We start from the raw sequence: 54,063 nt of genomic DNA, 5'->3' as shown, positions 1-54,063 counted from the left end.
GCTGGAACTCCACGGCCTCCATCGCCTGCACGTCGGGCCCATCACCCTGAACGTGGAGGCCGGCGAGTGCATCGCCATCCAGGGCCGCTCCGGCTCGGGCAAGTCGGTCCTGCTGCGCATGATCGCGGACCTCGACCCGCATGCCGGCGAAGCCGCGCTCGATGGCACCGCCTGTTCCGCGATGCGTGCGCCGGCCTGGCGCAAGTGCGTCACCTACGTCGCCGCCGACTCCGGCTGGTGGGCCGAACGCATCGGCGACCATTACCCCGACCCGCAGCACGCCCGCGCGCTGCTGCCGCAAGTGGGCCTACCCGAAGAAGCCATAGCCTGGCCGGTGGGCCGGCTCTCCACCGGCGAGCGCCAGCGCGCCGCGCTGCTGCGCGCGCTGACCCCGGACAACCGCGTGCTGCTGCTGGACGAGCCGACCTCCGGCCTCGACAGCGAAAGCCGCGGCCAGGTCGAGGCCCTGTTGCGCGCACGCATGCGCGATGGCTGCGCGGTGGTCCTCGTCACCCACGATCCCGAACAGGCCGGGCGGCTCGCCCGCCGGCGCTTCGCCATGGACGCGGGCCAGCTGCGCGAGACGGCGGCATGAACGAACCCTCGCTCGGCTACGGCACCCTGGCCATCGCGGCGCTGCTGGTGGTCGCCAATGCGGCCCTGTCGCTGCGGCTCGGGCTGGGCGTCGGCCGCTCCCAGCTGGTTGCCGGCGCCCGCATGGTGGTGCAGCTGCTGCTGGTCGGCCTGGTGCTGAAGACGGTGTTCGCGTTCGGCTCGCCATGGCTCGTGGGCGCCGTGCTGCTCGCGATGCTTGGCAGCGCGGCGTGGGAGACGATGTCGCGCCAGCAGCGCCGCTTCCGCGGGCACTGGTCCTATTCGATGGGCGCCGGCGCCATCACGGTGGCAACCTTGCCGGTGACCGCGCTCGCGATCGGCCTGCTGCATCCGGACCCGTGGTTCGACCCGCGTTTCACGGTGCCCATGTTCGGCATCATCCTGGGCAACGTCATGAGCGGCATCAGCGTCAGCCTCAACGCGTTCAACATCACGATCGTGCGCGAGCAGCGCGCCATCGAGGCGCGGCTGGCCCTGGGCGCCACGCGCGACGAAGCGCTGGCGCCGGTGCGGCGCGATGCGCTCAAGAGCGGCATCATCCCCAGCATCAACCAGATGTCGGCGGCCGGCATCATCACGCTGCCCGGCATGATGACGGGCCAGGTGCTGGCCGGCATGTCGCCTTTCGATGCGGCGAAGTACCAGGTGCTCGTGCTGTTCCTGCTGGGTGGCGCCACCGGCTTCGGCGCCGCCGCGGCCGTGATGGCGGCGACGCGGCGCGTGACGGATGCACGGCACCGGCTGCGCCTCGACCGCATCGTGGGCCGCGAAGGCACGCCTTAGGCCGGGTTCCGCGCCGGCAAGCCCCAGCCATGCGCCTCTCGTCAGACCCCGCCTGACACTCACCCGGCCCTTCTTCTTTCAACCTTGCGAAGGCCTCGCGCGTCTAACAGGTATGCCCTCGCGGGCATTCCGTCAAACCCAGACCAACAAGGAGTTCGCATGAAACTGCAGACCATCGCCCTTGCCCTCACCGTCGCCGCCGGCGGCATCGCCAGCCAGGCTTTCGCTCAGGACGTCTCCGTCACCCACGAAAGGGCGGACGGCGCCGTGGTGACCAAGCACATCCGCAGCGACGAACCGGGCGTCGTGCACAAGACCGTGCGCGTGACGCGCCCCGACGGCAGCACCTACGTGCGCCGCACGACGCGCACCACCACCGGCTACCTGGAGCCGATGCCGCATCGCACGGTGGTGATCCACCACCGCTACGACCCGGAGCGCCACGTCGTCGTGCGTGAAGTGCGCCATGACCGTCCGGACGTCGAGGTGAACCGGCACGTGACCGTCATCCACGACGCGAGCTAAGCCCCCCGCGGCAAGCACAGCGCCATCTCCCTGCCGGCCTCGCGCCGGCAGGGAGATGGCGCTTGTGCGCGTGCGCGCGCGCCTGGCAGGAATTCTCCACGCGGTCTCGATGGTCTGCGGCCATCGATGGATGCTGGCCTACGCTGGCCCCGCGCGCTGCTGCCTAACTTGGCAGCATGGCATTTGGAAGGAAGAACCCGCCGGGTCCCCAGAAGGATTCCTGGTTCCCCGCCGACAGCTGGCTGCCGCTGCCCACCCCCGAAGTGAAGGAAGGCGGCGAGTCGGTCTGGGAGGCCTGGAACGAGGAGTCGCGCCGCATGGACCTCGCGTTCGCGCCGACCCAGCCCTCCGAAGTGGTGCCGCTCTCGCGCGGCGCCAGCGAGGACCCGCCGCGCCGGCACAGCGGCCCCTGGACCACCGACGACACGATGGTGCTCGCGCGCCGCAACAACCGCGCCTGCCCGCGCCCGGCGCTGTGGGCGGCCCTGTACCTGCTGGTCGAAGGCGACCACTACGCGGACCTCGCGCCGCCGCCCACGCAAGTGTGGCAATGGAGCAAGCTGTCGAACCTGCAGCGGCGCCTGCGTTTCCGCGAGCACATCGAATGGGCCGAGCGGCACGGCAAGCTCGACACGATGGCGAACTACATGGAATCGCTCGCGGAGGCCGACTGGGTCCACATGGGCGAGAACTAGTGTCCCGGGCAGGCTCCCTGTCAGCCCGTGGTCAGTGCGGCTCGCCTATCGTGCAGGGCGTGGGAACCGAATCGAGGCCAGCCAGGAAACGCGTCTACGGCAGCGTGGTGCTGGCCGTGGCGCTGGCCTGCCTCGGCGGGCTCGTGGTGGCCGTCCTGCGCTCGAAGCGCGGCTTGTGGACGCAGTTGTCCGCGGGCATCGAAGCCTTCGGCGGCCTCATCGGCGTCGCGCTGATCGGCATCGCCGCCTTCGCGGTGCTGTTCATCGTCGACAGCTGGATGGCGCGGCGCGACGAACGCAAGGAACACGACTCGCGCACCTGAGCGCGCGTTCCCTCCTCCCGATTTGCGAAACGATGTGCGCGAACGTACATCGCGCGGCTTGGCGCGTCCGTAGATTGCGGGGCGTGGACTCGTAGTTCACGCACCCGGAAAGGAACCGCCATGAACCGCTACCTGCTCGCCACCGTCGTCTGCGCCGGCGCCGCCCTCGCCAACATGGCCTTCGCCGAGAACTATGGCGAAGGCTGGGACCCGCAACCCACCTTCCACAGCACCATGACGCGCGCCGAAGTGGCCGCCGGCGTGCAGCAGGGGCAGGCACAGGCCTTCACCGGCGAAGACAGCGGCTCCGCCTACCTCGCCGCGCACGCCCCCGCCAGCACCACCACGCGTGCCGACGCGGTCGCCGACTACAAGCAATCGCGCAACGAAGTGGCCGCCATGAACGGCGAGGACAGCGGCTCCATGATGCTGGCGCAAGCGCGGCGCATGACGCCCCGGCCGGTCCACCTGGCCGTCTTCGACCGCAAGGAGCAGTAACGCAGTCCGGCGCTTCCCTTCGCATTTGCCGAATGGGGAATAGGGGAGCGCCCTAGCAAGCCTTGCTTCTGGCTGACGATGCGCGCGCCAATGCAGCGCATGCGCGTCAAATTGCCGCGGCACGGCGCGGGACCCCGGGTTGTCCCCAGTAGCATCGCGTCCGCCTCGACGAAGGCAGTAGTACTCGTTGGAGAGGACCCCTCGCATGTTGAACACCGTGCGCCGCAGCTTCGTGCTGCTGGCCATCGCCGCCGCCGCGTCCACCGCGCTGGCCGCCCCGCCCTCGCCCGCCAAACCCGCATCGCAGGCCGGCATGCCGGCCAACTGGCCCAGCAAGCCGCTGCGCATCCTGGTGGGCTTCCCGCCCGGCTCCACGCCGGACCAGGTGGCCCGCACGATCGCCGAGCCGCTGTCCAAGGCGCTCGGCCAGCCCGTGAGCGTGGAGAACAAGCCGGGCGCCGGCGGCAACGTCGCCGCCGCCGAACTGGTGAACGCCACCGACAACTACACGATCGGCTTCCTGATCAACGGCAACATGACGATCGCCAAGATGCTGGCGCCGTCCACGCCCTTCGATCCGGAGAAGGACCTGCAGCCGCTGTCGCTGGTCGGCACCGCGCCGCTGCTGCTGGTGGCGCCGGCGAACGCGCCCGGCAAGAACGCGCAGGAGTTCTTCTTCAACGCCCGCAACGCCGGCGACAGCTGGAAGTACGGCTCGCCCGGCGTCGGCACCGTCGGCCACCTGGGCATCGAGCTGCTGCGCACCAAGACCAACATCAGCCCGGTGCACATGCCCTTCCCGGGCAACCCGCAGACCGTGGCGGCGCTGGAAGCCAACAAGGTGCAGATGGCGCTGCTGCCGCCCGGCATCGCGATCCCGCAGGTGAAGGCCGGCAAGCTGAAGGCCATCGGCATGACCTCGCTGGCGCGCAGCCCGCTGGGCCCGGACTACCCGACGCTCAACGAAGAAGGCATCCGCGGCTTCCAGCTCGAAGTGTGGGTCGCCGCGGCGGCGCCGAACTCGATGCCCAAGCCGATCGCCGAGAAGCTGGCAGCGATGATCTCGGAGATCACGCGCACGCCGGAAGTGCGCGGCAAGCTGCTGACGCAGGGCTGGGAAGCCGCGGGCACCACGCCGGATGGCCTGGCGCACCGCGTGAATTCCGACACCGCGATGCTCGGTGGGGTGATCCTGATGCGGGGCATCAAGGCGGAGTAAGCCTCAGCGCCGGTAAGCGCGACGCTTCAGGTCAGGCGCGAATCCACCGGCGCCAGCCGCGGCGGCAAGTCGCGCACGCCCAGCGTGTCCAGCACGCTCACCTCGATCTCGCGGCACAGCGCATCGAGCGGCAGGTGGTTGTCCAGGGTGCCGAAGGGCTCCTCGATTTCGTCGCCCAGCGCCGCCAGGCCGAAGAAGGTGTAGGCGACGATGGCGACGACGAAGGGCGTCATGTAGCCCACCGTGTCCACCAGCCCGAAGGGCAGCAGGAAGCAATACAGCCAGGCCGTGCGGTGCAGCAGCAGCGTGTAGGCAAAGGGGATCGGCGTCTGCTTGATGCGTTCGCAGCCGGCAGCGACGGCCGCCATCGCGGACAGCGACTGGTCGGTGTTGGCCGCCAGCGCCGGATGCAGCTTGTGCGCCCGCACGAGGGCACCGAGATCCTCCGCCATGTGCCGCAGCAGGAACTCGGTGCCACGCGTCGAAGCGTTCATCGCCGCGGCCTCATCGGCCGGCAAAAGGCGCTGCATATCGGCATTGCAGTCGGAGCCACGCAGCTGGTGGCGCAGCGCCGAAGCGAAGGCAATCGTGCGCAGCATCAGCAACCGGCGCGGATCGTCCTGGTCCTCGGGCCCCACCGGCTTGTCGAACAGCGGCAGCGACTGCACCTGGCGCGCGAAGCTGCGCGAGCGGTGCACCAGGTCGCCCCAGAGCCGGCGCGCCTCCCAGAAGCGGTCATAGGCGGCGCTGTTGCGAAAGCCCAGGAAGATCGCCAGCGCCAGCCCGATCAGCGTGAAGGGCACGCTCGTGAGCGTGATCTTCGAGTGATAGAGGACGCCGTGCGACAGCGTCACCAGCAGCGCGAGCACGGTGCAGGTCGCCAGCTTGCCGGCGATGTGGGGCAGCACGGAGCCGCGGAGCGTGAAGAACAGCTGCAGGCCGTGCGGGCGGTCGCGGACGATCATGGGCGCCTACGGTAACGCAGGAGGCGCTCACCGGTCCAGCACCGTCCCTTCAGCGAGCCTCGTGCGCCGCGTCCTCCAGCATCCGCTGCAGCTCCGGGCGCTGCAGCACCTTCCCGCGCAGCACGACGGCCGCGATGCGATCGAGGTTCGCCACGTCGGCCAGCGGGTTCGCGTCCAGCAGCACCAGGTCGGCCTGGCGGCCCGGCTCCACGCTGCCCATGGTGGCCTGCCGGCCCAGGTATTCGGCCGGGTTCCAGGTCGTCATCTGCAGCACCTGCAGCGGCGTGAGGCCGGCGGCCGCGAGCAGGCGGAACTCGTCATGCAGCGCGAAGCCTGGCACGACCCAGGCGCCGCCCAGGTCGGAGCCGGTCATCATCTTCACACCAGCCTCCCGGAACAAGGGCAGCAGGGCCGCCTGCTTCGCGTAGTACTCGCGGAAGGTGGCGGCCGCGGCCGGCGGCATCTGCGCATAGCGCCGGCCCACGTCCTCCCACTGCGCGCGCGTGGCGGCGTCCATGGAGGCCAGGTGCGGATCCTGCCGGTGCACGGCGGCATCGCTGAACACCATGCCGTGCACACGGATCAAGGTCGGCACCTGCCAGGTCTCGTCGCGGGCGAACTCCGCGGCGAGCGCGCTGCACTTCGCCGCGTCCTGGGTCGCCAGGATGCGCCGGTACAGCGGCGCATCCTCGGCCCGGAACAGCATCGGGTTGAGGATGTAGGCCGGCGTGAAGGCCGGATGCGCGCCTTCGCCGCGGGCCAGAGCGCTGCGCACGCCGGCTGCATCGGCGGAGCAATCGAGCCGCTCGCCCATGCCCGAGCCGAGGTGCTCGATGCTGCGCCAGCCGGCGCGCGCTGCTTCGGTCGTGTCGAACATCGGCTCCAGGTGGCCGGAAACGTGCAGGCCTTGCGCGCGTGCCTCCTCCAGCACCGCGCGCACGGCTTCGTTGGAGCCGTCGACCACCTTGATGAAGTCCGCGCCCATGGCCTTGTGCGCACGCACCGCCTGTTTGGCCGCTGCGGCGCTGGGCGCGCCCAGGAACAGCGGGCCGGGGATCTGCAGGATCTCCGGCGCGTCCAGGCGGCCGGCCGCGCGCTCGGCGTTCATCTTGTGGGCGGCGGCGATCAGCTCCGGCGCGCCCGCCATCTCGCGGATGCCCGTGATGCCATTGGCCACCAGCAGCGCCCAGACGCCGGGCTGCTGCTGCACGCGCGGCAAGGCATGGGTGTGCATGTCGTTGAAGCCGGGCACCAGGTACTTGCCGCTGCCGTCGACCTCGGCCGCCGTGCCTGACAGCGCGACCGGCCCGTCGGTGACGGCCAAGATGCGGCCGCCTTGCAGCACCACGTTGCGGTGCGGCTGCAGCGCGCCGGTGCGCGTGTCGACCACGGCCACGTCGCGGATGACGGTGCCCTCGCTCACCGGCAGCGGCGCCGTGGCGCAGGAACCGAGGGCGGCCATCAGGGCCGCGGCCAGGCCGCAGCGCAGGAAAGTTCTCTTGGACATGGACGCCGATGCTAGGAAGCCGCGGCGGCTTGCGACAGATGGCAGTTCTGCTCGCCCGATGCCTGCCGGCGATCGGCCGCGAGCGATGCCGGGCCTGCATCGGTGGCGCGCTTTTGGCATCTTTCGGTGGCGGGAAGCCGGGCCTAGAGTGCGGCTGCCTCCCAGCCATCCCGAGGACTCATGCCTGCCCAGAAACTCACGCGCCGGGCCTTTGCCGCCGGTTGCGCCGCCGTCCTGGCCCCCGCCTTCGCCCAGGAACGCTTCCCCTCCCGCACCATCCGCCTCATCTCGCCGGCGCCGCCCGGCGCACTGTCGGACACGCTGCCGCGGCTGCTGGCCAGCGAGCTGGGCGCTTCGATGCATTCCACGGTGATCGTCGAGAACAAGCCGGGCGCCGGCGGCGCCATCGGCGCATCCACGGTGGCCCATGCGCCGGCTGACGGCTACACGCTGCTGCTGGGCACCGGCGGCATCATGGACTTCAACCCGCACCTGCTGCCGCAGGTGGGCTACGACCCGCGCAAGGACTTCACGGGCCTGGCACTGGCGGCGTCGACACCGCTGTACCTCGTCGTGCGGTCCGACTCCCCCTACAAGACCTTCGACGACCTCGTCGCCGCCGCCAAGGCGAAGCCCGGCGAGCTGGCCCATGGCACGCTGGGCAACGGCTCCACGGTGGCCGTGGCCTGCACGCTGCTCGCGCGCGCCAAGGGCCTGCAGTTCATCGAAGTGCCCTTCGCCGGCTACGCGCCCGGCCTGCAGGAACTGCTGGCGGGCCGCCTGGCCTTCTTCATGGTCGATGGCAGCGCGCTGTCCCGGATCGAAGGCGGTTCGCTGCGCGCCCTGGCCGTGACCACGGCGCTGCGCGCCAAGCGCCTTCCCGCGGTCCCTACGCTGAAGGAACTGGGCGCCGCGGTCGACCTGTCGGTGTGGTTCGGCCTGTTCGGGCCCGCGGGCCTGCCGCAAGCCGTCGCGCAGAAGCTGTCCGCCGAACTGAAGGCGGCCATCGAGAAGCCGGCGGTTCGCACGCAACTCGCCGGCTTCGGCCTCGAGCCCGGCTCGCTGTTCGGCGACGCCTTCCAGCAATACCACCTGGCCGAAGTCGCGCGCTGGGCCGGCATCCTGCCCGCGCTGGGGCTCAAGGCCAGCACGTGAGCGGCTTCGTCGACGTCCACCACCACTTCAACCCGCCCGGCAGCGGCGGCGGCCAGCCCGGCTGGTCGCCCGAACGCGCGCTGGCCGAGATGGATGCCGCCGGCGTCGCACGCGCGATCGGCTGGCCCGGCCCGGTGCAGGCTGCTTCGGTGGAGGCGGCGCGCACCCGCGCGCGCGAGGTCAACGAGTACGGCGCGGCGCTGGTGCGCCGCCATCCGGCGCGCTTCGGCCTGTTCGCTTCGCTGCCGCCACTGGCCGACACCGAAGGCGCGCTGGCCGAGATCGCCCATGCCTTCGACGTGCTGCAGGCCGATGGCATCGGCCTCGTCACCCACTACGGCGAGCGCTGGCTGGGCGACCCGGCCTTCACGCCGGTGCTGGACGAACTGGACCGGCGCGGCGCGCTGGTCTTCGTGCACCCGCAGGGCCACGGCGCGGGCTGCGACTGCGGCATGCTGGGTTACCAGACCGGTGGCGTGTCGGCGCCCTGGCTGGAGTACCCCTTCAACACGGCGCGCTGCATCCTGAACCTGATGGCCAGCGGCAGCCTGCGCGCGCGCCCGCGCATCCGCTTCATCTTCTGCCATGGCGGCGGCGCGCTCACCGCGCTGCTGGGACGCATCGAAGGCTTTTCCGGCTGGAACGACTTCGGCCCGGAACGCCTGGACGCGCTGTTCCCCGAAGGCGTCGCCGCCGAATTCGGCCGCCTGCATTTCGAATGTGCGCAGGCCTACACGCCCGAAGCGATGACGCTGCTGCGCGCCCGCGTGGCCGACACGCAGATCCTGTTCGGCACCGACTACGACCGCTTCCCGCTCACCCACAGCGTCGAACGCTTCGCGCGGCTGGACCTGCCCCCCGCCACGCGCGACGCCATCGCCAGCGGCAATGCGCTGCGGCTGCTGGAACGCCCTTCTTCAACTTGATCCGCGAGAGGAGACACACGAGCATGTTCATTCGTTCCGCCTTTTGGGTCGGCGCGCCCAAGCCCGGCGCCGCCGCGCAATTCCAGCAATTGATGGAAAGCGTGCTGCTGCCCGCCATGCGCGCGATGCCCGGCGTGCACTCGGTGCGGGCGCTGTGGCCGACCAAGCTGGAAGATGCCCCGCCTGCCATCGCCTGCCAGGTGCTGGTGGAGTTCGCCAGCCGCGCCGACGCCGAGCGCATGCTGGCCAGCGAAGAACGCAAGGCCTTGCGCCCGCGCGTGCTGGAAGCCGTCGGCCTGTTCGACGGCCACCTGAGCCACATCGAATTCGAAACCACCGGGAGTTGAACCATGTTCGTCCGCGATTGCTGGTACGTGGCGGCCTTCAGCCACGAGCTCGTCGAGCAACCCCTGCCGCGCACGCTGCTGGGCGAGCCGGTCGTGTTGTTCCGTTCTCGCGAGGGCCAGGCCGTGGCCCTGGAAGACCGCTGCTGCCACCGCGGCCTGCCGCTTGCACACGGCGAAGTGGTGGCCGAGGGCATCCAGTGCGGCTACCACGGCCTGGTCTACGACTGCAGCGGCCGCTGCGTGCGCATCCCCAACCAGGACACCATTCCCGCCGCTGCACGCGTCACTGCGTACCCGCTGCGCGAGCGCGATGGCCTGGTGTGGATCTGGCTGGGCGATGCCGCGCGCGCCGAGTCGGTCGAGCCGCTCGCCTACCCCTGGCACTCCGCGCCCGGCTGGGCCCACAAGGGCAAGCGCAACGAAGTGGCGGCGCCGCACGGCCTGGTCATCGACAACCTGCTCGATCTCACGCACGTGGGCTTCGTGCACAAGCACACCATCGGCGGCATGCCGGCCACGCACTCCAATGCGGAGACCAAGACCAGCCGCACGGACCACGGGCTGCGCATGGTGCGCTGGATGCGCGACTCGGTGCCGCCGCCCACGTACGTCGCGGTTGCGGGCTTCCAGGGCCGCGTGGACCGCTGGACCGAGGTGGAGTTCCAGCCTGGCTACGTGACCATCAACGCCTGCGCCAAGGACGTCGGCACCGGTGCCTACGAAGGCAAGCACGAAGGCGCGTTCTCGCTGCGCTCGCTGCATGCCGTCACGCCGGAAACGGAACACAGCACGCACTACTTCTGGACCATCTCGCACCAGGCGCGCGAGGGCCGGCCCGAGCTCACGGAGCGCGTCTACAACGAGATCGATGCCACCTTCGCCGAGGACAAGGTGATCATCGAAGCGCAGTTCCAGCGCCTGCAGCAGAAGCCGCAGCCGCCGCTGCTGGACCTGAAAGCCGATGCGACCGCATTGCAGGCGCGCCGCATCATCTCCCTCCGCATCGAGCAGGAAGGGGCGCGCGCACGCTGATAAGCGCGCCGCATCGGCGCACGATTTCTGCCATCTCCCCAGGGGACCGGGCGCTCCCTATCGTTCGGTCCCGGTGCTTCGCTCCCAGCGAAAACCCGATCCACAACCCTGGAGGAGACCCTGTGAAAAGAACCGTGCTCGCCGCCGCCATCGCCTTGCCGCTTGCGGCCGCCGCGCAATCGTCCGTCACGCTGTATGGACGCCTGAACATCAGCGCCGAATCCCTGCACTTCAGCAGCACGCCGACCCGCAGCGCCTCGCGCCTCAACGTGCTGACCAGCGATGCTTCGCTGTGGGGCATGCGCGGCGTGGAAGACCTCGGCGGCGGACTGCGCGCCTACTTCAAGCTCGAATCGGGCTTCCAGGTGGATAGCGGCGCGCTCACCAGCACCACGCAGGTGTTCAGCCGCGAGTCCTACGTGGGCCTGGGCAACGGCAACTGGGGTTCGGTGCAGCTGGGAAGCCAGTGGGCGCCGGGCCTGTGGCAATCGCTGCGCGCCGACCCCTTCCAGCGCTTCGGGCCCGGCGGCCAGCCCTACCTGCTGCAGGGCGCACGCGGCTACACGCTGCGCTACGACAACGCCATCCAATACCTCACGCCCACCTTCGCCGGGCTGAGCGGCCGCGCCTACTACGCCGCCGGCGAAGGCCAGCCGACCGGCCGCGCCACGGCGCTCAACGTCGACTTCGAGAACGGCCCGGTCTACGCCGGCGCCTTCTACGAGAACACGCTCACCTCCGCGGCCTCCGTGGGCCTGGCCGGTGGCGGCAGGGCGAGCCGCACCGCGTCCTTCGCGGGTGCCTACGACTTCGGCGTGCTGCGCCTGAGCGGCCAGTACCAGACCAACAGCACCGAAGGCGTGCCGCATGCGAAGGGCTACCTGGTCGGCGTTGCCGTGCCGGTGGGCGCGGGCCAGATCCGCGCTTCCTACCTGCACCGCAGCGCGCCGAATGCCGATGCCTCGCTGATGGGCGCCGGCTACTGGTACTACCTGTCCAAGCGCACGCAGCTGTTCGTGAACGTGGCGCGGCTGGCGAACGACGGCACCGCCGCCTTCCGCATGGGCCCGGCGATCGCCGAACAGGCCGCGCTGGGCCCCGCAGGCCCTGGCGCGGGCCAGGACACCACCGGCTTCCAGGTCGGCGTGATGCATTTCTTCTGAGGCCTGCAAAGGCAAAAGGGCGCCGCAGTTGCGGCGCCCTTTTCATTGGGGAAAGCGAAATCAGTCGGCCTTGATGCCGGCGCTGTCCACCACCTTCTGCCAGCGCGCGATGTCGCGGTGCATCAGGTCGGCCAGCTGCGCGGGCGTGCCGGTGCGCACCTGCAGGCCCTGGCGCGCCAGTTCCGCCTTGACGTCCTCGGTGTTCATCACTTCGCCGAAGTCGTGGTTCAGGCGCTGGACGAGATCGGGCGCCGTGCGCGCCGGCGCCAGCACGGCGTACCAGGCGTCGATGGCGTCCATGGCCGCGAAGCCCTGTTCGCGGAAGGTATGCACGTCCGGGATCTGGCTGCTGCGCTTATCGCCCGTCACCGCGATCAGCCGCACCTTGCCGGCCTGCGCCTGCGTGCGCACCGAAGGCACCGAGGCGAACATCAGCTGCACCTGGCCGCCCATGAGGTCGGTCATCGCGCCGGAGATGCCCTTGTACGGCACGTGCACCAGCGACACGCCGTAGGTGGACTTCAACAGCTCCATCGCCATGTGGTGCGGCGTGCCGTTGCCGGGCGAGGCGTAGTCCAGCCGGCCGGGGTGCGCCTTGGCATAGGCGATCAGCGACTTCATGTCCTGCACCGGCAGCGCCGGGTTCACGGCCAGCGTGAAGTTGGCTTCGGCCAGCTTGGTGATGGGCGCGAAGTCGCGCTCGGCGTCGTAAGGCAGGTTGTTGCGATAGATGGCCGGCGTGATCGTGTGCGTGTTGATCGCCATCAACAGCGTGTGGCCATCGGCCGGCGCACGCGCTGCGAACAGCGTGCCGATGTTGCCGCTGGCGCCGGGCTTGTTCTCCACGACCACCGGCTGGCCCCAGCGCGCGGACAGCCTGGGCGCGATGATCCGCGCAATGGTGTCGCTGCCGCTGCCGGGCGTGAAGGGCACGACCAGGGTCACGGGCCGCGACGGAAACTTGTCGGCCGCGAACGCGGGCGACGCGGCGGCCACGAGAGCCGCGGCCGCGGACAGGAGGAAGGTGCTTCTTTTCATCGCGCTTGCTTCTGGTCGGTGGGCGCGAGCTTCAGCACCCGCTCGGCATTGCGGTGGGCCACCTTGGCGCGGTCGCTTTCGGCGATCGGCAGGTTGGAGAACCAGCGCACCGCGTCCAGGTTCGATTCGAAGGGATAGTCCACCGAGAACAGCAGGTTGTCCCAGCCGACCACGCTGGCCGTGCACATCAGCTCCGGCGTGGAGAACACGCCAGCCGTCGTGAGGCTGAAGTGGTCCAGGAAGGTGTTGCGCACCGACTTCTTCAGCTGCGGGTACTTGGGCGTCAGGCGGCCGTCGGCGCGCCACAGCGCGAAGGGCAGCAGCTCGCCCATGTGCCCGATGACCATGCGCAGGCCGGGGAAGCGGTCGAACACGCCGGACAGGATCAGCCGCAGCACGTGCGTGCCGGTCTCCACCGCGTAGCCCCAGGGCGCGAAGCCCAGGGTCGGGAAGTCCTTGTAGTAGGCCTCGTAGACCAGCGGATGCGGGTTGGACGGGTGCAGGTAGATCGGCACGTCCAGCGCCTCGGCCGCCTCGAAGATCGGCCAGAAGCGCTGCTGGTCCAGGTAGGCGCCGCGCGTGTGGCCGTTGATCATCGCGCCCTTGAAGCCCAGCTTGCGCACCGTGCGTTCCAGTTCGGCCGCGGCGGCCTGCGGCGCGCCGGTGGACAGCGTGGCAAAGGCAGCGAAGCGCGCCGGATGGCGCGCCACCGCTTCGGCCAGGTAGTCGTTGGCGGCGGCCGCCAGCGAGGCGGCCTGCGCCGGGTCCTCGATCTCCTGCGCGCCGGGCTTGGTGTGCGACAGCACCTGCAGGTCTATGCCGGCGCGGTCCATTTCGGCGATGCGCTGGTCGCCGACCTCGTCGAGGCCGGGCACGCGCGAGGGCGCGAGCAGCGCACGGTCGGTCGCGTCGTAGGTTTCCAGCAGGCCGTCGTAGAGGAAGTGCTCCTCCAGCGCGATCAGGCGCAGCGGCGGCGGTTCGTAGATTTTCGTGAGCTGGTTCATGAATACTCCTTGCTGGCGGGCGCGCTACTGGTCTTGAACGCAGAAGCCGCAAAAGAAAGCCAATGAATTGTTTCGCGCCTTCTGCGATGTTTCTGCGTCTTCTGCGTTCAAAGCGAACAGCGGCGCACCACCAATTCCGGTTCAGGCCTCGTCGACGATGCCGTTGCGCAGGATGCCGATGCGCTCGATCTCCACCTCGCAGGTGTCGCCGGGCTTCATCCACACCTGCGGCTTGCGCGCCAGGCCCACGCCGGACGGCGTGCCGGTGATGATGATGTCGCCCGGCTGCAGCGCCATCGCCTCGGAGCAGGACGCCACCAGCGTGGCGACGTCGAAGATCATGCTTTTCGTGTTCGCGTCCTGCAGCGTCTCGCCGTTCAGGCGGCACTGGATGCGCAGGCCCGAAGCGCCGGGCGGCAGTTCATCGGCCGTCACGAACTCGGGACCGAAGGAGCCGCTGGCGTCGAAGTTCTTGCCCATCATCCACTGGCTGGTGCGCAGCTGGTAGTCGCGCACGGAGCCATCGTTGAAGATCGAGTAGCCGGCCACGTGCTCCAGCGCGCGCTCCTTGGGGATGTAGCGGCCGGCCTTGCCGATGACGGCCACCAGTTCGGCTTCGTAGTCGAACTGCGTGGAGACGTGGGGCCGCACCAGCGGCTGGCCGTGCGCCACCCAGGACGAGGGATAGCGGGGGAACACCACCGGCACCTTCGGCACGTCGAACTTGCTTTCGGCCGCGTGGTCCATGTAGTTCAGGCCGATGGCGAAGGCCTTGCCCGGTTGCTGCACCGGCGGCAGGTAGCGCAGGCCGGCGAGCGGGCGGCGCACGGTAGCGCGCTCCAGGGCCTGGCGCAGCGCGGCAAAGCCAGCGTCGCCCTGGCGCAGCACTTCGTCCAGCGTGGCCGGCGCGCCGGCGGCGCTCAGGTCCAGCAGTTCGTCGCCGCTGGCGCGGGCGCCCAGCGCGGGTTGGCCTTGGTCGTTCAGGAAGGCGATCAGTCTCATGATGCTTGCTCGTGGTTGGTGATGAAGTCTTCGGGAACCGCGGGGCCCCAGACGTAAAGGGAGTCGTGCGGCGGGTGGTCGGCGGCCGGCCACTCCAGGTCGTGCGGCACGAAGTCGATGTCGAAGGAGTACTCGGCGTAGCTGCCCCAGGGATCGCGCACGTACTGGAAGTAGTTGGAGCCCAGCACATGGCGGCCCAGGCCCCAGCCGCGGTCGAAGCCGGCGGTGCGCATCTGCTCGGCGCCGCTGCCCACGTCGTCGAGGCTGCCCACGTCCCAGCTGGAATGGTGCAGGCCGGGCGCGTGCGACTTGGCGAAGGCCACCAGGTGGTGGTCGCTGCCGTGCGCGCCATGCAGGAAGGCAATGAGGTCCTGCGAGCGGTCCGACAGGCGCAGGCCCAGGATGTCGGTGCTGAAGCGCAGCATGCGCTCCACGTCCGGCGTGAAGAACAGCACGTGCGACAGCGCACGCGGGCGCACCGGCTGCACCTGGCTGCGCGCCGGGGCCGCGCCCTGCCCCGCCGCCACGCTGGCACGCGGGCTGGGCCGCGATTTCGCGGACGGCGACACCTTGGGCGCCACCACCAGTTGCAGCGGCGTGCCGTCCGGGTTGCGCAGCCACAGGCCGCTGCCGTCGGACAGCGGATGCGGCTCGCAGCCGAGGCCATGGCGCTCGATGCGTTCGCGCAGCGCCGGCAGGTCTTCGGCGTACACGCCGTAGCTCACGTATTCCAGGTGCTTGGGCGCGCCGCTGGCGTGCACCGAGCCCCAGCAATGAGGATGGCCGGCGGTGTACAGGTCCAGGCGTTCGCCGACCTGGCGCACTTCGAGGCCGAAGGCCGTGTAGAAGCGGCGCGCCGCCTCGAGATCGGGCACGGAGAACACGAAGCGGTTCACCGAGTGGACGCCGGTGACACCGGCACGGCGGGTGGTCGTCATGCTCAAGTCCTCCTTCAGGCCTGCATTCCGCAAAGCCGGCGCAGCAGCGCGCTGCCATCGGCCGGCCAGGTGTCGCCGCGCCAGGCCACGTGCTGGTCCGGGCGCACCAGCGTGTAGCGCGCGGGGTAGAGGTTGGCGATGCCGCCCTCCGTGGGTTGCAGCACGGCGAGCGGCACACCGTTCGCGCCGGCCTGGCGGCGGATCGCTTCGAGGTCCTTCGCATCCGCGGCCGACGAAGCGAGCAGCGTGAAGCCGCCGCCGAAATGGTCGTACAGCGAGCTGCCGTCATGCAGCCAGGCGTGCGGCGCCAGGTGGCCCGGGCGCGAGCTGGGCACGTAGTTGATGAAGTCCAGCGCCGGCGCGCTCGAGCCGTCCGGGACGATGGCCGGCGAATCCTCGTAGCGGTAGCCGAGCACCACGCCCAGGGTGTTGAACTCGCGCAGCTTGGTCGCCTCGATGCGCGCGCCGACTTCACGCCGCAGGCGTTCGCCTTCGGGGCCGTCGCCTTCCAGGCCCGCGGCCACGAGGTGGTTGCTGAGGATGGCGTGGTTGGCCTCGGCTTCCGCGATCACCCACTGGTGCACCGGCCGACGCTCGGCCTCGTAGCTCTCCAGCAGCGTCGGGCCGCCCCAGCCTTGCAGCAGCGCGGCCAGCTTCCAGCCCAGGTCCACCGCATCGGCCACGCCCATGTTCATGCCGTAGCCGCCGAAGGGCGGATGCAGGTGGCAGGCATCGCCCGCCAGGAACACGCGGCGGTCGCGGTAGCTGTTGGCGATGAGGCGGCTGGCCACCCATTCGTCGCTGCTGAGGATCTCGTAGGGCAGGTCGATTCCGGTGGCCTTGCGGATCAGGTCGGCGGCATCCAGGTCGTTGAGCCGCACGCCCTCTTCCACCTTGGTGGGCATGAAGAACCACTTGTCGCCGCTGTCCATGGGGCCGATCAGGCTGGGCAGTTCGCCATTGAGCTGCCAGTACATGATGGCCGGCCCGTGCTTGTGCGCCTCGGCCAGGCCGGGCGCGCGGAACACGATGTTGTAGTTGCGCGAGAGGCCGTACTGGCCCTCCATGCGCGCGCCGATCAGGTCGCGCACCGCGCTGCGCGCGCCGTCGGCGCCCACCAGGTACTGCGCCTGCACGGTGAAGTCCGTGCCATTGGCCTTGTCGCGCACCTGCGCGGAGACGCCGGCGCCATCCTGCGTGAAGCCGGTCATCTCGCAGTTGAAGCGCAGGTCCACGCCGGGCAGCGACTGCGCGTGCTCGCGCATCACTTCCTCCACCGTGTACTGCGGGATCCATTGCGCGTGCTCGGAGTACAGCGGGTTGCGGCCGGGGGCGCAGTACATCGCGTTCTCGAAGCGCGCCAGTTCGCGCCCGGCCAGCCGCGTGACGAACACCACGTTGGACGGGTACTGCACGCCCAGCGGCGAGGCGTCGCGCAGCCGGTTGGCGATGCCCCAGCGGCGCATGTGCTCGCGGGTGCGGACGTTGGTGGTCTTGGCGCGCGGCGCATAGCCGACGCGGTCGTTGCGCTCGACCAGCAGGCAGGCGATACCGCGCTGCCCCAGCTCGATCGCCAGCGCCAGCCCGACCGGCCCGGCGCCGACGATCAGCACCGGCACCGAAAGGCTTGTTTTGTTCATCGATGTCCTCGGGGATCAGGAACGAAGGTGGGCGGATGCTAGGGAAGCATCAGCGATCCCAGAAGATGGCAGAAATGCGCTTCTGATGCTCAAGCGCTATCACTGGACCCGCGTTCGGGTTTCCACGGGCGCGTGAGTGATTCGAAATCCAAACAATCCCACATTCGAATTTGGCGAATGTGAATCAGTCATGATGAAGTTGAACACGGTCCGCGACTTCCTGGCCGTGGCCGAACGGGGCAGCGTGCGGGCGGCGTCCCGGCAGTTGGGGCTGGCGCAGCCAGCGATGACACGCAGCATCCAGGAGCTGGAGAAGGAACTGGGCACCGAGCTGTTCGAGCGCCGCGCCCGCGGCGTCACACTCACGCCCATGGGCGAGGTCTTCCTGCGCCGCGCGCAGGCCTTGCGCAGCGAGATGCGGCGCGCGCAGGACGAGATCGACCAGCTGAAGGGCGAGCGCCACGGCCACCTGCGCATCTGCCTTTCGAGCGGCGCGCACATGGCGCTGCTGCCGGGCGCGCTGCGGCCTTTCCGCCAGCGCTTTCCCAACGTGCAGCTGGAAGTGATCGACGCCGTGCTGCCGCGCGTGGAACGCGAGCTGATCGACGGCACGCTGGACTTCTACATCGGCCCGTCCTACGACGAGCCGACCGGCGAACTCACGGTGGAAAAGCTGTTCGACAACGAACGCGTGGTGCTGGCGCGCAAGGGGCACCCGCTGGCCGGCGCGCGCTCGCTGGCCGAGCTGGTGGATGCCGAGTGGGTCACCACCTCCGTCACGCACCGCGCCGAGGACGAACTGACACCTGTGTTCGCGAGCCGCGGCCTGGCCCCGCCGCGCATCGTGGTGCAGGCGCATTCGGCGCTGACCTTCTTCTTCATCGTCGCCTATTCGGACCTGCTGATGATGCTGCCGGTGCAGTGGGAACACTCGGCGCCCTTCGCCGGGCTGCTGCAGCGCATCGACGTCGGCGAGAAGCTGCAGGCGCCGCCCATCACCGTGGTGCGCCGTGCCTCGCTGCCGCTGACGCCGGCCGGCGAATACTTCTGCGACATGATCCGGCGCGCCGCCGCGCATCGGTGAGACGCGGCGGGGATGCCGGTCTCCCGGCTCAGTGGACCGCTTTCTCCACCCAGCCGGACACCACTGCGGCGATGTCGTCGCTGTTCTTCTCCAGCATCATCATGTGGCCGTTCCCATGGATGCCGAGTTCTTCCAGACGCAGGTATTCCGCTCCCACACCCGCCTGCTGCAGCCACTGGACGGCGCAGTGGTCGAACTGGGCGTGGTAGCTGGCTTCGGTCCCGAGGACGACAACGGGAATGCCGGCCAAGCGAGAAAGCTGCCGAGGACTGCCCTTCTGGCGCCAGCAGCTCTTGAGGCCGGGATCCGGCGATGCAGAGCCAGGCTCCAGCTCGAGATCGCTGGCTTTCGCTGCAGGCGGATCGTAGGTCAGGGGAATGTCCGTCAGTCCCCACAAGAGGCGTTTGCCTTCGATGGGCGGGCCCTGCGGCTCGAGCGCGACGATCCCCTTCACCAGGCCAGGGCGAGCGTCGGCGATGACCCAGCCGAACGGGCCGGACTGCGAATGCGTCACCAGCACCGCTGGCCCGATGCGATCGAGCAGCGCCGTCCCCGCGGCTTTTGCAAGCCTCTGGGTCTCCGGTGCCGATGCAAGGTACGAAACCTGGCTCGCGTAGAACTGGTCGAACGCGGGGTCTCCCGGGCGACCGCTGCCGGGCCACTGAGTGTGCAACCTTGCCTGCGGCCACTTGCCGCCTACCGTGAACAGTGACTCGATCGACGCCGCGGTCAGGTTGCGCACTTCCCCGTCGACGCCGTCGATCCACGCCGAGCGGCCGCGTGCCGGCTGGTCCACCAAATAGACCTCGTAGCCGCGGGCCAGGAAGAAGTCCGACCAACCGGGACGTCCATCCGGCGTGGTCATCCAGTTCACGGCGGTCTGGCCCGTGCCGGAGATGAGCACGAGCGGATAGCGCTGCGTCGTTCTTGCCGGCCGCAGGTGTTCAACGTACATGGCGCCGCGCATGACTTGCTTGCCAGGCTCGCCGACATAAGTGCCCCCGGCAAAGAACACCTCGCGGCTCGAAGTCGGCGCGGTCGATGCACACGCACCGAGCGACAGAACGAGGATGGCCATGAGGCCGCGGGTTTTCCAGTGTCGCATGCTCCCTCCGTTCGCCTGGATGGTAGTCGGCGCGCCCCTGGTAGTCAACTGGTATACCAAGTGAATTCCTTGACGAAGATCCGTCTGGAACAGGCGCCAGACGCGCTGGGGACTGATGCCGCGCCGGTATCGGCGCGGCCATTTCAGCATCTTCTGCGCATTGCTCGCCAGGACTACGCTGGCGCCCGACTGGAACCCCTCAGGAGACAAAACGTGTTCAACGCACGCAAGACCATCGCCGTGCTCGCGCTCGCGGGCACCTTCCTCGCCGGCGCCGCGGCCGCGCAGGAGCCGCTGAAGATCGGCTACCTCACCACCTTCTCGGGCCCCATCGGCCCGCTGGGTCAGGACATGTACGATGGCTTCATGCTGGGCGTGGAGCAGGCCGGCGGCAAGCTGGGCGGCGTGCCCGTGGAGATCCTGAAGAACGACGACCAGTTCAAGCCCGAGGTGGCCACGCAGCTGGCGCAGAAGCTGATCGAGAAGGACAAGGTCTCCATCATCACCGGCGTCGCCGGCTCCAACGTGATGATGGCCGTGCAGCGGCCGATCGCCGAGAAGCAGGTGTTCCTGGTCGGCGCCAACGCGGGCCCGTCCGAGCTGGCCGGCACGGGGTGCTCGCCCTATCGCTTCATCTCCTCGTGGCAGAACGACAGCTGGGCCGAGGCCGCGGGCAAGTACGCCACCGACAAGGGCTACAAGCGCATGCTGCTGGTGGCGTCCAACTACCAGGCCGGCAAGGACGCCATCAACGGCTTCAAGCGCTTCTACAAGGGCACCATCGTCGACGAGATCTATCCCGGCGTGACGCAACCGGACTTCTCGGCGGAACTGACGCAGATCGCCGCGGCCAAGCCCGACGCCGTGTTCGCCTTCGTGCCGAGCGGCGGCGTCAACTTCATCCGCCAGTACCAGCAGGCCGGCCTGCTGAAGACGCTGCCGCTGCTGACGGTGGGCATGGCCGACGGCCTGACCCTGCCGGCCCTGAAGGACTCTGCGATCGGCCTGCAGTCGGTGCACTTCTGGGGCCCGGACGTCGACAACCCGGTGAGCAAGCAGTTCGTCGAAGCCTTCGAGAAGAAGTACGGCCGCATCCCGTCCAACTTCGCCGCGCAGGGCTACGACTCCGCGCTGCTGCTGGATGCGGCGATCGGCCGCGTGAAGGGCAACGTCGCCGACAAGAAAGCCTTCATGGCGGCGCTGAAGCAGGGCAGCACGAAGTCCGTGCGCGGCCAGCTGCGCTTCGACAACAACAACTTCCCCATCAACGACTGGTACGCCTTCGAGGTGGCGAAGGACGCCAGGGGCCGCGTGAGCCTGAAAACGGTGGCCACGCCGCTGAAGGACTACCAGGACTCCTACCACCAGCAATGCGCGATGCATTGAGAGCGGGAGAGAGCTACATGACGCGAACGATGCGAAGCGAGCCGCGCGCCTGGCGCCAGCTGCTTGCGGGCGAATGGGTGGGCGCCGCCTCGGGCCGGACCTTCGAGGACCTGGACCCTTATTCCGGCGAAGTGTTCGCGCGGATTCCCGCCGGCGGCGCCGAGGACGCGCAGCGCGCCATCGCGGCCGCGCAGGCGGCCTTCCCGGCCTGGGCCGCGCTCGGCGCGCGCGCGAGGCAGGCACTGTTCCTGGCGGCGGCGCAGGTGCTGGAGCGCCGCGCCGACGAAGTGGTGCAGCTGATGGCGCTGGAGACCGGTTGCGCCACGCCCTTCGCGCGCTTCCAGATCCAGTGGGCCACGGGCCTGCTGCGCCAGGCCGCGGGCTACCCGTACCTGCCCGGCGGCGAGATCGTGCCATCGGACACGCCCGGCGTGTTCGCGATGGCCGTGCGCAAGCCGCTGGGCGTGGTGTGCGGCATCTCGCCCTGGAACGGCTCGCTGGCGCTGGGCTTCCGTACCATCGTCGCGCCGCTCGCCTGCGGCAACACCGTGGTGTTGAAGCCTTCGGAAGACGCGCCGGTGTGCGCGGGCCTGCTGATGGCGGAGATCCTGCAGGAATCGGGCTTCCCGCCCGGCGTGCTGAACGTCGTCACGCATGCGCCGGGCGAAGTCGGTCCCATCGCGGACCGGCTGTTCGAAAGCCCGCAGGTACGCGCGTACAACTTCACCGGCTCCTCGGCCACCGGCGCGCGGCTGGCCGAACGCGCGGGCAGGCACCTGAAGCGCATCGCGCTGGAGCTGGGTGGCTACAACCCGATGATCGTCTGCGCCGATGCGGACCTTTCCTATTCGGTCGATACCGCGGTCTTCGCCGCCTTCTTCCACCAGGGCCAGATCTGCATGAACACGCGCAAGATCCTGGTGCATCGCTCGCTGTTCGACGCCTTCCTCGAGCGCTTCGTCCCGCGCGTGAAGGCGCTGGAGCCGGGCGACCCCGCGGACCCGGCGACGAAGATCGGCCCGCTGATCAACGACCAGGCGCTCGCCAAGGTGCGGCAAGGCGTCGACCAAGCCGTGGCCCTGGGTGCGCGCGTGCTGGCTGGAGGGACAGCAAAGGGTCGCTGCTTCGCGCCGACCGTGCTGGTCGACGTGCCGGCCGATGCGCCCATCCACTGCGAGGAAGTGTTCGGGCCGGTGGTGCTGGTCGAAGCCTTCGACGACGAGCAGCAGGCGGTGGAGGTGGCCAACGCCACGGCCTATGGCCTGTCGGCTTCGATCATGACGGCCGACGTCTGGAAAGGCATCACGCTGGGTGGCCAGGTGCAGGCCGGCATGGTCAACGTCAACGGGCCCACCATGGGCGGCGAGCCGCAGATCCCCTTCGGCGGCGTCAAGGACAGCGGCTGGGCGCGCTTCGGCCGCTGGGCCATCGACACCTTCACCGACCTGAACCTGGTGACGGTCAGCCGCGACCAGCGCAAGTACCCCCTATGAACGCGCTCACCGCACTGCACCTGCCGCGGACGCTTTGCGCGGCCGGCGCCATCGCCGCCCTGCCCGGTGAACTGCAGGCGCTGGGCATGCGCCGGCCGCTGCTGATGACGGATCGTGGCCTGGTCGCGGCAGGAGTCGCTGCGCGCGTCGCCGAGGCCTGCGGCGTCGCCTCCGTGCTGTTCGACGCCGTCACCGAGAACCCGTTGTTCGCCGACGTCGATGCCGCCGCCGCGCTGTACGCGCGCGCCGATTGCGACGGCGTCGTCGCCGTCGGCGGCGGTTCGGTGATCGACACGGCGAAGCTGGTCGCGCTGCTGGCGACCAACGCCGGATCGGTCGCGGACTACGCCGGCGTGCCGAACGCAGTGCACGGGCCAGGAGCGCCGCTGGTCGCGATCCCCACGACCGCGGGGACCGGCAGCGAAGCCTCTCCTTCCGCCGGCCTCCATCCCGATGCGACGACGGCTTCGGTCGGCATGAACTCCCGTCACCTCGTGCCGCGCCTCGCCGTGCTGGACCCCGACTTGACGGCGAGCCTGCCGCCCCGCCTTGCGGCTGCCACCGGCATCGACGCGCTGTCGCATTGCATCGAAGGCTACCTGTCCGAGCGCGAGCAGCCGCTGGGCAAGGCGATCGCGCTGGACGGGATCACGCGCATTGCGCGGCACCTGCGGCGCGCCGTCGCCGACCGCGCGGACGTCGCAGCGCGCCAGGAGATGATGCTCGCGGCCTACGCCGGCGGTGTCGCCATCGGCATGGGCCTCGGCCCGGCGCATGCGATCGCGCTGAGCTGCAGCGACCAGGGCTTCCACCACGGCGTGCTGAGCGGCATCGGGCTGGTGGCGACGCTGGACGCAACGGCACAACGCGTTCCCGAACGCATGGCCACTGTCTCCACCGCCTTCGGGCTGAGCGTGGGAACTTCACTGGCCCAGGCCGTCGCCGCATTGATGCGCGAACTGGGCCTGCCGGCCACCCTTGGCGAACTGGGCTACGAAGCGCGCGACGTGCAGGCGCTGGCCGCGGCCGCGCAACGCAGCCATTTCAACCTCTCCGCGCCGCATCGCCCGGATGCCGCGCAGTACGCATCCTTCTTCGCCCGCTCGCTGCAAGGAGAAGCATGATGAGCGCTTCCCTTCTGCTGGCCCAGGCCCTCAACGGCTTCCAGCTCGGCGTGCTGCTGTTCCTGCTGTCCGCCGGGCTCACGCTGGTGCTGGGCATCATGAACTTCGTGAACCTGGCGCACGGCTCGCTGTTCATGATGGGCGCCTACTTCGCGGCCGCGGCCTATGGCGCGACGCAATCCTTCCTGCTGGCCGGGGTGGCTGCCATCGCGGGCACGCTGGTGCTGGGCGTGCTGCTCGAACGCGTCGTGCTCGCGCGCCTCTACGAACGCGACCACCTGTACCAGGTGCTGGGCACCTTCGGCGCGATCCTGGTGTTCAACGAGGTCGCCCGCTACACCTGGGGCCAGTCGCCGGTCTTCATGAACGTGCCCGAGGCGCTGGCGGGAACGATCCCGCTGTTCGGGCTGGCCTACCCCGTCTACCGCCTCGCGATCATCGCGGTGGGACTGGTGGTGGGCGCGCTGCTTTACCTGGTGATCCATCGCACCCGCGCGGGCATGCTGATTCGCGCCGGCGCCTCGGATGCACAGATGCTCTCCGCGCTGGGCGTCGACACGGCGCTGGTGAGCGGGTTGGTGTTCGCAGTCGGCGCGGCCTTGGCCGGCCTCGCCGGCTTGATGGCCGGCCCGATCCTCACGGTGCAGCCCGGCATGGGCGAGCCGATCCTGATCCTGGCGCTGGTGGTGCTGATCACCGGCGGCATCGGCTCCATTCGCGGCGCCTTCTACGGCGCCCTGATCGTCGGCATCGCCGACACCGTGGGCCGCGCCTTCCTGCCCGGCCTGCTGCGCGAAGTGGCCGAACGCTCGTTCGCGCAGAACGCCGGGCCGGCGCTCGCCTCGATGCTGATCTACCTCCTCATGGCCGTGGTGCTGGCCGTCCGGCCCGCGGGACTCTTTCCGGTGAAGCATGGATAAGCCGCACGCCGTCCTCACCGCGCCGCTCGCGCTTCCGCTACATTCGCGCACCCTGCCTTCGATGCGCGTGCTCGCGGCGACGCTTCTCATCGCGCTGCTGGCCGCGGTGCCGCTGCTGGCCCAATGGGCCGGCCAGCCCTATTACCTGACGCTTGTGTCGCGCATGATGGTCTTCGCGCTCGCGGCGCTGGGCCTGAACCTCATCGTCGGCTTCGGCGGCATGGCCAGCTTCGGCCATGCGCTCTACATCGGCGTCGGGGCCTATGCGGTAGGCATCCTCTCCTTCCACGGCATCACGAGCGGCTGGGCGCACCTGGCAGTGGGCCTGCTCGCAGGTGCGGTGCTTGCGACTGTGATCGGCCTGGTCTGCCTGCGCGTGAGCGGCCTCGCCTTCATCATGATCACGCTGGCCTTCGCGCAGATGATGTATTTCGTCGCCGTCGGCCTGAAGCAGTACGGCGGCGACGACGGCCGTGCCTTGCCGGCGCGCAGCCAGTTCGGCGCGATCGACCTGTCCAATGACGCGGTCTTCTACTACGTCATCTTCGCCGTGCTGATGGCCACGCTGTTCGCCTTCCACCGCCTGCTGCGCGCGCGCTTCGGCATGGTGCTGCAAGGCTGCAAGGCCAACGAGCGCCGCATGCGCGCGCTGGGTTTCGGCACCGTACGCGCCAGATTGGTGGCCTACGTGATCTCGGCGCTGGTCTGCGTGCTGGCCGGCATGCTGCTGGCGAACCTCACGCTGTTCGTCTCGCCTTCCTACATGCAATGGGCAGTGTCGGGGGACCTCATCGTGATGATCGTGCTGGGCGGCGTCGGCACCCTGTTCGGCCCGGTCGTCGGGGCCATCGTCTGGCTGGCGCTGGAGGAACTGCTGTCCTCCGGCGGCTGGGGCCTGCCCGCGGCGGCCGACGAACTGATGAAGACGCACTGGCTGGGCGTGCTGGGCCTGCTGGCCATCGTCGTCACGGTGTGCATGAAGCAGGGCCTGTACGGCTGGCTGGTGGAGCGCGAGGAGGCCAAGCCATGAGCCCATTGCTGCAAGTCCGCGGGCTGGTGAAGCGCTTCGGCGGCCTGCTGGTCACCGACCACTTCGACCTGGACGTGGCGCCCGGCGAGCTGCACGCCATCATCGGGCCCAACGGCGCCGGCAAGACCACGCTGATCAACCAGCTGTCCGGCGAGCTGCAACCGAGCGAAGGCTCGATCGTCTTCGACGGCGCCGAGGTCGTGCGCCAGCCCATCCAGCAGCGCGTGCGCGCCGGCATGGCGCGCAGCTACCAGATCACTTCGGTGTTTCCCGAGTTCACCGTGCTGCAGAACGTGATGCTGGCGGTGCAGAGCGCCAGCGGCCGCAGCTACGGCTTCTTCCGCCCGGTGCTGGGCGATCGCACGCTGCTGGAACCGGCGCACGCGCTGCTGCAACAGGTGGGCCTCGACGCGCAACACGCGACACGGGTCGCCGCGCTCGCGCATGGCGCGCGCCGGCAGCTGGAACTGGCGATGACCCTCGCGCTGCAACCGAAGCTGCTGCTGCTGGACGAACCGATGGCCGGCATGAGCCAGAAGGAATCGGCGGAGATGGTGGAGTTGCTGCACACCTTGCGCGGCAAGCACGCCATGGTGCTGGTGGAACACGACATGGACGCGGTGTTCGCGCTGGCCGACCGCATCACGGTGCTGGTATACGGCCGCGGCATCGCCACCGGTACGCCCGCGGCCATCCGCGAAGACCGCGAAGTGAAGCTCGCCTACCTGGGCGAGCAGGAGGAAGTGCTGTGAGCCTGCTGGAAGTGCGCGACGTCGAGGCCTGCTACGGCGTGAGCCAGGCCCTCTTCGGCATGAGCTTCGACGTGAAGGCCGGCGAGGTGGTCACCTTGCTGGGACGCAATGGCATGGGCAAGTCGACCACCGTGAAGTCGGTGACCGGCCTGCTGGCGCCGCGCCGCGGCTCGGTGCGGCTGGCGGGGCAGGAGCTCACCGGCCGCGCGCCGCACCGCGTGGCCCGCACGGGCATCGGCCTGGTGCCGGAAGGCCGCCGCGTCTTCCCCAACCTGACGGTGCGCGAGAACCTGGTCGCCACCGCGGCGAACCGCCATCCCGGCGCGCAACCCTGGACTTTGGAGCGCGTCTACGCGATGTTCCCGCGGCTGCGGGAGCGCGAGCGCAACCTGGGCTGCCACCTCTCGGGCGGCGAGCAGCAGATGCTGGCGATCGGCCGCGCGCTGCTGACGAACCCGCGCCTGCTGATCCTGGACGAAGCCACCGAGGGCCTCGCGCCTCTCGTGCGCGAGGACATCTGGCGCTGCCTGGGCCGGCTGAAGGAGGCCGGCCTGGCGCTGGTGGTGATCGACAAGAACATCGCGCCGTTGCTACGCCTGGCCGACCGCCACTTCATCGTGGAGAAGGGACGCGTCGTGTGGAGCGGCACGTCCGGCGAGCTGCGTGCGCAGCCGCAGCTGCTGCACGACTACGTCGGCGTGTAGCGCCGCCTCAGGCCATCAGCGAGCCGCGGATGCCGGACACCGGCAGGTGCTCGCGCCGCGGCAGCAGCTCGGATTCGGGCGTACCCGCACGCAGCTTCGCCAGCAGCGCCTCGGGGTCGAACTCCACGCCGATGGGGTTGGTCTCGAAATGCGGGCCGTACATGAAGGCGTTGGCGTCGTCGTTGGTGGGGAAGCAGTCCGCCTGGAACTCCATCTGGTTGCCGTCGGGGTCGGCGTAGTACATCGACACCGTGATGCCGTGGTGGATGGCCCAGTAAGGGAGGATGCCCTTGGCCTTCAGCTCCGTGTACTTGTCCAGGAGTTCGGTGAGTCCCCGGTAGCCGTAGGCCACGTGGTCGACTCCCGGCTGGCCGCGCGGCACGCGGGCATCGGACTCGCCCTTGATGATGCCCAGGTTCAGCAGGGCGACGCGGTGGTGCTCGTCGTCGTAGGTGACGAAGGCGATGACGGGGTTGCGGTACTGGATCTTGCCGTCGAACACCGTCACGTACCAGTCCAGCATTTCCTGGAAGCGGTAGGTGCGGTAGACGATGTGGGCGAAGGTCTTCGGACGGATGGAATCGGGCATGCTCGCTCCTCGATGCGCGCGGCGCGCGGGCGTGGAGGGATGCTAGTCAGCGGCAGCGATAGCCGGAAGATGCCAGATTCGCTGCGCTGATCGCTTGGCAGCATCGCAATAACTGTATAAAATAACAGTGTCGACTTTCTCCTGTTCGACGCAGTTGCCAAACCTTCGGTCACGGCGCGGGCCCTCCCGCCCCGTGACTTTCTTTATTCGGCCGCCGTCCCCGCCAGGGCGCGCGAGACCGCGCTCGACGCTTCCTGCAGCGGCGGCAGGAAGCGCGCCACGGCTTGCTGCGCGTCCAGCGCGGAGCTGAACCAGGTGAGGCCCAGGGTGGCCACCACGCGCGGGCCTTCGAAGATCGGCACGCCGAGGGTGGACGACTCCGGCCGCACCCGCGGGTCGCGCAGCGCGTAGCCGCGCTCGCGCACCTCGGCCAGCATCCGGCGGATGGCCGGCTCCTGGCCGGCGATGTCCTCGTTGCCGCCATGCGCCACCAGTTCGAGCAGCGCCTCCTGCTCGGTTGGCCCGCAGAAAGCCAGGTAGGCGCGGCCCAGTGCCTGCGACACCAGGCTCAGGCGCATGTTGATGGTGGAGTGGAAGAAGGACAGCGGCGAGCGCGGGATGGTGCTGTAGCGGACCACCATGCCGTCGCCCTGCTGCACGGCCACGGCCGCCGGCCATTTCAGCTCCTGCGTCAGCGCCTCGGCGGGGCCCGAACAGGCTTCGACGATGCGCGGTTCGCTGTGGTAGCCGCTCGCCAGCGTCTTGACCTCGGAGGTCAGGTAGTACGAATACTGCGGCCCGCGGCGCACCAGCCCGTCCGCCTCCAGCGTCTGCAGCAGGCGGACGATGGTGGGCTTGGGGATGCCGGTGTGCTTGTGGACCGCATCGACCGAGGAGACGGATTGCCGGTTCAGCGCGCGCAGGATCTGCAGCGCGCGCAGCACGACGTTGACCGGCCGGGGCGTGGGCATGAAGGTCGCGGCCTCAGGGCGGACTCGCGGTCCGCAAGGTGCGGTCGGTCTCGACTTCCTGCCTCAGCGCATCGCCCTGCACCCAGCGGCGCAGGTTGTCGATGAACATGCGCACGCTGCGCTCGCGGTATTGGCGAGAGGAGCCGGCGTTGTGCGGCGAGACCAGCACGTTGGGCAGGTCCCAGAAAGGAGAATCGGCCGGCAGCGGCTCCTGCTCGAACACGTCCAGGTGCGCGCCCGCGATGTAGCCGGAGGCGAGCGCGGCAAGCAGTGCATCCTCGTCCAGCACGCCGCCGCGGCCGACGTTGACGATGCAGGCGCCGCGCGGCAACGCCGCCAGCACCTGGGCGTCCACGAGCCGGCGCGTGGCATCCGTCAGCGGACAGGCGATCACCAGCCAGTGCGCCTCGGCGGCGAGCGCGCGCAGCGCGTCGTAGCCATGGATGCCGAGCGCAGCGTCGCCCGGCTGCGGCGTGTGGCGCAGCTTGTGCACGCGCAAGCCCAGCGCTTCCAGCAGCCGAGCGATGTGGCGGCCGATCGGGCCGTGGCCGACGACGATGGCGACCTGGCCGGAAAGATCCGCCTGCGCCTCGGGCCCGCGCAGCGGCGCCCAGCGGTGTTCGCGCTGCGCATGCATCCAGTGCAAGCCGCCGCGCGCAAGAACCATCACGCCCATGATCGCCGTGTGCGCCACTGCCTCGGCGTTCGCCCCGGAGGAGTTGGTGACGCGCACGCCGCGCCGCATCAGCGCCTGGAACACCGGCCGGTCGACGCCGGCGCTGGGCACGTGCATCCACTGCAGCCCCGGCGCCGCGCGCATCGAATCGCAGAACAGCTGCATGTAGGGCGTGAGCACCGTGCGCGTGGACTGGCCGATCACGTCCAGCGACACCAGCGCGATGTCGACCTCCTGCAGCTGCTGCGCCGACGGCGGCTGCGCCGGGTCCACGCAGACGAATTGCAGGCCGGGGCCGGCTGCTGCACGCAGTTCTTCGGCGAAATCACGGTGAACGGCGGGCGAGAGCAGCAGGGTCGGCATGGCTTGGGCGCATGCTAGCCACGCGCATCGAGGGGAACAATTGGCGTTAGCCCGCTTTCCGTGGCACGGAATCGGGCGGCGATCAACCGAGGAGGAAACCGGCCTCCAGGTCGATCAGCTGGCCGGTCTGCTTGGTGGCCTCGGCCGCCAGCCAGTACGCCGTGCGTGCCACGTCTTCCGGCTGCACCACCGCCTGCAGCAAGGCGCGGCCTTCGTAGCGCTTGCGGCGCTCCTGGAACACGGCTTCGCCCAGGCCCTTGCGCAGCCACTGGCCATCCACCATGCCGGGCAGGATGGCGTTGACGCGCACCGCGGGCGCCAGCGCGCGCGCCAGCGACAGGGTCAGCGTGTTCGCCGCGCCCTTGGACGCCGAATACGCGATCGAAGAACCCGTGCCCTGCCGGCCGCCGATCGACGAGATGTTGACGATGCCAGGCGTGGGGCGCCCCTTCATCAGCGGCGCCACCGCGCGGGCCATCTGGAAGATCCCGATCACGTTGACGCGGTAGATGGCCGCGAAGTCCTCGGCGTCCAGCGCCTCCAGGTCCTTGAGGTCGGCGAACTTGGTGGTGATGCCGGCGCTGTTCACCAGCGCATCGGCGTGGCCCCAGTGCGCCTGCACCTGCTGCGCCAGCGCGCGGCACTGCGCATCGTCGCCGACGTCCGCCCGCACCACCAGCGCTTCGGCGCCGGCTTCGCGGCATTGCGCCGCGACCTTTTCCGCGCCTTCGCGCTGGCTCGCGTAGTTGACGACGACGTTCCAGCCGCGCTGCGCGAACAGCAGCGCGCTCGCCGCGCCGATGCCGGAGGAAGCGCCCGTGACGATGCACACGGGCCGGTCCGATGTCTTGCTCATGGTGTCTCCTTGTGCTGCCAGTACGGCGAGCGCAATTCCTTCTTCGACAGCTTGCCCAGCGCGGAGCGAGGCAGTTCGGCGCGCAGTTCCACGCCCGCCAGCCGCTGCGTCTTGCCAACCTGTGCATTGACCCAGTCGCGCAGGGTGGCGGCATCGAGGCTCGCGCCCTGCCGCGGCACGACCAGCGCGAGCGGGGTCTCGCCCCATTGCGAGCTCGGCACGCCGATCACCGCGGCTTCCTGCACGTCCGCATGCCGCGCCAGCACGGCCTCCAGGTCGGCGGCGTAGATGTTGTGGCCGCCGGAGATGATCACGTCCTTGATGCGATCGAGCAGCGTGAGGAAGCCGGCTGCGTCGAAACGGCCGATGTCGCCGCTGCGGTGGCAGATGCGCCCCTCCTCGTCGCGCCAGCGGATCTGCTCCGTCGCTTCGGGCCGCCCGTGGTAGCCCGCCATCATGAAAGGCGAGCGGCCCACCACCTCGCCGGTGGCGCCCGCCGCGTCCGCTGGCAAGCGGCGTCCCGCTTCGTCGATGAGGAAGACCTCGCCGCCGTGTCCCGGCTGGCCCACGGTCGCCAGCTTGTCGGGGTGCTGCCGCGCGTCGAGGAAGCAGGAGACGCCGCCTTCGGTGAGCCCGTACACCTCGAGGAAGCGCCCGGGCCAGCGTTGCAGGATGGCGTGTTTCAGCGCCAGGTCCATCGGTGCGCCGGTGGACTGGCTCAGCTCCAGCGCGGAGAGGTCGCTGCCATCGAAAGCCGGATGCGCCAGGATGCGCTGGTACTGCACCGGCACCAGCATCGTGTGGGTGGCGCGCTGCGCCTGCGCCAGCGCGAGGAAGCGGCCGGCGTCGAACTTGCGCATGAAGATGCAGGTGCCGCCGGCCGCCAGCGTGCCCAGCATCGGCACGATCGTGGTGTTGGAGTACATCGGCGTCGACAGCAGCGTGCGCGCCTGCGGCGGGAAAAAGCCCTTGCGCGCCGCCTGCCGCTGCCGCATGCCGTGCAGGTGCACGATGCCCTTGGGCAGGCCGGTGGTGCCGGAACTGTAGATGATGTTGAACGGGTCGCCAGGCTCTGCGCGCGGCAAGGCTGTTTCATCGCCGCCCTCCCCGCGCCAGCGCGCATACCCCGGGCCGAAGGGAATGACCTGCAAGGCGAAGCCGGCATCGATGTCAGGGTCGGCAAACAGCAGCTTCGCGCCGGAGTCGGCCAGCAGTGCCTGCAAGGTCTCGGCGCTCGCGGACACCGGCAGCGGCACGGCGCAGGCCCGCGCCGCGACGATGCCGAAGAAGCATTCCACGTAGTCCAGCGATGGCGCGCCGAGCAGCGCCACACGGTCGCCGGGCGCGATGCCGGCGCGCACGAGCGCTCGCGCCACAGCGCTGATGCGGGCATGGAAGCTGCGCCAGTCCAGCACGGCGTCCTCCACCCGGATCGCGATCGCGTCGGGGTGCGCCTGGGCATGCGCCGCGATGATGTCCTGCAAGGGCACGAAGCCCGCTTCTTCTTCGGTGAGAGTCATCGCGCTAGCGGTCGAAAATCTGCAGCAGGGTTTCGGCCACCAGCGCGGGCCGCTCCTGGCCCTCCATCTCGATGGTCGATTCGAAGGTGATGCGCGTGGCGTCCTCCAGCCGCAAGCATTCCTTGACCGACTGGCGCAAGCGCACGCGCGAACCCACGGGCACGGGCGCGGTGAAGCGCACTCGGTTGCAGCCGTAGTTGAGGCCCTTGCCGCGCTGCCTGATCGTGTAAATGCCGCGCTGCAGGAAAGGGATGAGCGACAGCACGAGGAAGCCGTGGACGATGGTCTTGCCCTGCGGCATCTCGCGCGCAGCGCGCTCCACGTCGACGTGGATCCAGTGGTCGTCGCCGGTCAGGTCGGCGAAGGCGTCGATCTTGCGCTGGTCGAGGCAGACCCAGTCGCTCGCGCCGAGCGGCTGGCCGATGCGGGCCGCGAGATCGGAAGCATGTTCCAGCACCAGGCTCATGCGGCCTCCATGCGCTCGCGCGCCGGCACGCGGCCCGCGCTGATGAAGGTCATCACGACGGTGCCGTCCTGCTTGCTCACCGTCACCTGCGTGCGCACGATGCCATGCATGGGATGCGATGCGGAGCGGCGCAGCCCAGCCACTTCGCGCTTCACAGTGAGGATGTCGCCGGCGCGCACCGGGGCGCGCCAGCGCAGTTCGTCGATGCCCAGGCCGACCATCGGCGTCTTGCCGTAGCCGCCGCCCTGCACGAAGACGCGCATGGAGAGTGCGGCGATGTGCCAGCCGCTGGCGACCAGGCCGCCGAAGGGGCCCGACGCCGCCAGTTCGGCATCGGTGTGCATAGGTTGCGGATCGAAGTCGCGGCCGAAGGCCACGATCTCTTCCGCCGTGATGGGCGTGGGAGCGCTGGTCCAGGTTTCGCCCAGCTGGAAATCTTCGAAGAAGCGAGCTGACATGTTCTCGGTGCGTTTGGTGAGGCGTGCAGGATGCCGCAGCCCCGCCCACAGGCGAAGCGGATTGTTCGCGCATTCCGTGCCACGGAACGACGGAAATGACGTGTTGTCTAGTCCAGCCCAGCTGGGGAAACTGCGCGCACCGAAGACAAGCAGATCCAAGGAGACAAAGGATGAGACTCGCCCCGTTCGCCCGTGCGTTCGCCGCCACCGCGGCCGCGCTGCTGGCCTTGCAAGGAGGCGCCCACGCGCAGGACAACTGGCCGAACAAGCCGGTGCACATCATCGCGTCCTTCGCGCCCGGCGGCAGCTCGGACCTGGTCGCTCGCCAGCTCGCGCAGCACCTGAGCACGCACTACGGGCAACAGTTCATCGTGGAGAACCGCGCCGGAGCCGGCGGCAACATCGGCGTCAGCTTCGTCGCCAAGGCCGCGCCGGACGGCTACACGCTGGGGCTGGCGACCTCGGGCCCGCTCGCCAACAACAAGTGGCTCTACAAGCCGATGCCTTTCGATGCCGCGAAGGACTTGACGCCGGTGGCGCTGGTCGGCGAGATCCCGCTGGTGATCGCCGCCAACCCGCAGGTGAAGGCCGCGAGCCTCAAGGAGTTCGTTGCCCTCGGCAAGTCCAAGGGCAAGGACCTGACGATCTCCAACCCGGGCAGCGGCACCATCGGCCACCTCGCGGCCGAATACCTGCGCATCAACACCGGCGCGTCCTTGCGCTCGATCCCGTACAAGGGCGACGCGCCCGCGATGACGGACGCGATCGGCGGCCTGGTGCAGGCCGTCTCCGCGCCGGTGACGGCGCTGGTGCCCAACATCCAGGCCGACAAGCTGAAGGCACTGGCCGTCACGTCGAGCGTGCGCTTCCCCGGCCTGCCCGACGTGCCGACGGCGCGCGAGCAAGGCATCGACCTCGTCGCCACCGTGTGGAACGCCATGATCGGGCCGGCCGGCCTGCCCAAGCCCATCGTCGATTCGCTGAACAAGGAAATCAACCGCTACACCAGCTCCGCCGAAGGCAAGGCCCAGCTCGCCGCGCTGGGCGTCATCCCGCTCTCCGCCACGCCCGCGCAGCTGAGCGAGAAGATGGCCGCGGAGTCGGCCAAGTGGAAACGCGTGGTGGACGCCGCCAAGATCACGCTCGACTGATGATGCAGGCCCTGCAGTTCTACATCGACGGTGCATGGGTAGCTCCCGCGGTGCCTGCCACGCTGGGCGTGGTCAATCCCGCGACGGAAGAGACTTTCGCGCAGATCAGCCTCGGCTCGCGGCAGGACGTGGACCGCGCGGTGCAGGCGGCGCGGCGCGCCTTCGACGCCTATGCCGGCACGAGCGTGGGGCTGCGCATCGCGTGGCTGCAGGCGATCATCGACGGCTTTCGTGCACGCCTGCCGGAACTCGCGCGCGCGATGAGCCTGGAGATGGGCGCCCCCATCACTTTCGCGACCGAGCGCCAGGCGACCGTGGCGCTGTTCCACTTCGAGGAAGCCGTGCGCGTGCTGAAGGACTATGCCTTCGAGACGCGCATGGGAGCCGGCGTCGTGCGCCGCGAGCCGATCGGCGTATGCGGCCTGATCACGCCCTGGAACTGGCCCTTGAACCAGGTGGCGTCGAAGGTGGCGCCGGCGCTGGCCACCGGCTGCACCGTGGTGCTGAAGCCCAGCGAGCTCGCGCCGCTCAGCGCGATGCTGTTCGCCGACATCGTGCACGACGCGGGGCTGCCGGCCGGCGTGTTCAACCTCGTCAACGGCGACGGGCCGACGGTGGGCGAGGCGATCGCCGCGCATCCCGGCATCGACATGGTGTCCTTCACCGGCTCGACGACGGCGGGCGTGCGCGTTGCGAAACTCGCCGCGGACAGCGTCAAGCGCGTGGCGCAGGAACTGGGCGGCAAGTCCGCCAACATCATCCTGCACGACGCCGACCTGCACGCCGCGGTGACGCAAGGCGTCCACGCCTGCTACACCAACGCCGGCCAGAACTGCCAGTCACCCACGCGCATGCTGGTGCCGCGCGCACGGCGCGAGGAGGCGTTCGCGGCTGCACGCGACGCCGTCGAATCCATCCGGCTCGGCGAGCCGCTCGATCCCGCCACCACCATGGGGCCGCTGGTGAGCCAGGCGCAGTTCGAGAAAGTGCAGCACCTGATCCGCTCGGGCATCGAGGAAGGCGCGACGCTGGTCGCCGGCGGCCTGGGGCGGCCGCCGAGACTCGGACGCGGCTACTACGTCCGGCCCACCGTGTTCGGCGACGTGCTGCCGGCCATGCGCATCGCGCGCGAGGAGATCTTCGGGCCCGTGCTGTCCATCCTCAGCTACGACAGCGAGGACGAGGCCGTGGCCATCGCCAACGACACGCCTTTCGGGCTCGCGGGCTTCGTGCAATCGCGCGATGTGCGCCGGGCCCGCGGCATCGCCAACCGCCTGCGCGCCGGGCGCGTGTACCTCAATGGCGCGCCCTTCGACCGCAGCCTGCCCTTCGGCGGCTACAAGCAGTCCGGCAACGGGCGCGAGTTCGGCGTGTTCGGCTTCGAGGAGTACCTGGAAGTGAAGGCGATCCTCGGCGGCGACGACTAGGCCTGCGCCAGCGGGTTCAGCGAAGGTTCGCCGACCTTCGTGAGCGTGTTGCGGTCCGTGTGGTGGAAGGGCTCGGCCTGGCCCTGGATCTGCAGCACGGTGTCCTGCTCATAGGACCAGGTGCCGTCCGCGTTGAATCTCACGGCGATGCGCCACTCCAGCGTCGTGAAAGCGTGCTCCAGGAAGGGATTGGACACGATGCCGTTCTCGAGGCTGCCGCGCGCCGCGCGCAGCTCGAAGCGGTCCGCATCGGCCGTGGCCTGGCCGCTGGCCATCGCGACCTGTCCGCGCGGCAGCGCCAGCGTGTGCAGCACCATGCCGGTTGCCGGCTCCCACAGCCAGTAGCCGACCTGGTCGTGGTACATCTTCGTCAGGCCCGGCTTGTGGATGAACGTGTGGTAGCGCAGGCCATAGAGCAACTGCGGCCCGTTCGTCTGCGGGTCGATGGGCTGCAGCTCGTAATGCTCGATGTACGCCTGCTTGCGCGGGCCATCGGCCTTGGGCTTCACGTCCAGCCCACGCTCGCCGCGCCAGAGGCCTGCCATCCGGCGCAAGGGGCCGAGGTTGGCCAGAGTGTTGCCGTCCTGGTCGGCGGGCTCGGTGTAGATGTCTTCGGGGAAGCGGGACATGGGCGCGACGATAGCATCGGTCGCCGCCCGCCGCCCCTCACCTGCAGGGATAGCTGTCCATCAACGCCTTCAGCAGCACGACCGATGCGGCCGTGCTGTCGAACCGGGCGTTGTCCAGCGCGTTGGCGCCGCGCAGCTCCATCATGATCAGCTTCTTGGTCGTGTCGGCGTCGAGCACGAAGCCGCCCGGGACGCAATACAGCCTCTTGCCGCCCGCGCGATCCGCCATCGTGTTGATGGACTGGACGCCGTCGGCGAGGCCGGTCAGGTACATCTCGAAGATCGTCGCGCTCTGGCTGCCGTGCGCGGCGAAGCGGCCTTCCTTGAACTGCGCGACGCTCATGGTCGCATGTGCGGCACCCGCGGCGACCAGCATGCCGGCCGCGAGGGCCAGGTACTTTCCTCTTCGGATCATGATTCCGCTATGCCTTTTTCAGTACCCTCCTCAGGGCGGGCCGAGTTTAGCGGAATGTAGTTCCTAGGCGCTACCCGAACGCGAAGCCGAAAACTTAGGACGTAGCTTGCCCTCCGTGATAACCAGGCGTTATCGCGCCACCGATCCAGACATCTTCCCGAGAAGCAGGCTCATCCGCAGAATGCGCCCGCGCGTAGAGCGCCCGGTTGCACGACCCGCGCCCGCGCCCCCGCGTGCCGCTGCGCTCGTGCGGCGAGATCAACGCAGACAGAACCCCATGATCCACAACTCCAAGCTGCGCGCCACGCGCCGCCAGGCGCTGCTGCTCGGCGCCTCGGCCCTCGCCCTTCCCTCCTTCGCGGAGACCTGGCCCGCGCATCCGCTGCGCATGATCGTTCCCTTCACGCCGGGCGGTTCGGCCGACGTGCTCGGGCGTGCGGTGGGCGATGCGCTGTCCCGCGCGCTGGGACAGCCCGTCGTCATCGACAACGTGCCAGGCGCCGGTGGCTCCCTGGGCGCGGAAAAGGCGGCGCGCTCGCCCGCGGACGGTTACACGCTGTTCATGGGCCATGTCGGCACGCTGGCGGTGAACCCGGCGCTGTATCCCAAGCTCGGTTACGACCCGCAGCGCAGCTTCCTGCCGGTGGCCTGGGTCGCGCGCGTGCCCAACGTGCTGGTGGTGCATCCGTCGGTGCCCGCCAAGAGCCTGAAGGAACTCGTCGCGCTCGCGAAGGCGCAGCCGGGACGGCTCGCCTACGGCTCGGGCGGCAACGGCAGCGCCGCGCACATGACCATGGAGTACTTCAAGCTGCAGACCGGCACGTCCTTGCTGCACATCCCGTACAAGGGAACCGCCCCCTCGGTGCAGGACCTGCTGGGCGGCCAGTTGCAGGTGCTGTTCACGGGCGTGCCGGCCTTGCTGCCGCAGATCCGGGCCGGCAAGATGCGCGCGCTGGCAGTCTCCAGCCCGAAGCGGCTCGCGGTGCTGCCCGATGTGCCCACCGTTGCCGAAAGCGGCGTGCCGGGCACGCAGGGCTTCGAGGCCGACCAGTGGTACGGGCTGGTGGCCCCGGCCGGTACGCCGCCGGAGATCGTGGCGCGCCTGAACCAGGAGGTGAACAAGGCGCTGGCGCTGGCAGACGTGCGCACGCGCCTGGCCGCCGAGGGCGCGGAGCCCACGCCCGCGACGCCGCAAGCCTTCGGGCAGCTGATCGCGCGCGAGATCCCGCGCTGGGACAAGGTGGCCAAGGCCGCCCACATCCACCTGGATTGACGGACAACGAGGAGAAGAGAGAGACCATGAAGCGAAACTTCCTGCGCCTGCTGCTGGCCACCGTGCTGGCCGTGAGTACGCAAGCCTGGGCGCAAGCGCCGTCCGGCAAGACCGAGGTGATGTGGCTGGGCCAGTCCGCCTTCCGCATCACGACGCCCGGCGGCAAGGTGATCGTCACCGATCCCTGGCTGCGGCCCAACCCGCTGACGCCGCCGCAGTACAAGGACCTGGCCGCGCTGGGCAAGGTCGACGTCCTGCTCGTCACGCATGGCCACGCCGACCACTTCGCCGACGCGCCCGACCTGGCGAAGATGAACAACATCCCGATGTACGCGCCCGGCGACATGAACCAGGTGGTCGGCCTGCTGGGCATCCTGCCGGCGAACCAGGTGCCGCGCTTCAACAAGAGCGGCACCGTGACGCCCGTGCCGGGCATCCATGTCACCGCCGTGCACGCGGACCACTCCTCCATCCTCGTCTGGAAGAACCCGGCCAGCGGCAAGGACGAGGCGCACTACGCCGGCGAGCCGGTGGGCTACATCATCGAGCTGGAAAACGGCTTCCGCATCTGGCACATGGGCGATACCGGCCTGTTCAGCGACATGCGCTTCATCGCCGAGTACTACCATCCGGACCTCGTGCTGATGCCGATCGGTGGGCACTTCACGATGGGGCCGGCTGAGGCCGCCTACGCCACGCGCGAATGGATCAAGGCGAAAGCCGTGATCCCCATGCACTATGGCGCCAATCCGCTGGGCCGCGGCACGCCGGAGGAGTTCCAGCGTGCGCTCGGCGACACGGCCACGCGCGTGCTGCCGCTGAAGCCGGGCGAAAAAGCCGTCTTCTGATGTTCACGCTTCCGTCCCGTTTCCTCGCAGGGCTCGCCATGGCCTGCGCCGCAGGCTCCCTGCAGGCCAGCCTCCTGATCGGCCAGACGACCGGGGTCACCGGTCCGATCGCCGCTTCCGCCAGGGAATCCGCTGCCGGCGCCAAGCTGTACTTCGACGCCATCAACGCGAAGGGCGGCATCCACGGCGAAAAGATCGAGCTCGTGGTCCTCGACGACAAGTTCGACCCGAAGCTGTCACGCGCCAACGCCGAAAGCCTGATCCAGGAGAAGAACGTGCTGGCGCTGTTCATGAACCGGGGCACGCCGCACACCGAAGCGATCCTGCCGGTGATGATGCAGAACGGCGTGCCGCTGGTCGCGCCGGCTTCCGGCGCCATGCTGCTGCGCGCGCCGGTGAATCCGCTGATCTTCAACGTGCGCGCCAGCCACCAGCACGAGGCGGAGAAGGCGATCTCCCACCTGAAGACGGTGGGCGTCACCAAGATCACCGTGGTCTACGTGGACGACTCGTTCGGCAGCGACATCATGGAAGGCGTGCGCCGCGGCTTCGAGCGGGAGAAGCTCGAGCCCGTAGCCATCATCAAGGCCGACAGCCGGACCCAACCGGACCTGAAGGCAATGGTGGACGGCATCGTCAAGTCGAACCCGCAGACCGTGCTGTGGGTGGCTGCGGCCGGCGTCGTGTCGGAAGGCGTGAAGGCGCTGCGCGCCGCCGGCTCCACCGCGCAGGTCGTCACGCTGTCCAACAACGCATCCGCGGGCTTCGTGAACCAGCTGGGCGACAAGGCGCGCGGCGTGATCGTGAGCCAGGTCTTCCCGTCGGAACGCAACATCGGCTACCCGGTGGTGCGCGAGGCGCAGGAACTCGCCAAGGCCGCGGGCCAGACCGACCTGTCGCCGATCTTCCTGGAAGGCTTCTGCGGCGCGAAGGTGCTGGTGGAGGCGCTGCGGCGCGCCGGGCCCAAGCCCACGCGCCAGTCGCTGGTGGCCGCGTTGAACGGCATGAAGCACTACGACTTCGGCGGCCTCGAGGTGAACTACGCGGCGGACAACCACAGCGGCATGGACTTCGTGGAGCTCTCGATCATCGGGGCCGACGGGAAGTTCAAGCGCTGAGGGAAAGGATCCCGGCAGCCGCAAATGGCAGCTTTGCCAGACGCGGTTTGCAGCGCCCCAAGGCGAAGGGCCTGAGCTACGGTTTTCGTAGCATCAGGCCCTTAAGGCTGGCGGAGCAGGTGGGATTCGAACCCACGGTACGGTATAACCGTACACCGGATTTCGAGTCCGGCGCATTCGACCACTCTGCCACCGCTCCTGATTCGGTTATCGCGTGGTGCGAAGCCCCCTATTGTAGCGGAGATCTGGAACCTGGATCCCGGCTCAAGGCCGGGATGACAAGGTTTCGACGCCGCCCAGGTACGGCCGCAGCGCCTCCGGCACCGTGATCGAACCATCGGCGTTCTGGTAGTTCTCCAGCACCGCCACCAGCGTGCGGCCCACGGCCAGGCCGGAACCGTTGAGCGTGTGCACCAGCTCGTTCTTGCCGGCCGCGTTCTTGAAGCGCGCCTGCAGCCGGCGGGCCTGGAAGGCTTCGCAGTTGGAGACCGAGCTGATCTCGCGGTAGGTGTCCTGCCCCGGCAGCCAGACTTCCAGGTCGTAGGTCTTGGCGGCGCCGAAGCCCATGTCGCCGGTGCACAGCAGCATCACGCGGTAAGGCAGCTTCAGCTTCTGCAGGATGGCCTCGGCATGGCCGGCCATCTGCTCCAGCGCCTCGTAGCTCTTCTCCGGGTGCACCACCTGCACCATCTCGACCTTCTCGAACTGGTGCTGGCGGATCATGCCGCGCGTGTCGCGGCCGGCGCTGCCCGCTTCCGAGCGGAAGCACAGCGTGTGGCCGGTCAGGCGCAGGGGCAGCGCCGCCTCGGGCACGAGCTCGTCGCGCACGAAGTTGGTCAGCGTCACCTCGCTGGTGGGGATGAGGTACAGCGCCTGCTGTTCCTCGGACGCCAGGCCTTCCTGGCCACCCTTGCTGACGGCGAACAGATCGCCCTCGAACTTGGGCAGCTGGCCCGTGCCGCGCAAGGTGGCCTCGTTGACGATCACCGGCGTGTTGCACTCGGTGTAGCCATGCTCGTTCACCTGCACGTCCAGCATGAACTGGGCAAGCGCACGGTGCAGCCGGGCGATCTGGCCCTTCATCACCGTAAAGCGGGCGCCGCTCAGCTTGACGCCCATCTCGAAGTCCAGGCCCAGCGGCACGCCCAGGTCCACATGGTCCTTGACGGTGAAGTCGAATTGGCGCGGCGTGCCCCATTTGCGGACTTCGACGTTTCCGTGCTCGTCCGAACCGACCGGCACGCTTTCGTGCGGCAGGTTGGGCACGGCCAGCAGCAGGGCCTGCATCTCGGGCTGGATCTGCTCCAGCCGGGCGGCGGACTGCTCCAGCTCGGTCTTGAGCTGGGCCACCTCGGCCATCACGGCGTCTGCGGATTCGCCCTTGGACTTGAGCTGGCCGATCTGCTTGGATAAAGCGTTGCGCTTGGCCTGCAGCTCCTCGGTGCGGGTCTGGATGGTCTTGCGCTCGGACTCCAGCCGCTGGAACGCTCCCACGTCCAGGAAGGCTTGCGGCGACTTGCGGGCCTCCAGCCGTGCCACCACGGACTGCAGGTCTTTTCTCAGGAGGTTGACATCGAGCATGAAGGCATTTTAGTTGCCGCCCTACTTGCCCAACGACGTCGAGCTTCAGGCGAGCGTCGCCGGGTCCAGGTTCGCGCCGCAGATCACGAGGCAACAGACCTCGTCGGTTTGCGGCACGTAGACACCCGATTGCAGCGCCGCCAGCCCCAGCGCCGCGGCCGGCTCCACGGCCAGCTTGAATTCCTTCCACAGCGCCAGCTGCGCCTGGCGGATGGCATGGTCGGTCACCAGCAGGGACTGCGGCACGAAGCGCTGCGAAATGTCCCAGGCGATCGCGCCGATGCGCTTGGCGCCCAGCGAATCGGCCGCGATGCCGCTCACGGCCACATCCACCGGCGCGCCGGCTGCGCGCGCGCGATACAGGGTCGGCGCGAGCTCGGGCTCCAGCGCGATCACCCGGCTGCGGTCCTCGAACCAGGCGGCGATGCCGGCGATGAGGCCGCCGCCGCCGACACTCACCAGCACGCTCGCCGGCGGCTCGCCGCCCTGCGCCTCGATATCCTGCGCCAGCGTGCCGGCACCGGCCACCACTTCGGGCTGGTCGTAGGCGTGGGTCAGCAAGGCGCCGGTCTCGCGCTGCCGCTGCAGGCAGGCTTCCAGCGCTTCGGCATAGACGGCGCCGGTGACGACCACGGACGCGCCCAGCTCGCGCAGCTTGGCCTGCTTGGCCGGGCTGCTGACGGTGGGCACGAACACTTCGCAGGGCACGCCCAGGGCTCGCGCGGCGGCGGCCGTGGCGATGCCGGCGTTGCCGCCGGAGGCGACGATGACGCCGCTGTCCGGGATGGGATGGGCAAGCAGGCGGTTGTACATGCCGCGCGCCTTGAAGCTGCCGCCGGCCTGCAGGTGCTCGAGCTTCAGCCAGATTTCCTGGCATTCGACGCCGAAGGCGGCACCGGGCAGCTTCCACAGGGGCGTCTGGCGGATGAAGGCGCGGCCGTCGGTGGCGAAGCGGTCGGCGGCGGCCTGGATGTCGGTTCGGGTGGCCATGGGCGGCATTGTGCCGCCCCCCGTCACAGCGGGCTGAAGTCCGTCTTCAGGCCCTTGGGCAGCGGGAACTTCACCGTCTCCTGGATGCCGTCCATCTTGCGGATGGAAACCGCGCCCAGCGCCTTCACGCGCTCGATCACTTCCTGCACCAGGATCTCGGGCGCGGAGGCACCGGCCGTGACGCCCACGCGCTGCCGGCCTTCCAGCCAGTCCGCCTGCAGCTCCGACGGGCTGTCCACCATGTAGGCCGGCACGCCCAGCTTGCGCGCGAGCTCGGCCAGGCGGTTGCTGTTGGAGCTGGTCGGGCTGCCGACCACGATCACCACGTCCACCACGCGCGACAGCAGTTTCACCGCATCCTGGCGGTTCTGCGTGGCGTAGCAGATGTCCTGCTGCTTGGGCTCGCGGATCTTGGGGAAGCGGGCGCGCACGGCGGCCGTGATCTCGGCCGCGTCGTCCACCGACAGCGTGGTCTGCGTGACGACGGCGAGCTTCTCGGTCTGCGAAGGCTGCACGCCGGCGACGTCGGCCACGTCCTCCACCAGGTGGATGCCGTGATCGAGCTGGCCCATGGTGCCTTCCACCTCGGGATGCCCCTTGTGCCCGATCATGACGAATTCGTAGCCTTCCTTCGCCAGCTTGGCCACCTCGACGTGCACCTTGGTGACCAGCGGGCAGGTGGCGTCGAAGATGCGGAAGCCGCGCTGCTCCGCTTCGCGCTCCACCGCCTTGCTGACGCCGTGGGCCGAGAACACCAGCGTGGCGCCGGGCGGCACCTCGGCCAGGTCCTCGATGAAGATCGCGCCCTTGGACTTGAGGTCGTTCACCACGAAGGTGTTGTGCACGATCTCGTGGCGCACGTAGATGGGCCGGCCGAACTTGGCCAGCGCCCGCTCCACGATGTCGATCGCACGGTCGACGCCGGCGCAGAAGCCGCGCGGCTCGGCCAGCAGGATTTCTTCCGGTCCGTGCGCCATCACAGCACTCCGATCACATGCACCTCGAAGGTCACCGGCTGGCCGGCCAAGGGGTGGTTGAAGTCGAACAGCACGGCGTCCGGGCGGCCGTCGCCGTCCCTGTCGTCGCCCAGCTGCTGCACGGCGCCGGCGTACTGGCCCATGCCGTCTGGCGTGGGGAACTGCACGACGTCGCCCACGTGGTAGGTCTCGTCCGGATCCCCCATCTGCACGAGGAGCTTGCGCGCGACCCACTGCACCATGTCGGGGTTGCGTTCGCCGAACGCCTCGCCCGCCGGGATGTCGAAATGCGCTCGCGTGCCTTCTTCCAGCCCCAGCAGCCGCTGCTCCACGGCCGGCGACAGTTCGCCCGTGCCGAGCGTCAGCGTCGCCGGCTTGTCGTTGAAGGTGTTGATGATGTCGCCACCCGGACCGGCGAGCCGGTAGTGCAGCGTGAGGAAGGAGCCCGGTTGTACCCGGGGCGCGGAGGAGGCCATGGAAGTCCCGTCTATCAGCCCTCCATTGTAAAAAATGCGGCGAGGAAAACCCGGACATGGCATTGAAAGACCTCCCGGCCGATGCCCGGCCCCGTGAAAAGCTGCTGGCGCGGGGCCCTGGCGCCCTCAGCGACACCGAACTGCTGGCCCTGCTGCTGCGCACCGGCACGGCCGGGCGCGGGGTGTTCGAAATGGCCGGCGAGGTGCTGGCCCGCTTCGACGGCCTGGCCGGCCTGCTGCACGCCGACGGCGCCCAGCTGCGGCTGGTCAAGGGCCTGGGCGGCACCGCCAAGCGGGCCGAATTGATGGCGGTGCTGGAACTCGCCCGGCGCGCCGTCGCCGAGCAGTTGAAGGCCCGCGAGGTGTTCGGCTCGCCCGAGGCCGTGAAAAATTACCTGCAGCTGCACCTGGCCCGCAAGCCGCATGAAGTCTTTGCGGCCCTGTTCCTGGACGCCCAGAACCGGCTGATCGCCATGGAGGAACTCTTCCGCGGCACGCTGACACAGACCAGTGTGTACCCGCGCGAAGTCGTCCTGAAGTCGCTGCAGCACCACGCGGCGGCGCTGGTGCTCGCGCACAATCACCCCAGTGGCACCGTGCAGCCCTCGCGCGCCGACGAAGCGCTGACGCAGACGCTGAAGGCCGCGCTGGCGCTGGTGGACGTGCGGGTGCTGGACCACGTGATCGTGGCGCCGGGCCATGCCTTGTCGATGGCGGAGAAGGGGCTGTTGTGAAATCGAAGTCGTTGCAGGACCTGGAGACCATGCGCAAGCATCTGGCGGAGCAGGAGCGGCTCGCGAAGGAGCAGGCCGCCGCCCGCGCGCTCGCCCAGAAACGCCTGGACGCGGAGCAGAACCTGTTCCAGCGCGCGGCCGGCGCCGTGCAGAGGCTGGCGCCGCACGGCAGGGTCCATCACCTCCCGGAGCCGCCCGCGCCCATCCCGGCCCAGCGCCAGCTCGATGATGCGCGGGTGATGCAGGAGTCGATCAGCGACGAATTCGACGCGTCCACGCTGCTGGAGGTGGACGAGGCCATGAGCTTCCGCCGTCCCGGCATCGGCATCGACGTGGCGCGCAAGCTGCGCCGCGGCCACTGGAGCATCCAGGGCGAAATCGACCTGCACGGCCTGCGCACCGACGACGCCCGCGAGGCCATGGCGGGCTTCCTGCGCGAATCCGTCCGCTCTGGCCTGCGTTGCGTGCGCGTGGTGCACGGGAAAGGCCTGGGCTCACCCGGGAAGACACCGGTGCTGAAAGGCAAGGTGCATGGGTGGCTGGTGCAGAAGAACGAGGTGCTGGCGTTCGTGCAGGCGCGGGGCGACGAGGGTGGCGCGGGGGCCGTGGTGGTGCTCTTGAAGCCGGGCGCTTGACCGCGGTCCGTGGGTCCGTGGTCCGTGGTCCGTGGTCCGTGGTCCGTGGTCCGTGGTCCGTGGTCCGTGGTCCGTGGTCCGTAGGGTGCGCAGCTTTGCTGCGCACCACGTGAGGCCGACCGATCATTCGGTGCGCAGCGGAGCTGCGCACCCTACATCGACCGGGGATTCCATCACCCGTGCGTATTCCGCATCCAGTCCGCGGTCTGGAAGAACGAGTCACGCAATCGCGAGCGTAGTGTCTCATCCACACCCACGTCGCCCATCGCCTGGTCCATGCACGCCAGCCACTGGTCGCGCTCCTTGATGCCGATCTTGAAAGGCATGTGGCGCGCGCGCAGGCGCGGATGGCCGAAGCGCTCCACGTAGTGCTGCGGCCCGCCCAGCCAGCCGCAGAGGAACCAGAACAGGTTCTGCCGCGCCCGCTCCAGCTCGGTGCCGTGGGCGGCGCGCAGCGCGGTGTAACCGGGCTCCAGGTCCATCAGGTCATAGAAGCGCTCGACCAGCGCCTGCACCTTCTCTTCGCCGCCGATCCACTCGAAAGGGGTCTCGTACGGCGGCTTTTCTTGACTCTCCATGCCTGAATTGTCCCAGAGGACCTATTCGGCAGCCTTCCGCAAGGTCTCCACCACCGGCCGGGTCAGTACTTCACGCAGGCCCCACCACCCCGCCGCCAGCGCCAGCAGCGCACCGGCGACCGCGCCCACCAAGGGAACCAGCGGCGACGCCGTCCACGTGAAATCGAAGGCATAGCGCGCCAGCGCCCAGCCCACGATGGCCGCCACCACGCTGGCCAGGAAGCCCGCCAGCAGGCCGACACCGGCCAGCTCCGCGCGTTGCACCTGCCTCAGCAGCGCGCCGCGCGCGCCCACCGCGCGCATGATCGCGAACTCGCGCGCTCGCTCCTCCCGCGTGGCCGTCACCGCCGCGAACAGCACCACCACGCCCGCGGCCAGCGTGAAGCCGAACAGGAATTCCACCGCCCGGATCACCTTGTCCAGGACGCCCTGGATCTGGTTGATGGTCGCCGTCATGTCGACGTCCGTGATGTTCGGGAAGGCGCGCACCAGTTCGTTGTCGAAACCGCGCCGCTCCGGCGCCTTGAACGCGCCCATGTAGGTGACGGGCATGTCCGGCATGCGGCTCACCGGGTACATCACGAAGAAGTTGGCCCGCATCGAAGCCCAGTCCACCTTGCGGATCGAAGTGACCTTCGCCTCGTTCTGCATGCCGCCCACGTCGAAGCGCAGCATGTCACCCAGCTTCAGGCCCAGCGTGTTGGCGATGCCCTCTTCCACGCTGACGGCGCCGGCTTCCTCCGGCTGCCAGCGCCCGGCCACCAGCTGGTTGTGGCCCGGCAATTGCGCCGCGTTGGACAGGTTGAACTCGCGGTCCACCAGCCGCTTCGCGCGGTCCTCGGTGAAATCGTCCGGGCCGATGTTGCGCCCGTTCACCGCCACCAGCCGGCCGCGGAACATCGGGTACCAGTCGAACTTCTGCACGCCCGCCTTCTTCAGCATCGCGAGGAAGGCCTCGTTCTGCTCCGGCAGCACGTTGATGACGAAGCGGTTCGGCGCGTCCACCGGCGTGGCCTGGCGCCAGCTCGCGATGAGGTCGGTGCGCAGCAGCACCAGCAACACCAGCGCCAGCAGTCCCACCGCCAGCGCGCTGGTCTGCACCACCGCGTAGACCGGGCGGGCGCCGATCTGGCGCGTGGCCAGCACCAGCCAGCGCGGCGCGGTCTGCTCGTTCACCAGCCGCCGCAGCAGCTTGACCGCGACGAAACTCAGGCCGGCGAACACCAGCACCGCGCCGGCAAAGCCACCCACCGCGATGGCGCCCAGCTTGATGTCGCTGCTGGCGGCCAGCAGCAGCGCGGCAAAGCCCGCTACGCCGATGCCCAGCACCAGCAGCGAAGCTGGCTTGAGGCTGCCGACATCGCGCCGGATCACGCGCAGCGGCGGCACCTGCGCCAGCTGCAGCACCGGCGGCAGCCCGAAGGCGAACAGCAGGGTCAGGCCCATGCCGATGCCGAAGCCCACCGGCCACAGGCCCGGCGGCGGCAGCGTCGCCTGCACCAGCCCGCCCACCAGCGCGACGAACACGAAGTGCACCAGGAAGCCCACCAGCACGCCGGCGCCGCTGGCCACCAGGCCCACCAGCGCGAACTCGAAGGCATAGCTCCAGGCGATGCTGCGCTGGCTTTCGCCCAGCACGCGCAGCATCGCGCAGTCATCGAGGTGCCTGGTCGCGAAGCCGCGCGCGGCCAGCGCCACCGCCACCGCGCTCAGGAGCGCGGCCAGCAGAGCCACCAGGTTCAGGAATTTCTGCGCCCGGTCCAGCGTCTGCTTCATCTCGGGGCGGCCGCTTTCCATCGACTCGACGCGCACGCCGCGCACGTCGGACTTCTTCACCTCGGCGTCGGCCCAGGCGGAGAACTGCGCCACCTGGGCGTCCGGCCCGGCGACGGCGAAGCGGTAGCCCACGCGGCTGGCGGGCTGCACCAGGTGCGTGGCGTCGAGATCGTCGACGTTGATCATCACGCGCGGGGCGAAATTGAGGAAGCCGGTACCGCGGTCCGGCTCCACCACCAGCACGCGGGCGATGCGCAGCTGCGCGTCCCCGAGCAGCATGGGGTCGCCCACTTTCAGGCCCAGCGCTTCCAGCAGCGCCGGGTCGGCCCAGGCTTCGCCACGGGCCGGCACGTCGCGCGTGGGCTGGGCCGCGCCGCCGTCCTGGGTGGCCGTCTGCAATTGGCCACGCAAGGGGTAGCCGGGTGGCACGGCCTTCAGCGCCACCAGCCGGCTGGCGCCCCCGAGAGCGTCGGGCGCGCGGCCCATCGAGGGGAACACCAGCGTCGTGACGCCTTGCAGCCCCAGCGCCTTGGCACGATCGTGGAAAGCCTGCGGCGTGGGCGCGTCGCTCACCACCACCACGTCGCCTCCCAGCAGCTGGCGGGCGTCGCGGACCAGGCCGCCCTGCAGGCGGTCGGCGAAGAAGCCGACGGCGGTGAGCGCGGCGACGGCGAGGGTCACGGCCACCATCAGCAGCCGGAGCTCGCCGGCGCGCAGGTCGCGCCACAGCGTGCGCCAGCCGAGGGACCAGGCGGATCGGGGAATCATGGTCCCGGACCTTAACCGAATTCCCTCAGGCGAAGATGAGGGCGTCAGGGCTTCGGCGGCAACGCATCCAGGCGCTGCGCCAGCTCCCGCAGCACCGGCTTGATCTTCTCGCCCACGCTGATCTGCGGGTTGGAGAAGCCATCCGTCTTGCCCGCTTCGTCCTCGCGCTGCTTGATCACCGGCACCGCCGCCGCAAACGCTTGCTCGAACGAGTGGGTGCGGCGCAGTTGCTCGTCGAACACGGCGCGGCCGAAGAAGGTGAGGTCCGACAGCCGCCCGCAGCCGTAGGAGGTGTGGTCGGCATCGGCCGCCGTCATCACCAGCGTCGTGTCGCCCGCCAGCGGCCCCACCCAGCCGCCGGAGTAGCAGGCCGAGACGAAGATCACGCGGTTGCGGATGCCGGCGTTGTCCAGCGCGAGGCGCAGCTCGCCGGGGCTGATGGTGTCCACGTCCAGCGGCGGGTTGGCCGCGGCCAGCTGGAAATCGGCGGCGCCATGCGAGGTAAGGTAGACCACCAGCACGTCGTGCTCGCGGTCCATGCGCTGCGCGATCGCCTCCACGCCACGCTGCAGGTTGCGCGGCGTAGCCCAGGGGAGGGTCTCAGCGGTGGTGGGGTGGTTCACCAGCAGCAGCACGCGGCCGGAGGCGTCGAAGCGCTGCTCCAGCACGCGCGTGACCAGCGCGCTTTCGCGCAGGAACACGTCCTCGCCGCCATCGGGCGCGAACACCAGGCCGTAGACGTCGACCCGGCCCGGGCGGTGCGGCGCCAGGCCGTCGACGGCGTTCTGCCACAGCGCCTGCTGCGTCTCGAACACTTCCTGGCTGAGGACCAGGCGCTGCTCCTCCTCCTGCGGTTCGTCGGACAGCCAGGGCCGGTCCGGGAACTCCCAGGCCGTCACGCCGAAGATCGCCACCAGCCCGAAGGCCAGCGCGAACAGGCGCCCCCGCGACAGGCCGAAGTGCCAGCCCAGGCGCAGCGCGACCGCGATCGTCCAGGCCCACAGCACGAAGTAGACGCCCCAGGCGAACAGCGCCGAGTCGTCCAGGTTGTCCGGCAGCCAGTCCTGCGCCTGCAGGATGCTCAGGGCCTGCGCGGCGACACCGGGCGGGATGGCCGCCATCAGCCACAGCGCGAACCAGGTGGCGACGCCGGACGGCCGATCGGCCGCCAGCGGATCGCGCGCCAGCAGCGCCCACATCAGCAGCGCCATCGCACCGATGCCCCACCACGAGGCGAGATAGCTATGCAGGTTGAAGTCGGCCGAACCGGCCACCTCCAGCCGGCCCAGCGCGATCTCCACCGCCGCGGCGATCAGCGCCAGCCAGAGCAGCTGCGCGGGCGCCGGCTCGCGGCCGGCCACGCGCGGGCGCAGGAACACGCCGGCGCGCAGGCCTTCCAGCACCCAGGCGTGCAGCGGCAGCGCCGGTGCGGCGGGCTGGGACTGGGAAGCGGAAACAGCGGCGTCGGACATGCGGGAATGATGCCACCCGCCGGGTGGCCCTTCCATCTGGTTTCAGGCAGTTGCGCGTGGTCGCGGGCCCGCCAGTTCGGGCTGCAGCAGCAAGCGGTCGCGGCCGGTGTAGCAAAGGAAGTGGCGGTTGGTCGCCCGGCCGATGGTGCAGAGCCCCAGCTTCTCGGCGATCTCGAAACCCATCTGCGTCATGCCGCTGCGCGACACGACGATGGCCACGCCCATCTGCGCCGACTTGATCACCATCTCGCTGGTCAGCCGGCCGGTCGTGTAGAACACCAGCGGCGCGTCCCCGGGCTGGGCGGGCGGGCTGTCGCCGTCGCGCAGCCACATCCAGCCGGCGATGGTGTCGATGGCGTTGTGGCGGCCCACGTCCTCGACGAACAGCTGCATCTCCTCGCCGGCGAACAGCGCGCAGCCGTGCACCGAGCCGGCCGACTTGTACGTGCTCTCCTGCAGCCGGATCGCGTTGACGATGCCGTACAGCTGCGCCTGCGTGATGCGCGCCGGCGGCAGCACCAAGGTGTCGAGTTCGTCCATCAGGCTGCCGAACACGCTGCCCTGGCCGCAGCCGGTGGTGACCACGCGGCTGGCGGTGCGCTCCTCGATGTCGGCGATGCCTTCGTGCGTGTAGACGGCGGCCGCGCCGACTTCCCAGTCGACCGTGACCGAGGCGATGGCGGCCAGTTCCTTCACCAGCCGCTGGTTGCGCAGGTAGCCGAGCACCAGCCATTCCGGATGCGCGCCCAGGGTCATGAGCGTCACCAGCTCGCGCTTGTCCACGTAGACGGTGAGGTCGCGCTCGGCCGGGATGGAGACGGTTTCGGCCTCGCCGTGCTCGTTGACGATCTCGACGCTGCGCGTCAGGGGCGCGGTGGCTTGCGTGAGGACAGGCATGCCCGAGTGTATGGCGCGCGCCGGGCGGGGCCGCCCGGGCGGCACGCGGCCCACGGATGCAACGGCTTATTTCTTCGCCGGCGCCATCTCCGCCGCATGCTGGTTCACGCTCGGCGGCTGCACCGCGGTGCCGGCGGGCGAATGCGCGCCGGAAGTCTCCAGCGGCGTCTGCTGCGGCGCGTTGTACGCAAATGCGCCCGGATCGCTGCAAGGCGGAATGGTCACGGCGGCGGTGCCGACATCCTTGACCGGCGTCCCGCCGCCTTCGGACGCCGCCGGGCCGCTGGCGGCTGGCTTGGGCATCGCCGCGCCCGGGTTGTTGTCCTTGGCCTTGGGCTCCGGCGACTTGCCGGCGGGGGCGGACGCGGCGGCGGCCGCCGGCTGCGCCACGGCGACCTGCACGCCGGACGCGCCGCCGGCCTTCTTGTAGGCAGCCGCCACGCGGTCCTGCGACTTGCACAGCTGGTAGGCGTCCACCTTGGCCTGCCACGCGGTCTTCGCCGCGGTTTCGGCGGCCTTGGCCTTGGCGGCGTCGTCCAGCTGCGGCGCGGGCAGCTTGGCGAGGACCAGGGCCGGGACGGCCAGGACGGCGGCGGCGAGCAACGTTCTGTTCATCTTGTCGTTCTCCTGGCTCAGGCGGGATGCACGGTGCGCGGCGGCACAGCTTCCGGCGGCGTGCCCGGCGGATGGCTGCGCTGGGCCTGCACCTTGCCGGACTCGATGTCCTCGAGCCAGTAGGCGTGGTGCTCCCGCGCCCAGGATTCGGTGACGTAGCCCCGGCGCATGGCGGTGTAGGCGCCGCGCATGCCAACGGTGCCCATGTAGATGTGGCCGAGGAAGACCGCGATCATCAAGGTCGCTGCCGTCGCGTGCACCATGTGCGTCACCTGCATCGTGCCGCGCACGTAGTCGACGTTGGGCACCAGCCGGTCCATCACCAGGCCGGAGGCGACGACGATGATGCCCAGCGCGAACACGCCGATCCAGAACACGCCCTTCTCGCCCGCGTTGAAGCGGTGCGAGGGCGCGTCCTTCTTGCCGATGGCGCCGCCCAGCGTGAAGACCCAGCGCAGGTCGCCCTTCTGCGGGAAGTTGTCCCGCACGAAGGTGATGAAGATGATCACCAGCGACACCACGAACAACGGTCCCATGAAGTTGTGCAGGTTCTTCAGCACGTACGTGAGATACCCGAACAGCGTGAGGCCGATGACGGGCTGCAGGAAGAACTTGCCCCAGGCCATGACAATGCCGGAGATCGCGAGGCAGCAGAACGCGATGGCGTTGGACCAGTGCGCGGCGCGCTCGAAAGGCGTGAAGCGTTCGATCTTGCGGCCCGGGCTGTCGGGCCCGCTCTCGCCGACCGGGCCCTTGGTGAAATAGAAGATGGCCAGCGCCAGCACCACGATGCCCAGCAGCGCCGCGCCGTAGGGCACGATGTACTTGTTGCGCACCTCGCGCCAGGCCTGGCCGGCGGTCGTGTAGTACGAGCCGGGGTACTTCACCGGGCCCTGGATCAGGATGCCGGCTTCCGGCGCCTCGCTCTTCGGCAGGCTGGTGTAGCCCTCGTGCCCGGCCTGCACGCCGCGCCACATCGGCGCGTTGTTGTGCGGCTGCACGGCGTTGCGCTGGCCGTTGTTCTGCTGCATGTAGCCGGGGTCGCTGGAAGCATCGCGCTTCACTTCCGGCTTCACGTCGAAGATGTTCTGGCCCTGGATGCCGCCCGTTCCGGGCGCGGGTGGCGGCAGGTCTTCCTGCGTCACCGGCTTGGACGGCGTGGTCGTCGTCGAACCGCCGCCCCCCGGGCTGGAAGACTCCGACTGCGCATGCGCCCCACCTGCCAGCGCCAGCACCAGCGCCGCGGCGGCCAGGGCTTCAAGGTACCTTGACATAGTCGTTCTGCCCCTGGACCGTGCGGTTCTTCAGTTGCGACTCCCAGCTGGTGCGGTCCCCCGGCTTCCAGGACGGCGCCATGAAGACGGCGTGGTTGGTGCCGGCAAAGGGCTGCTGGTCCGACTTGATGCCGCTGGCCGTCTGCTCCTTCTCGGCGCAGCCCGCCAGCAGCAGCGCGCCGGCGGCCAGGATGAAAGCGCGCCTCATGACTTCTGCCCTCCCGGCTGGCCAGCCTGCTTGGAACCGTAGGCGGTGCCCCAGCCCCACACTTCCGCGCCCTTGCCGCGCTTCAACACGCGGTTGCGGAAGATGTCGGCGATGACGTCGCCGTCGCCGGCGACCAGCGCCTTGGTGGAACACATCTCGGCGCACAGCGGCAGCTTGCCTTCGGCCAGGCGGTTGCGGCCGTACTTCTCGAACTCGGCCTGCGAGCCGTTGGCCTCGGGGCCGCCGGCGCAGAAGGTGCACTTGTCCATCTTGCCGCGCACGCCGAAGGTGCCGGCCGCCGGGAACTGCGGCGCGCCGAAGGGGCAGGCATAGCTGCAGTAGCCGCAGCCGATGCAGACGTCCTTGTCGTGCAGCACGACGCCTTCTTCGCTGCGGTAGAAGCAATTGACCGGGCACACCGCCATGCAGGGCGCGTCAGAGCAGTGCATGCAGGCCACCGAGATCGAGCGCTCGCCCGGCACGCCGTCGTTGAGGGTGACCACGCGGCGGCGGTTCACGCCCCAGGGCACCTCGTGTTCGTTCTTGCAGGCCGTGACGCAGCTGTTGCACTCGATGCAACGCTCGGAGTCACAGATGAATTTCATTCGTGCCATGTGTGCCTCCTCAAGCCCGCTCGACCTGACAGATGGTGGTCTTCGTTTCCTGCATCATCGTCACGCTGTCGTAGCCGTACGTGGTGCCCGTGTTGACCGCTTCGCCGCGCACGATGGGCGCCGCGCCGCTCGGGTAGTAGGACAGCAGGTCCGCGCCCTGCCAGCGTCCCGAGAAGTGGAAGGGCATCCACACCGTGTCGGGCCCGACGCGGTCCGTCACCAGCGCCATCACGTTCAGCTGCGCGCCCGTGGGCGACTTCAGCCACACGCGGTCGCCGTTGCGGATGTTGCGCGCCGCCGCCGCCTGCGGGTTGATCTCGACGAAGGCTTCCTGCTGCAGTTCCGCCAGCCAGGGGTTGGAGCGCGTCTCCTCGCCGCCGCCTTCGTATTCGGTCAGGCGCCCGGAGCTCAGGATCAGCGGGAATTTCTCGGGCAGCTTGTTCTCGACGTTCTGCTGCTGCAGCGACTTGAACAGCGTGGGCAGCCGCCAGAAGGCCTTCTTGTCCTCGTGCGACGGGTACTTGGCCACCAGGTCGGGCCGCGTGCTGTAGATCGGCTCGCGGTGCTGCGGGATCGGGTCCGGGAAGTTCCACACCACCGCGCGCGCCTTCGCGTTGCCGAAAGGGTGCACGCCGTGGTTCTTCATGGCCACGCGGATCATGCCGCCGGAAAGGTCGGTCTTCCAGTTCTTGCCTTCGGCCGCAGCTTGTTCTTCCGGCGTCAGCTCGCCCCACC

The 54,063-nt window shown here is 69.5% G+C and carries 57 protein-coding genes and 1 tRNA gene (2 of these 58 only partly in view); 27 read left to right on the top strand and 31 right to left on the bottom strand.

Annotated features, from left to right (window positions below; genetic code table 11):
• The 7 genes from HHL11_RS09135 to HHL11_RS09105 form a co-directional block, all read left to right on the top strand.
• On the top strand, positions 1–595 hold the 3' portion of the coding sequence (locus HHL11_RS09135; RefSeq protein ID WP_169418086.1) for an ABC transporter ATP-binding protein. Its footprint begins 2 nt before the window's first position; 595 of the gene's 597 nt are visible here — the last part of the coding sequence; only part of the start codon is in view: it crosses the left edge, with 1 base visible at position 1; its stop codon occupies positions 593–595.
• The gene (locus HHL11_RS09130; RefSeq protein ID WP_169418085.1) at positions 592–1,398 is read left to right on the top strand and encodes an ABC transporter permease; all 807 of its coding nucleotides are present in this window, start codon (positions 592–594) and stop codon (positions 1,396–1,398) included. Before HHL11_RS09135 ends, HHL11_RS09130 begins: the two co-directional genes overlap by 4 nt.
• 159 nt (positions 1,399–1,557) lie before the next feature.
• Positions 1,558–1,923: a hypothetical protein gene (locus tag HHL11_RS09125; protein ID WP_169418084.1), complete on the top strand. Its 366-nt coding sequence runs from the start codon at positions 1,558–1,560 to the stop codon at positions 1,921–1,923.
• A gap of 176 nt (positions 1,924–2,099) precedes the next feature.
• On the top strand, positions 2,100–2,618 hold the full coding sequence (locus HHL11_RS09120; RefSeq protein ID WP_169418083.1) for a hypothetical protein: 519 nt from the start codon (positions 2,100–2,102) through the stop codon (positions 2,616–2,618).
• 59 nt (positions 2,619–2,677) lie between these two features.
• Positions 2,678–2,941 carry a hypothetical protein gene (locus HHL11_RS09115; RefSeq protein ID WP_169418082.1) on the top strand — a complete coding sequence of 88 codons (264 nt, stop codon included), beginning with the start codon at positions 2,678–2,680 and terminating at the stop codon, positions 2,939–2,941.
• Between the two features lie 120 nt (positions 2,942–3,061).
• Positions 3,062–3,439 (top strand): hypothetical protein, encoded by a 378-nt coding sequence (locus tag HHL11_RS09110; RefSeq protein ID WP_169418081.1) that lies wholly within the window; start codon positions 3,062–3,064, stop codon positions 3,437–3,439.
• Between the two features lie 205 nt (positions 3,440–3,644).
• Positions 3,645–4,658: a Bug family tripartite tricarboxylate transporter substrate binding protein gene (locus HHL11_RS09105; RefSeq protein WP_169418080.1), complete on the top strand. Its 1,014-nt coding sequence runs from the start codon at positions 3,645–3,647 to the stop codon at positions 4,656–4,658.
• A 26-nt stretch (positions 4,659–4,684) separates the two neighbouring features.
• Here HHL11_RS09105 and HHL11_RS09100 read toward each other — a convergent pair whose 3' ends face one another.
• Complete coding sequence (locus HHL11_RS09100) at positions 4,685–5,623, bottom strand: bestrophin family protein (protein ID WP_169418079.1); 939 nt, start codon at positions 5,621–5,623, stop codon at positions 4,685–4,687.
• Positions 5,624–5,672: 49 nt separating this feature from the next.
• Positions 5,673–7,130 carry an amidohydrolase family protein gene (locus HHL11_RS09095; RefSeq protein ID WP_169418078.1) on the bottom strand — a complete coding sequence of 486 codons (1,458 nt, stop codon included), beginning with the start codon at positions 7,128–7,130 and terminating at the stop codon, positions 5,673–5,675.
• A gap of 180 nt (positions 7,131–7,310) precedes the next feature.
• On the opposite strand from HHL11_RS09095, the gene HHL11_RS09090 reads away from it, so the two are divergent.
• The 5 genes from HHL11_RS09090 (at position 7,311) to HHL11_RS09070 (ending at position 11,753) form a co-directional block, all read left to right on the top strand.
• Positions 7,311–8,285: a Bug family tripartite tricarboxylate transporter substrate binding protein gene (locus HHL11_RS09090; protein ID WP_169418077.1), complete on the top strand. Its 975-nt coding sequence runs from the start codon at positions 7,311–7,313 to the stop codon at positions 8,283–8,285.
• A complete protein-coding gene (locus tag HHL11_RS09085) occupies positions 8,282–9,211 on the top strand; it encodes an amidohydrolase family protein (protein WP_169418076.1) in 930 nt (309 codons plus the stop codon). Before HHL11_RS09090 ends, HHL11_RS09085 begins: the two co-directional genes overlap by 4 nt.
• A gap of 23 nt (positions 9,212–9,234) precedes the next feature.
• Entirely contained in the window at positions 9,235–9,558 is a 324-nt protein-coding gene (locus HHL11_RS09080) for a hypothetical protein (protein WP_169418075.1), read from the top strand.
• A gap of 3 nt (positions 9,559–9,561) precedes the next feature.
• On the top strand, positions 9,562–10,590 hold the full coding sequence (locus tag HHL11_RS09075) for an aromatic ring-hydroxylating dioxygenase subunit alpha (RefSeq protein ID WP_169418074.1): 1,029 nt from the start codon (positions 9,562–9,564) through the stop codon (positions 10,588–10,590).
• A 122-nt stretch (positions 10,591–10,712) separates the two neighbouring features.
• Complete coding sequence (locus HHL11_RS09070; protein ID WP_169418073.1) at positions 10,713–11,753, top strand: porin; 1,041 nt, start codon at positions 10,713–10,715, stop codon at positions 11,751–11,753.
• Positions 11,754–11,813: 60 nt separating this feature from the next.
• Here HHL11_RS09070 and HHL11_RS09065 read toward each other — a convergent pair whose 3' ends face one another.
• The 5 genes from HHL11_RS09065 to HHL11_RS09045 form a co-directional block, all read right to left on the bottom strand.
• Positions 11,814–12,791 carry a tripartite tricarboxylate transporter substrate binding protein gene (locus HHL11_RS09065; protein WP_169418072.1) on the bottom strand — a complete coding sequence of 326 codons (978 nt, stop codon included), beginning with the start codon at positions 12,789–12,791 and terminating at the stop codon, positions 11,814–11,816.
• Positions 12,788–13,795: an amidohydrolase family protein gene (locus tag HHL11_RS09060; RefSeq protein WP_169418071.1), complete on the bottom strand. Its 1,008-nt coding sequence runs from the start codon at positions 13,793–13,795 to the stop codon at positions 12,788–12,790. The genes HHL11_RS09065 and HHL11_RS09060 overlap by 4 nt, the downstream gene beginning before the upstream one ends.
• A 141-nt stretch (positions 13,796–13,936) precedes the next feature.
• Positions 13,937–14,797: a fumarylacetoacetate hydrolase family protein gene (locus HHL11_RS09055; protein ID WP_169418070.1), complete on the bottom strand. Its 861-nt coding sequence runs from the start codon at positions 14,795–14,797 to the stop codon at positions 13,937–13,939.
• Positions 14,794–15,735 (bottom strand): VOC family protein, encoded by a 942-nt coding sequence (locus tag HHL11_RS09050; RefSeq protein ID WP_169418069.1) that lies wholly within the window; start codon positions 15,733–15,735, stop codon positions 14,794–14,796. The genes HHL11_RS09055 and HHL11_RS09050 overlap by 4 nt, the downstream gene beginning before the upstream one ends.
• A 14-nt stretch (positions 15,736–15,749) precedes the next feature.
• On the bottom strand, positions 15,750–17,375 hold the full coding sequence (locus HHL11_RS09045; RefSeq protein WP_169418068.1) for an FAD-dependent monooxygenase: 1,626 nt from the start codon (positions 17,373–17,375) through the stop codon (positions 15,750–15,752).
• A 190-nt stretch (positions 17,376–17,565) separates the two neighbouring features.
• Here HHL11_RS09045 and HHL11_RS09040 point away from each other — a divergent pair, with 190 nt between their 5' ends.
• Positions 17,566–18,459: a LysR substrate-binding domain-containing protein gene (locus HHL11_RS09040; RefSeq protein ID WP_240980034.1), complete on the top strand. Its 894-nt coding sequence runs from the start codon at positions 17,566–17,568 to the stop codon at positions 18,457–18,459.
• Between the two features lie 28 nt (positions 18,460–18,487).
• Here HHL11_RS09040 and HHL11_RS09035 read toward each other — a convergent pair whose 3' ends face one another.
• Positions 18,488–19,537 (bottom strand): alpha/beta hydrolase, encoded by a 1,050-nt coding sequence (locus tag HHL11_RS09035; RefSeq protein WP_169418067.1) that lies wholly within the window; start codon positions 19,535–19,537, stop codon positions 18,488–18,490.
• A gap of 240 nt (positions 19,538–19,777) precedes the next feature.
• Between HHL11_RS09035 and HHL11_RS09030 the strand changes: the two genes are divergently transcribed.
• From HHL11_RS09030 to HHL11_RS09000, 7 genes are read left to right on the top strand one after another with little or no spacing between them, the layout of a single operon-like run.
• The gene (locus HHL11_RS09030; protein WP_169418066.1) at positions 19,778–20,950 is read left to right on the top strand and encodes an ABC transporter substrate-binding protein; all 1,173 of its coding nucleotides are present in this window, start codon (positions 19,778–19,780) and stop codon (positions 20,948–20,950) included.
• Positions 20,951–20,967: 17 nt separating this feature from the next.
• Positions 20,968–22,443, top strand: a complete 1,476-nt coding sequence (locus tag HHL11_RS09025; protein WP_169418065.1) for an aldehyde dehydrogenase family protein — start codon at positions 20,968–20,970, stop codon at positions 22,441–22,443.
• Positions 22,440–23,567: an iron-containing alcohol dehydrogenase gene (locus tag HHL11_RS09020; RefSeq protein WP_169418064.1), complete on the top strand. Its 1,128-nt coding sequence runs from the start codon at positions 22,440–22,442 to the stop codon at positions 23,565–23,567. Before HHL11_RS09025 ends, HHL11_RS09020 begins: the two co-directional genes overlap by 4 nt.
• Positions 23,567–24,487: a branched-chain amino acid ABC transporter permease gene (locus HHL11_RS09015; RefSeq protein WP_169418063.1), complete on the top strand. Its 921-nt coding sequence runs from the start codon at positions 23,567–23,569 to the stop codon at positions 24,485–24,487. Before HHL11_RS09020 ends, HHL11_RS09015 begins: the two co-directional genes overlap by 1 nt.
• Entirely contained in the window at positions 24,480–25,517 is a 1,038-nt protein-coding gene (locus HHL11_RS09010) for a branched-chain amino acid ABC transporter permease (protein ID WP_240980033.1), read from the top strand. Before HHL11_RS09015 ends, HHL11_RS09010 begins: the two co-directional genes overlap by 8 nt.
• On the top strand, positions 25,514–26,269 hold the full coding sequence (locus tag HHL11_RS09005) for an ABC transporter ATP-binding protein (protein WP_169418062.1): 756 nt from the start codon (positions 25,514–25,516) through the stop codon (positions 26,267–26,269). Before HHL11_RS09010 ends, HHL11_RS09005 begins: the two co-directional genes overlap by 4 nt.
• A gap of 59 nt (positions 26,270–26,328) precedes the next feature.
• Positions 26,329–26,973 carry an ABC transporter ATP-binding protein gene (locus HHL11_RS09000; RefSeq protein ID WP_169419968.1) on the top strand — a complete coding sequence of 215 codons (645 nt, stop codon included), beginning with the start codon at positions 26,329–26,331 and terminating at the stop codon, positions 26,971–26,973.
• Between the two features lie 7 nt (positions 26,974–26,980).
• On the opposite strand, the gene HHL11_RS08995 is transcribed toward HHL11_RS09000, so the two are convergent.
• The 7 genes from HHL11_RS08995 to HHL11_RS08965 form a co-directional block, all read right to left on the bottom strand.
• On the bottom strand, positions 26,981–27,562 hold the full coding sequence (locus tag HHL11_RS08995; protein ID WP_169418061.1) for a VOC family protein: 582 nt from the start codon (positions 27,560–27,562) through the stop codon (positions 26,981–26,983).
• A gap of 203 nt (positions 27,563–27,765) precedes the next feature.
• Positions 27,766–28,533, bottom strand: a complete 768-nt coding sequence (locus tag HHL11_RS08990; protein ID WP_169418060.1) for a DNA-binding transcriptional regulator — start codon at positions 28,531–28,533, stop codon at positions 27,766–27,768.
• Between the two features lie 13 nt (positions 28,534–28,546).
• Positions 28,547–29,572, bottom strand: a complete 1,026-nt coding sequence (locus HHL11_RS08985) for a D-2-hydroxyacid dehydrogenase (RefSeq protein WP_169418059.1) — start codon at positions 29,570–29,572, stop codon at positions 28,547–28,549.
• Between the two features lie 82 nt (positions 29,573–29,654).
• Positions 29,655–30,428: an SDR family NAD(P)-dependent oxidoreductase gene (locus HHL11_RS08980; RefSeq protein WP_169418058.1), complete on the bottom strand. Its 774-nt coding sequence runs from the start codon at positions 30,426–30,428 to the stop codon at positions 29,655–29,657.
• The gene (locus HHL11_RS08975; protein WP_169418057.1) at positions 30,425–31,948 is read right to left on the bottom strand and encodes a class I adenylate-forming enzyme family protein; all 1,524 of its coding nucleotides are present in this window, start codon (positions 31,946–31,948) and stop codon (positions 30,425–30,427) included. Before HHL11_RS08975 ends, HHL11_RS08980 begins: the two co-directional genes overlap by 4 nt.
• 4 nt (positions 31,949–31,952) lie before the next feature.
• Positions 31,953–32,414, bottom strand: coding sequence for a MaoC family dehydratase (locus HHL11_RS08970; protein WP_169418056.1), 462 nt, complete (start codon positions 32,412–32,414; stop codon positions 31,953–31,955).
• A complete protein-coding gene (locus HHL11_RS08965; protein WP_169418055.1) occupies positions 32,411–32,872 on the bottom strand; it encodes a MaoC family dehydratase in 462 nt (153 codons plus the stop codon). The genes HHL11_RS08970 and HHL11_RS08965 overlap by 4 nt, the downstream gene beginning before the upstream one ends.
• A gap of 170 nt (positions 32,873–33,042) precedes the next feature.
• On the opposite strand from HHL11_RS08965, the gene HHL11_RS08960 reads away from it, so the two are divergent.
• Together HHL11_RS08960 and HHL11_RS08955 are read left to right on the top strand one after the other, a co-directional pair.
• Positions 33,043–34,023 (top strand): Bug family tripartite tricarboxylate transporter substrate binding protein, encoded by a 981-nt coding sequence (locus tag HHL11_RS08960; protein ID WP_169418054.1) that lies wholly within the window; start codon positions 33,043–33,045, stop codon positions 34,021–34,023.
• Positions 34,023–35,450, top strand: coding sequence for an aldehyde dehydrogenase family protein (locus HHL11_RS08955; protein WP_169418053.1), 1,428 nt, complete (start codon positions 34,023–34,025; stop codon positions 35,448–35,450). Before HHL11_RS08960 ends, HHL11_RS08955 begins: the two co-directional genes overlap by 1 nt.
• Here the strand turns inward: HHL11_RS08955 and HHL11_RS08950 are convergent.
• Together HHL11_RS08950 and HHL11_RS08945 are read right to left on the bottom strand one after the other, a co-directional pair.
• A complete protein-coding gene (locus HHL11_RS08950) occupies positions 35,447–36,079 on the bottom strand; it encodes an FABP family protein (RefSeq protein WP_169418052.1) in 633 nt (210 codons plus the stop codon). The genes HHL11_RS08955 and HHL11_RS08950 overlap by 4 nt on opposite strands.
• A gap of 37 nt (positions 36,080–36,116) precedes the next feature.
• A complete protein-coding gene (locus HHL11_RS08945) occupies positions 36,117–36,494 on the bottom strand; it encodes a Rap1a family protein (protein ID WP_169418051.1) in 378 nt (125 codons plus the stop codon).
• A 277-nt stretch (positions 36,495–36,771) separates the two neighbouring features.
• On the opposite strand from HHL11_RS08945, the gene HHL11_RS08940 reads away from it, so the two are divergent.
• The 3 genes from HHL11_RS08940 to HHL11_RS08930 are packed head-to-tail and all read left to right on the top strand — an operon-like array spanning position 36,772 to position 39,733.
• Complete coding sequence (locus HHL11_RS08940) at positions 36,772–37,767, top strand: Bug family tripartite tricarboxylate transporter substrate binding protein (protein WP_169418050.1); 996 nt, start codon at positions 36,772–36,774, stop codon at positions 37,765–37,767.
• 26 nt (positions 37,768–37,793) lie between these two features.
• The gene (locus tag HHL11_RS08935) at positions 37,794–38,615 is read left to right on the top strand and encodes a metal-dependent hydrolase (RefSeq protein ID WP_169418049.1); all 822 of its coding nucleotides are present in this window, start codon (positions 37,794–37,796) and stop codon (positions 38,613–38,615) included.
• Positions 38,615–39,733, top strand: a complete 1,119-nt coding sequence (locus HHL11_RS08930; protein ID WP_169418048.1) for an ABC transporter substrate-binding protein — start codon at positions 38,615–38,617, stop codon at positions 39,731–39,733. The genes HHL11_RS08935 and HHL11_RS08930 overlap by 1 nt, the downstream gene beginning before the upstream one ends.
• A 108-nt stretch (positions 39,734–39,841) precedes the next feature.
• Here the strand turns inward: HHL11_RS08930 and HHL11_RS08925 are convergent.
• From HHL11_RS08925 to HHL11_RS08905, 5 genes are all read right to left on the bottom strand, one after another.
• Positions 39,842–39,932 (bottom strand) — tRNA-Ser (locus HHL11_RS08925).
• 65 nt (positions 39,933–39,997) lie between these two features.
• A complete protein-coding gene (gene serS / locus HHL11_RS08920) occupies positions 39,998–41,314 on the bottom strand; it encodes a serine--tRNA ligase (RefSeq protein ID WP_169418047.1) in 1,317 nt (438 codons plus the stop codon).
• 45 nt (positions 41,315–41,359) lie between these two features.
• Entirely contained in the window at positions 41,360–42,304 is a 945-nt protein-coding gene (locus HHL11_RS08915) for a threonine/serine dehydratase (protein WP_169418046.1), read from the bottom strand.
• A gap of 23 nt (positions 42,305–42,327) precedes the next feature.
• Complete coding sequence (gene ispH / locus HHL11_RS08910; protein WP_169418045.1) at positions 42,328–43,281, bottom strand: 4-hydroxy-3-methylbut-2-enyl diphosphate reductase; 954 nt, start codon at positions 43,279–43,281, stop codon at positions 42,328–42,330.
• On the bottom strand, positions 43,281–43,757 hold the full coding sequence (locus HHL11_RS08905) for an FKBP-type peptidyl-prolyl cis-trans isomerase (protein ID WP_169418044.1): 477 nt from the start codon (positions 43,755–43,757) through the stop codon (positions 43,281–43,283). Before HHL11_RS08905 ends, ispH begins: the two co-directional genes overlap by 1 nt.
• A 56-nt stretch (positions 43,758–43,813) precedes the next feature.
• Between HHL11_RS08905 and radC the strand changes: the two genes are divergently transcribed.
• Positions 43,814–44,491: a RadC family protein gene (radC, locus tag HHL11_RS08900; protein WP_169418043.1), complete on the top strand. Its 678-nt coding sequence runs from the start codon at positions 43,814–43,816 to the stop codon at positions 44,489–44,491.
• A gap of 29 nt (positions 44,492–44,520) precedes the next feature.
• On the top strand, positions 44,521–45,126 hold the full coding sequence (locus HHL11_RS08895) for a Smr/MutS family protein (protein ID WP_169419967.1): 606 nt from the start codon (positions 44,521–44,523) through the stop codon (positions 45,124–45,126).
• Positions 45,127–45,299: 173 nt separating this feature from the next.
• Here HHL11_RS08895 and HHL11_RS08890 read toward each other — a convergent pair whose 3' ends face one another.
• The 9 genes from HHL11_RS08890 to HHL11_RS08850 form a co-directional block, all read right to left on the bottom strand.
• Positions 45,300–45,704: a group II truncated hemoglobin gene (locus tag HHL11_RS08890; protein ID WP_169418042.1), complete on the bottom strand. Its 405-nt coding sequence runs from the start codon at positions 45,702–45,704 to the stop codon at positions 45,300–45,302.
• A 21-nt stretch (positions 45,705–45,725) separates the two neighbouring features.
• Positions 45,726–48,248, bottom strand: a complete 2,523-nt coding sequence (locus HHL11_RS08885) for an ABC transporter permease (RefSeq protein WP_169418041.1) — start codon at positions 48,246–48,248, stop codon at positions 45,726–45,728.
• A 44-nt stretch (positions 48,249–48,292) separates the two neighbouring features.
• On the bottom strand, positions 48,293–49,720 hold the full coding sequence (locus tag HHL11_RS08880; RefSeq protein WP_169418040.1) for a C13 family peptidase: 1,428 nt from the start codon (positions 49,718–49,720) through the stop codon (positions 48,293–48,295).
• 42 nt (positions 49,721–49,762) lie between these two features.
• The gene (locus HHL11_RS08875; RefSeq protein WP_169418039.1) at positions 49,763–50,617 is read right to left on the bottom strand and encodes a formate dehydrogenase accessory sulfurtransferase FdhD; all 855 of its coding nucleotides are present in this window, start codon (positions 50,615–50,617) and stop codon (positions 49,763–49,765) included.
• Positions 50,618–50,683: 66 nt separating this feature from the next.
• Positions 50,684–51,232 carry a hypothetical protein gene (locus HHL11_RS08870; protein WP_169418038.1) on the bottom strand — a complete coding sequence of 183 codons (549 nt, stop codon included), beginning with the start codon at positions 51,230–51,232 and terminating at the stop codon, positions 50,684–50,686.
• A 17-nt stretch (positions 51,233–51,249) separates the two neighbouring features.
• Entirely contained in the window at positions 51,250–52,506 is a 1,257-nt protein-coding gene (locus tag HHL11_RS08865) for a formate dehydrogenase subunit gamma (protein WP_169418037.1), read from the bottom strand.
• Positions 52,490–52,714: a hypothetical protein gene (locus tag HHL11_RS08860; protein ID WP_169418036.1), complete on the bottom strand. Its 225-nt coding sequence runs from the start codon at positions 52,712–52,714 to the stop codon at positions 52,490–52,492. Before HHL11_RS08860 ends, HHL11_RS08865 begins: the two co-directional genes overlap by 17 nt.
• Positions 52,711–53,328, bottom strand: coding sequence for a formate dehydrogenase FDH3 subunit beta (gene fdh3B, locus HHL11_RS08855; protein WP_169418035.1), 618 nt, complete (start codon positions 53,326–53,328; stop codon positions 52,711–52,713). Before fdh3B ends, HHL11_RS08860 begins: the two co-directional genes overlap by 4 nt.
• A gap of 10 nt (positions 53,329–53,338) precedes the next feature.
• Positions 53,339–54,063, bottom strand: partial view of a formate dehydrogenase subunit alpha gene (locus tag HHL11_RS08850; protein ID WP_169418034.1) — the end only. It continues 2,242 nt past the right edge of the window; the window shows 725 of its 2,967 coding nt (coding positions 2,243–2,967); its start codon lies off the right edge, out of view; the stop codon is at positions 53,339–53,341.

Source organism: Ramlibacter agri, from assembly GCF_012927085.1.
GTDB classification, from domain to species: domain Bacteria; phylum Pseudomonadota; class Gammaproteobacteria; order Burkholderiales; family Burkholderiaceae_C; genus Ramlibacter; species Ramlibacter agri.
The sequence above is the reverse complement of the archived record's forward strand: the minus strand, read 5'-3'. Positions and strand labels throughout refer to the sequence as shown.

Coding starts and splice junctions, on each gene's coding strand:
- HHL11_RS09130 (WP_169418085.1), top strand. CDS start 592: ATGAACGAACCCTCGCTCGGCTACGGCACCCTGGCCATCGCGGCGCTG.
- HHL11_RS09125 (WP_169418084.1), top strand. CDS start 1,558: ATGAAACTGCAGACCATCGCCCTTGCCCTCACCGTCGCCGCCGGCGGC.
- HHL11_RS09120 (WP_169418083.1), top strand. CDS start 2,100: ATGGCATTTGGAAGGAAGAACCCGCCGGGTCCCCAGAAGGATTCCTGG.
- HHL11_RS09110 (WP_169418081.1), top strand. CDS start 3,062: ATGAACCGCTACCTGCTCGCCACCGTCGTCTGCGCCGGCGCCGCCCTC.
- HHL11_RS09105 (WP_169418080.1), top strand. CDS start 3,645: ATGTTGAACACCGTGCGCCGCAGCTTCGTGCTGCTGGCCATCGCCGCC.
- HHL11_RS09100 (WP_169418079.1), bottom strand. CDS start 5,623: ATGATCGTCCGCGACCGCCCGCACGGCCTGCAGCTGTTCTTCACGCTC.
- HHL11_RS09095 (WP_169418078.1), bottom strand. CDS start 7,130: ATGTCCAAGAGAACTTTCCTGCGCTGCGGCCTGGCCGCGGCCCTGATG.
- HHL11_RS09090 (WP_169418077.1), top strand. CDS start 7,311: ATGCCTGCCCAGAAACTCACGCGCCGGGCCTTTGCCGCCGGTTGCGCC.
- HHL11_RS09080 (WP_169418075.1), top strand. CDS start 9,235: ATGTTCATTCGTTCCGCCTTTTGGGTCGGCGCGCCCAAGCCCGGCGCC.
- HHL11_RS09075 (WP_169418074.1), top strand. CDS start 9,562: ATGTTCGTCCGCGATTGCTGGTACGTGGCGGCCTTCAGCCACGAGCTC.
- HHL11_RS09065 (WP_169418072.1), bottom strand. CDS start 12,791: ATGAAAAGAAGCACCTTCCTCCTGTCCGCGGCCGCGGCTCTCGTGGCC.
- HHL11_RS09060 (WP_169418071.1), bottom strand. CDS start 13,795: ATGAACCAGCTCACGAAAATCTACGAACCGCCGCCGCTGCGCCTGATC.
- HHL11_RS09055 (WP_169418070.1), bottom strand. CDS start 14,797: ATGAGACTGATCGCCTTCCTGAACGACCAAGGCCAACCCGCGCTGGGC.
- HHL11_RS09050 (WP_169418069.1), bottom strand. CDS start 15,735: ATGACGACCACCCGCCGTGCCGGTGTCACCGGCGTCCACTCGGTGAAC.
- HHL11_RS09045 (WP_169418068.1), bottom strand. CDS start 17,375: ATGAACAAAACAAGCCTTTCGGTGCCGGTGCTGATCGTCGGCGCCGGG.
- HHL11_RS09040 (WP_240980034.1), top strand. CDS start 17,566: ATGATGAAGTTGAACACGGTCCGCGACTTCCTGGCCGTGGCCGAACGG.
- HHL11_RS09035 (WP_169418067.1), bottom strand. CDS start 19,537: ATGGCCATCCTCGTTCTGTCGCTCGGTGCGTGTGCATCGACCGCGCCG.
- HHL11_RS09025 (WP_169418065.1), top strand. CDS start 20,968: ATGACGCGAACGATGCGAAGCGAGCCGCGCGCCTGGCGCCAGCTGCTT.
- HHL11_RS09020 (WP_169418064.1), top strand. CDS start 22,440: ATGAACGCGCTCACCGCACTGCACCTGCCGCGGACGCTTTGCGCGGCC.
- HHL11_RS09015 (WP_169418063.1), top strand. CDS start 23,567: ATGAGCGCTTCCCTTCTGCTGGCCCAGGCCCTCAACGGCTTCCAGCTC.
- HHL11_RS09010 (WP_240980033.1), top strand. CDS start 24,480: ATGGATAAGCCGCACGCCGTCCTCACCGCGCCGCTCGCGCTTCCGCTA.
- HHL11_RS09005 (WP_169418062.1), top strand. CDS start 25,514: ATGAGCCCATTGCTGCAAGTCCGCGGGCTGGTGAAGCGCTTCGGCGGC.
- HHL11_RS09000 (WP_169419968.1), top strand. CDS start 26,329: ATGAGCTTCGACGTGAAGGCCGGCGAGGTGGTCACCTTGCTGGGACGC.
- HHL11_RS08995 (WP_169418061.1), bottom strand. CDS start 27,562: ATGCCCGATTCCATCCGTCCGAAGACCTTCGCCCACATCGTCTACCGC.
- HHL11_RS08990 (WP_169418060.1), bottom strand. CDS start 28,533: ATGCCCACGCCCCGGCCGGTCAACGTCGTGCTGCGCGCGCTGCAGATC.
- HHL11_RS08985 (WP_169418059.1), bottom strand. CDS start 29,572: ATGCCGACCCTGCTGCTCTCGCCCGCCGTTCACCGTGATTTCGCCGAA.
- HHL11_RS08980 (WP_169418058.1), bottom strand. CDS start 30,428: ATGAGCAAGACATCGGACCGGCCCGTGTGCATCGTCACGGGCGCTTCC.
- HHL11_RS08975 (WP_169418057.1), bottom strand. CDS start 31,948: ATGACTCTCACCGAAGAAGAAGCGGGCTTCGTGCCCTTGCAGGACATC.
- HHL11_RS08970 (WP_169418056.1), bottom strand. CDS start 32,414: ATGAGCCTGGTGCTGGAACATGCTTCCGATCTCGCGGCCCGCATCGGC.
- HHL11_RS08965 (WP_169418055.1), bottom strand. CDS start 32,872: ATGTCAGCTCGCTTCTTCGAAGATTTCCAGCTGGGCGAAACCTGGACC.
- HHL11_RS08960 (WP_169418054.1), top strand. CDS start 33,043: ATGAGACTCGCCCCGTTCGCCCGTGCGTTCGCCGCCACCGCGGCCGCG.
- HHL11_RS08955 (WP_169418053.1), top strand. CDS start 34,023: ATGATGCAGGCCCTGCAGTTCTACATCGACGGTGCATGGGTAGCTCCC.
- HHL11_RS08950 (WP_169418052.1), bottom strand. CDS start 36,079: ATGTCCCGCTTCCCCGAAGACATCTACACCGAGCCCGCCGACCAGGAC.
- HHL11_RS08945 (WP_169418051.1), bottom strand. CDS start 36,494: ATGATCCGAAGAGGAAAGTACCTGGCCCTCGCGGCCGGCATGCTGGTC.
- HHL11_RS08940 (WP_169418050.1), top strand. CDS start 36,772: ATGATCCACAACTCCAAGCTGCGCGCCACGCGCCGCCAGGCGCTGCTG.
- HHL11_RS08935 (WP_169418049.1), top strand. CDS start 37,794: ATGAAGCGAAACTTCCTGCGCCTGCTGCTGGCCACCGTGCTGGCCGTG.
- HHL11_RS08930 (WP_169418048.1), top strand. CDS start 38,615: ATGTTCACGCTTCCGTCCCGTTTCCTCGCAGGGCTCGCCATGGCCTGC.
- serS (WP_169418047.1), bottom strand. CDS start 41,314: ATGCTCGATGTCAACCTCCTGAGAAAAGACCTGCAGTCCGTGGTGGCA.
- HHL11_RS08915 (WP_169418046.1), bottom strand. CDS start 42,304: ATGGCCACCCGAACCGACATCCAGGCCGCCGCCGACCGCTTCGCCACC.
- ispH (WP_169418045.1), bottom strand. CDS start 43,281: ATGGCGCACGGACCGGAAGAAATCCTGCTGGCCGAGCCGCGCGGCTTC.
- HHL11_RS08905 (WP_169418044.1), bottom strand. CDS start 43,757: ATGGCCTCCTCCGCGCCCCGGGTACAACCGGGCTCCTTCCTCACGCTG.
- radC (WP_169418043.1), top strand. CDS start 43,814: ATGGCATTGAAAGACCTCCCGGCCGATGCCCGGCCCCGTGAAAAGCTG.
- HHL11_RS08895 (WP_169419967.1), top strand. CDS start 44,521: ATGCGCAAGCATCTGGCGGAGCAGGAGCGGCTCGCGAAGGAGCAGGCC.
- HHL11_RS08890 (WP_169418042.1), bottom strand. CDS start 45,704: ATGGAGAGTCAAGAAAAGCCGCCGTACGAGACCCCTTTCGAGTGGATC.
- HHL11_RS08885 (WP_169418041.1), bottom strand. CDS start 48,248: ATGATTCCCCGATCCGCCTGGTCCCTCGGCTGGCGCACGCTGTGGCGC.
- HHL11_RS08880 (WP_169418040.1), bottom strand. CDS start 49,720: ATGTCCGACGCCGCTGTTTCCGCTTCCCAGTCCCAGCCCGCCGCACCG.
- HHL11_RS08875 (WP_169418039.1), bottom strand. CDS start 50,617: ATGCCTGTCCTCACGCAAGCCACCGCGCCCCTGACGCGCAGCGTCGAG.
- HHL11_RS08870 (WP_169418038.1), bottom strand. CDS start 51,232: ATGAACAGAACGTTGCTCGCCGCCGCCGTCCTGGCCGTCCCGGCCCTG.
- HHL11_RS08865 (WP_169418037.1), bottom strand. CDS start 52,506: ATGTCAAGGTACCTTGAAGCCCTGGCCGCCGCGGCGCTGGTGCTGGCG.
- HHL11_RS08860 (WP_169418036.1), bottom strand. CDS start 52,714: ATGAGGCGCGCTTTCATCCTGGCCGCCGGCGCGCTGCTGCTGGCGGGC.
- fdh3B (WP_169418035.1), bottom strand. CDS start 53,328: ATGGCACGAATGAAATTCATCTGTGACTCCGAGCGTTGCATCGAGTGC.